We start from the raw sequence: 57671 nt of genomic DNA, 5'->3' as shown, positions 1-57671 counted from the left end.
ACGGTCCGGTGCCGCAGGATGTCCCGGTCCACGCTCTCGGGCAGTTGTTCCATGAGGCCGTGAGCCTACCCGTCGGCGGTCGAGGGCCCGGAGGGCGAGGGCGCGCAGACCGGTGAGGTCGGGGACGGGCTCGTCCGGCCCGTAGGTGGGGGTGGGCCGGCTCGCCGCCCGGGCACTGCGCGGCGACCAGGGCCGCCGCCGCGACGGCTTCGTCGCCGATGTTCGCGTCGGCCCTGACGCGCGTCCGTGGTGGTGTCCCGCATCGTGGCAGCCACCACTGACATCGGCCGCCGAAGCAGCCGTACGCCCGGGAAGCACCGACCCCGTTTCCGTGTTGACCTGCACGGAGACGGGCCCGCTGCCGCTGATCGCTCACGGCGAACAACAGGTGGGGAACAATCGAAGACGCCCAAGCATTGAGTCGGCATAGCTCAACTTGACTGCCTAAGGGGAGATCATGGCTTCGACGTCCACACCGCTCACCCTGCCCGTGCTGCCGCTCGACGACGAGGTCGTGCTGCCCGGAATGGTGGTTCCGCTGGACCTGAACGACACCGATGTACGCGCCGCCGTGGAGGCCGCCCAGGCCGCCGCCCGGTCCGAGCCCGGAAAGCCCAAGGTCCTGCTGGTGCCACGCATCGACGGGACTTACGCGAGCACGGGTGTGCTCGGCACCATCGAGCAGGTCGGCCGGCTGGCCGACGGCGACCCGGGCGCGCTGATCCGCGGCCGTAGCCGCGTGAAGATCGGCGCCGGGACCACCGGCCCCGGTGCCGCGCTCTGGGTCGAGGGCACCGCGCTCGACGAGAGCCTGCCCGAGCCTTTGCCCGGCTCCGTTTCCGAGCTGGTGAAGGAGTACAAGGCGCTGGCCACCGCGTGGCTGCGCAAGCGCGGGGCCTGGCAGGTCGTCGACCGCGTGCAGGCCATTGACGATGTGTCCACCCTCGCCGACAACTCCGGTTACTCACCTTTCCTGACCATTGAACAGAAGATCGAGCTGCTGGAGACCGCCGACCCGGTGGCCCGCCTCAAGCTCGCCACCCAGCACCTGCGCGACCACCTCGCCGAGCAGGATGTCGCCGAGACCATCGCCAAGGACGTGCAGGAAGGCGTCGACAAGCAGCAGCGCGAGTTCCTGCTCCGCCGCCAGCTCGAAGCCGTCCGCAAGGAGCTGCGCGAGCTGAACGGCGACTCGGCCAAGGACGGCGAGGAGTCCGACGACTACCGCGCCCGGGTCGAGGCCGCGGACCTTCCCGAGAAGGTCCGCGAGGCCGCCCTCAAGGAGGTCGACAAGCTGGAGCGCTCCTCCGACCAGTCGCCCGAGGGCTCGTGGATCCGCACCTGGCTGGACACCGTCCTCGAACTCCCGTGGAACGAGCGGACCGAGGACGAGTACGACATCCGGGGCGCCAAGGCGATCCTGGACGCCGAGCACGCCGGCCTGGAGGACGTGAAGGCGCGCATCACCGAGTACCTGGCCGTGCGCAAGCGCCGCAGCGAGCGCGGGCTGGGTGTCGTCGGCGGGCGGCGCGGCGGTGCCGTACTGGCCCTCGTCGGTCCGCCCGGTGTCGGCAAGACCTCGCTCGGCGAGTCCGTCGCGCACGCGATGGGACGGAAGTTCGTGCGGGTCGCGCTGGGCGGTGTGCGGGACGAGGCGGAGATCCGGGGCCACCGGCGTACGTACGTCGGCGCGCTGCCGGGCCGTATCGTCCGCGCCATCAAGGAGGCCGGGTCCATGAACCCGGTGGTCCTGCTCGACGAGATCGACAAGGTGGGGTCCGACTACCGGGGCGACCCGGCCGCGGCTCTGCTCGAAGTCCTCGACCCCGCGCAGAACCACACCTTCCGCGACCACTACCTGGAGGTCGAACTCGACCTGAGCGACGTGGTGTTCCTGGCGACGGCCAACGTGCTCGAAGCCATCCCGGAGGCACTGCTCGACCGGATGGAACTGGTCCGGCTGGACGGCTACACCGAGGACGAGAAGGTCGTCATCGCCCGTGACCACCTGCTCCCGCGCCAGCTGGAGCGGGCGGGGCTCAAGGACGACGAGGTCGTCATCGACGAGAGCGCGCTGCGCAAGCTCGCCGGTGAGTACACCCGTGAGGCGGGCGTCCGCACCCTGGAGCGGTCGATCGCCCGGCTGCTCCGCAAGATCGCCGCGCAGCACGAACTGGGCGAGCGGGAGCTGCCGTTCACGGTGACCGACGCCGACCTGCGAGGGCTCATCGGGCGGCCGCACCACGTGCCCGAGTCCGCGCAGGACCCGGCGGAGCGCCGTACGGCGGTCCCCGGTGTCGCCACCGGCCTCGCGGTCACCGGCGCGGGCGGTGACGTCCTGTACGTCGAGGCGTCGCTGGCCGACCCGGAGACGGGTGCGGCGGGTCTGACCCTGACCGGTCAGCTCGGTGACGTGATGAAGGAGAGCGCGCAGATCGCCCTGTCGTTCCTGCGCTCGCACGGCGCCGAACTGGAGCTGCCCGTCGCCGACCTGAAGGATCGGGGCGTGCACATCCACTTCCCGGCGGGTTCGGTGCCGAAGGACGGTCCGAGCGCGGGTGTCACCATGACGACCGCTCTCGCGTCGCTGCTCAGCGGCCGGCTGGTCCGTACGGACGTGGCCATGACCGGTGAGGTCTCCCTGACCGGCCGGGTCCTGCCGATCGGCGGGGTGAAGCAGAAGCTGCTCGCCGCGCACCAGGCGGGGGTCACCACGGTGATCATCCCGAAGCGCAACGAGCCCGACCTGGACGACGTCCCGGCCGAGGTCCTGGACAAGCTCGACGTCCACGCGGTGACGGACGTCCGCCAGGTCCTGGAGCTGGCCCTGTCGCCCGCGACGAACGGCGCGACCCCGGAGGTTCCGGTGGCGGCGTGACGGACGCCACCGGTCAGGTGAAGGCCCGGGTCCCTTTCACGAGGGGCCCGGGCCTTCGTCGTACGTAGGTCCCACCCTGCGAAATACTGGCGAAACTGCGGGGACTTTCACGATCAGGAAAGCAGAACATGGGTGCTGACGTGCACAAGGACGAGGACAGAAACGACAGCGGGATCCCGGATCCCGATCCCGAATACCTGTCCCTGGAACGCGAGTTGACGTTCCTCTTCCGCCGGGCCCGGGCCAATCAGGGCGAGATGGCCCGTGAGGTCCACCCCGACCTGGAGTCCGCCGCGTACGGCCTGCTGGTCCGGCTGGACGAGTACGGCCGGCAGCGGGCCACCGAACTCGCCGCCTACATCGGCGTCGGCAAGGCCACCATGTCCCGCCAGCTGCGCGCCCTGGAGGAGCTGGGCCTGATCTCCCGCGAGCCCGACCCGGCGGACGGCCGCGCCTGGCTGGTCGACCTCACCGACGAGGGCCGCCGCCGCGTCGCACACGTCCGCGAGGCCCGGCGAGCCCGCTACGTCTCCCAGCTCTCCCACTGGGACCGCCGCGAGGTCGCCGAACTCGCCCGGCTGCTCCACCAGTTGAACGGCGTCATGGAGAAATGACACCGGAGTAGGGGCTCACAGCTCCGCGTACACGACCGTCGCGTCGTCGTGCGTCTTGCTCCGCCGCAGATACGTCCGCGTCTCCGCGTCGGCCCGCTCCAGCGCCCGTACCCGGCGCACCAGCTCCGCCGCCCCCTCCTTCTCCACGAGGGCGAAGCACTCCGCCCAGTCGCCCTTGCCGAACTTCTCCACCCACCTCGTCGCCCCGTCCGTCAGGGCGGCGAGGGCGCGGACCGCGCTGCGCGGGAGCGAGCCCGTCACCGCCCGCTCCGCGACCGAGGGATCGGCCGCGGCCGTGAAGAAGCCGCCCTCCTTGTTACGGAGCGTGGCGTCGATCAGCTCGTCGGTGGCGAGAGCGGCGCGCGGCAGCCGCGACAGCCGGTCGTCCAGTACGGCGGTCACCTCACCGGCCGGGGAGTCGACGAGCAGGGCGGAGTCCGAAAGGATCAGATATTCGATCTCCTCCGGGGACCAGCGGGCCAGCACCACGGTTGCCTGTGGGGTGCGTGGGTGAGAAAGGTCACAGGTGGCGGAGTGTGCCTCGGATGTTCGGAGGATCGCCCGGGAGAGAATTTCCGCCAGCGTCAGATCCCGGCAGGAAACGGTCAGTTCGGTCAGCGCGCCGCCCAGTCGCGCGGTGTACCAGGGGACCGGATGCAGACAGCCCGTCTCCCTCCTCGGCGGGGTCACTCCGTCCAGGACGATCAGTGAACCGCCCTGTCCCGAGGCCGGAAGGCCGACGCTCGCGAAGTCCTCGTTGGGGCGGTCCGGGCCGCCGGGCTCCGACACAAGTTCCGTACGCATTCGGCCAGTCTGCACGACGTCTTCACAGGGTCCGCAAAACGTTGGCACTGGTTACCGAATCGGCGCAGCCCCGCAGGTCAGACGCCTGGTTTGGGCTGGAATGGATCACTCCGGGAATGCGTGGCGGCGAATCCTGCCAAAGCCCGCCGCTCACGTCCAACCGGCGCGGCCCACAAGGCCGCAGGACGGGCCGCCGGAACTTGCCCGCCAACTCCCCAACGGGGTTCACTCCTTCGGGTGGCGGCCCGGACGATGCGCGACCGCTGCCCACCGGCACTGGGAGGGTCGCCGTACCGGGATGACGGAGCGTCACCCGGCCCCATGGGTATCACGAGTCAGGAATGCGAGCACCGGTGCAGAAAAAGCGGCCTCGGCGCACAGCCAAGCAGACGGCCCCCCAGGGGGGCGCCACCGGTGCCGCCACGCCCGACCCCGCGGGCAAGGGGCGCAGCACCCACGTCCGCAACCGGCTCATCGTCGCCGTGGCCGTCGTGGCCGCCGCCATCGCCGCCGCGGGTGTCCCCTCCCTCATCACCGCCTCCGGCCAACTCCACGACTCCCAGGACCTGGTGACGCTCGCCCAGCAGACCCAGGACGCCCTGTCGCTGGCCCACTCGCTCGCCGACGAGCGCGACGAGGTCACCTCGTACATCGCCGCCGGGCGCCCCAAGTCCCAGGCCCCCGACGAGGACCGCAGCGCCCGCGTCGACCGCCAGGTCGAGGAGCTGCGCGCCGACACCGACATCTCCGGCGCGCTCCGCTCGGACCTCGACGACGTCGCCGCCGTACGACGGGCCGCGCTCACCGGCCAGAACAGCGCCCTGGAAGCGCACATCGCGTACTCCGGCGCCATCACCGAACTGCACCGGCTCGCCGAGCAGTTGGCCGAGCAGATGCCGCCCCGGGCCGGCTCCGGCGCCTACGCGCTCGCCGAACTCGACGGCGCGGTCCAGCAGGCCGCCGCCGCCCGCGGACTGCTGCTGGCCGCACTGAACGTGCCGACCAGCACCAAGACGGTCATCAGCACCATCACCGGCCTCCCCGTCACCGAGACCACCTCGACGAGCGCCCAGACCAAGCAGCGCGACGCCCTCAGCGCCGCCGCCCAGCAGGCCCGGCTGCGCTCCGACGCCGCCCTCGCCGACTTCCGCGAGACCGCGACGAAGGCGGCCGTCGCGGGCTACGACTCCACGGTCACCGGACCCGAGGTCAACACCGCCGAGAAGTACCTCGCCTCCCTCACCGACCAACCCACGCTGTCCGACAGCGAGTTGGACACCAGCACCAAGAAGCTCGACGCGGCGCTCTCCGCCCGCGTCGACCTGATGCGCGGCGAGGAGTCCGCCCTCTACGAGCACCGCTCCAAGGACCTCGCCCAGCTGCGCGACGACGACGTCAAGGCGCTGGAACTCCGTGTCGCGATCCTCGGCGCCCTCATGCTGCTCGCCGTCGGCATCGCCACCGCCATGGCCCGCACCCTCACCCGCCCGCTGTCGGTGCTGCGCCGCGGCTCGGCCCGGCTGGCCGGCGCCGAGGACCCGGCGGCCGAGGAAGCCATCAAGTTCACCGGCCGCAACGACGAGTTCGCCCAGGTCGTCCGCTCGGTCAACTCCCTGCACGCACACGCCGTCGCCCTCCACGAGCGCATCGCCACCCTGGAGGCCGACCGCAAGCACCTCGTCGGCCAGCGCCAGCGGATGGCCGACGCCCGCGAGGAACTCCGCGCCGAAGTCACCGACTCCAGCGAGCAGTTGGAACGCCTGCGCACCAGCATCGGCGGCACCTTCGTCAACCTCGCACTGCGCACCCTCGGCCTCGTCGAGCGCCAACTCGCCGTCATCGAGGGCCTGGAGGAGCGCGAGCAGGACCCCGACCGCCTCTCCACCCTCTTCAAGCTCGACCACTTCGCCACGGTCATGCGCCGGCACAGCGAGAACCTCCTCGTCCTCGCCGGCACCGAACACGTCCAGCAGCACGCGGGCCCGGTCCCGCTCGTCGACGTCGTACGCGCGGCGGTCAGCGAGATCGAACGCTACGAACGCGTACGCATCTCCGCGCTCCCGCCGCACGCCCACGTGGCGGGCTTCGCGGCGGACGACCTCTCCCACCTCCTCGCCGAACTCATGGAGAACGCCAGCTCGTTCTCCCCGCCGGACGCCCCCGTCGAGATCTCCGGCTGGCTCCTGGAGAACGGCGAGGTCATGCTCTCCGTCCAGGACGAGGGCATCGGCATGACCGACGACCGCATGACCCGCCTCAACACCCGCCTCACCGAGTTCGACCCGGACTCCCCCTACGACCAGGAGGGCGAGGAGGGCCTCGGCCTCGGCCTGTACGTCGTGGCCCGCCTGGCCCACCGCCACGGCGTCCGCGTCCAGCTCCGCGACCAGAAGCAGGGCGGCATCGCGGCGGTCGTGGTCCTCCCCAGCCCCCTCCTCGCGGCGGCCCCGATGACGGCCGTACCGACGTCCGCACCGACGACCGGCACCACGCACTCCTACTCCCTCCCGGGCGCCGCGGCCGAGGTCAACTCCAACGTCCTGCACGGCCGTTCGAAGCCGGACGAGGACCCGCTGGTCGCGCTGGCGGAGCGAGCGGCGGAGAAGGCCGAACGGGAGACCCCGGCGGAGAAGGCGGTACGGGAATCCCCGGCCGAGACGACGATGGAACTCCTGCTGCCGCCGGCGACGGAGGACCTGTCGGCCGCCGACGGCGAGGGCGCCCCACAGGGGCCACCCGCACCCGACAACGAAAGCCGCACGGGCGGTGCGGGTGGGAGCGACGGCAAGGCCGACGGCGAAGCCGAGGCCGAGCACACCCGCCCCGACGAGGACCCCGTCACCGACAAGGGCCTCCCCAAACGCACCCCCAAGATCACCCGCCCCGAACAAGCCCCGCGCAAGCGGACCGGCACCGTGGACGCCGAAGCCCTGCGCCGCAGACTCGGCGGCTTCCGCGCGGGAGCCGCCGCCGGCTACCGGGACGTAGAAGCGGAGATCGCCGAACGGACCGGCCAGAACCCGGTCCCGGCACCCCGCGGCACGACCGCACCATCCGAAGAAGCCACGGGGGGCACCGTCGAGGAGGCAAGCAGTTGACCGCGCCCAGTACCTTCGGACTGAGCAGTGAAGCCCGCAACCTGCACTGGCTGCTGAGCAACCTCGTCGAGGAAGTGTCCGGCATCCAGTCGGTCGCGGTGGTCTCCTCCGACGGCCTGCTGCTCCTCTCCTCCGACCCGGACCGGAACGAACAGGCCAGAGAAGCCCTCGACACCAAGCGCACAGGACCGCGAGGCTCCGCGGCCGACCTCGCCACCATCGTCTCCGGCATCGGCAGCCTCACCATCGGCGCCGCCAAGCTGATGGACTCCGGCCCGGTGAAGCACACCATGGTCGCGATGGAGGAGGGCAGCCTGTTCGTGATGTCGATCAGCGACGGTTCGCTGCTCGGTGTGCACGGCTCCGCGGACTGCGACATGAGCGTCGTGTCGTACCACATGGCGCTCTTCGTCGGCCGCGCCGGCCATGTGCTGACCCCCGAACTCCGCAGCGAGCTGCGGAAATCCCTCGAAGACGCGTCCGCGGAGAGTGCCCGATGACCGGCGGCGGCAGCGGTGGCAGCGGCAGTACGCCGAACAGGCTCCCCGTGCGCGGCGGCGACCGCAAACCCGCCCGGGTGCGCCCCTACTCGCTCACCGGGGGCCGTACCCGCTTCGGGCATGTCCTCCTGGTGGAGACCCTCGTGGCGGCGCTCGAAGCCCCTGAGGAACGCAAGGAGTTGACGAACGGTTCGCTCAACACCCGGGTCATGCCGGAGATGCGAGCCATCGTCGAACTCTGCCGCCGTATGCGCACGGTGGCCGAGATCGCCGCGCTGCTGAAGATGCCGCTCGGCGTGGTCCGCGTGCTCCTGAGCGATCTCGCGGACCAGGGAAAGATCCGTGTGTACGGAACCGGGACCGGTCACGGCCCGGGCCGTCCTGACCGCGCTCTGCTGGAAAGGGTGCTGAGTGGACTCCGTCGTCTCTGACGCCGCCGCCTACGGCGTCCCCCCGCTCCTCGACGACGAGGAGCAGCCGCGGGCCTGGCAGTTGGACCGCACCCGCGCGCCGGTCGCCACGAAGATCGTGGTGGCCGGTGGTTTCGGCGCAGGCAAGACCACCATGGTCGGCGCCGTCTCCGAGATCCAGCCCCTCCAGACGGAGGCGCTGATGACCGAGGCCAGCGAGGACACCGACGACCTCACGGGTACCCCGGAGAAGACGACCACCACGGTCGCCATGGACTACGGCCGCCTCACCCTCGACGACGACCTGGTGCTCTACCTGTTCGGTACGCCGGGCCAGCAGCGGTTCTGGTTCATGTGGGACGACCTGGTGCGCGGCGCGATCGGCGCCGTCGTGCTCGCCGACACCCGCCGCCTCAAGGACTGCTTCCCCGCGCTGGACTACTTCGAGAGCTGCGGACTGCCGTACGTCGTCGCGGTCAACCACTTCGCCGGCAGCGAGCGGTTCGACCCGGAGGATGTGCGGGAGGCATTGACGATTCCCGCGCACATACCTGTAATGATCATGGACGCACGGCGGCGGATTTCGGCCATCGAGACCCTGCTCGCGCTCGTCGGCCACGCGCTGGACGTCACTCCCGAGTAGCCGCCCGAGCAGTCCTCAAGCAGCCGCGACCCGATCAAGGAGCCACCACCCGCATGCGGAAGATACTCGTCGTCGGAGCCGGCCAGTCCGGGCTCCAACTCGCCCTCGGACTCCAGTCGCACGGGTACGAGGTCACCCTGATGTCCAACCGGACCGCGGACGAGATCCGCACCGGACGGGTCATGTCGACGCAGTGCATGTTCACCACGGCACTGCAGCACGAGCGCGATCTCCAGCTGAACTTCTGGGAGTCCCAGGCCCCGAAGATCGAAGGACTCGGCGTCTCGGTCGCCGCGCCCGGCTCGCACGACCCGGGGCCGACGCAGCGCGTGATCGACTGGGTGGGCAAGCTCGACGGGTACGCGCAGTCGGTCGACCAGCGGGTCAAGATGGCCGGCTGGATGGAGACGTTCGCCCAGCGCGGCGGCCAACTGGTCATCCACGGCGTGGCGGTCGGCGACCTCGACTACTTCTCCCGCACGTACGACCTCGTCCTCGTCTCGGCGGGCAAGGGCGAGCTGGTGTCGATGTTCGGCCGCGACCCGGAGCGCTCCCCGTACACCGAGCCGCAGCGCGCGCTCGCGGTCTCCTACGTCCACGGTCTGGGCCCGCGTCCCGAGCACCCGGACTACGACGCGGTCCGCTGCAACCTGGTCCCGGGCGTGGGCGAGTTGTTCGTCATGCCGACGCTCACGACGTCCGGCCGCGCGGACATACTCTTCTGGGAGGGCATACCGGGTGGGCCGTTGGACGTCTTCAACGGTGTCAAGGACCCGGCGGAACACCTCTCCCTGACCCTGGAACTCATGGAGAAGTTCACGCCGTGGGAGTACGAGCGGGCGCGTGACGTCGAACTGACGGACGCGGGTGGGACGTTGGCGGGGCGGTACGCGCCCACGGTCCGCAACCCGGTCGGCCAACTCCCCGGCGGCGGGCTGGTGCTGGGTGTCGCCGACGTCGTCGTCGCCAACGACCCCATCACCGGGCAGGGTTCCAACTCCGCGGCCAAGTGCGCCGCTTCGTATCTCGCGTCGATCCTCGAACACGGGGAGAAGGAATTCGACGGGGACTGGATGCGCGCGACGTTCGAGCGGTACTGGGACACGGCGCAGCATGTCACCAAGTGGACCAACGCGATGCTCGGTCCGCCGCCCGAGCATATTCTCAACCTGATTGGTGCGGCTGGGCAGTTGCAGCCGGTGGCGGATCGGTTCGCCAACGGGTTCAATGATCCGGCTGATTTCGAGAACTTCTTCTATGAGCCGGAGAAGACGGGGGCGTACCTCGCTTCTGTAGCTTCCTAGGCTGCGGGTCCGTTGTGGCTGGGCGCGCAGTTCCCCGCGCCCCTTCAGGGGCGCTGATCTGGGCGTACTGCTCCGAGGATGGGGTAGGACGCCACAGGTGACACCTGGACCTTCTCGCCCGTGCGGGGGGCCTGGACCACCTGGCCCGCGCCCAGGTACATCGCCACATGCGTGGCTTCGGGGAAGTAGATCACCAGGTCGCCGGGGCGCAGCTCCTTCAGTGGGACTCTGGGGAGTTGCGCCCACTGCTCTTCACTCGTCCTCGGGATCGGGGTGCCCGCGTTGCCCCACGCCTCCGACGTGAGGCCCGAGCAGTCGTACGCCTTCGGGCCCTCCGCGCCCCACTCGTACGGTTTGCCGATCTGCTGTACGGCGTAGCGCAACGCCCGGTCTCCCGCACGTGAGGGCCCGCGGTCGTCGGTGCCCAACGCACCTGAAGTGACCAACTTCTGCTGGGCCTTGTCGACGTCGGTCTTCTCGAAGGCGGCGAGGGCGGTGAGTTGGTCCGGGGTGAGGGCGGCGAGGAGCTTCTCGACGTCCGCCAGACGATTCCGTACGTCGTCGCGGTCCTTCTTCTGCCGTGCGGCCAGGGTGAGTTGGGTGTCGAGGGCCTTGCGGGCCGCGCGGGCCAGGCCGTCGCTCTTCCTCTCGCTGCCGACCAGTCGGCCCACCGTCTCGGCCCGCTCGCGCGCCAACTGCCCGATGACATGGCCCTCGTCGAGCGCGTGCTGCGGATCACGGGCGAGGAGCAGTCGTACGTACGGGGAGATGGCCGTGCTGTTCTGGTACTGCTCGCGGGCCAGCCGGCCGGCGGCGCCGCGGCTGTCGTGCAGGGTGAGGCGGGCGCGGGCGAGTTCGGAGTCGAGGCGGTCGACCTCCGCGCGCTGCTTGGTCAGCTGTTCCTCGGTGGCGTTGTACGTCTCCGTGGCCTGTTCGGCGTCCCGGTACAGCGTCTGAAGGTCCGTCAGCAGCTCGGCCACGGGCCGCTGTCCGGGCGCCTGTGGATCGGGTACGGCCGCGGCGGGCAGCGGTGCGAGGACGGTGCCGGCCGCCACCGCAGCCGTACAGACCAGACGCAGAAGCCTTCCTGACACGTCATCACCTCCGGTGCGCGGCGGCACTTCCGCCCCGCATCGTGAGCATCAGACGGGGGCGCCGGGTCCGCGCGCCGGGTGTGCGCGGTTCGGCGCAACATCGTCACCCGTGGGTGTCCTCCGGCTTGCCGCCCGGCGTGGCGTCTGGTGCGGGGTCCGGTTTGGACCAGGGCCAGCGCAGGCCGCCGCCGCGCTTCCCCTCCGGGTCGAACTCGTACTTCCAGCCCTTGGGCAGCCCGAGCCGCTTGCTGTGGGCGCGGGGCACCCGGCGGTAGACGAGGATCGTGGGCGGGCCGCCGGCGTCGTCGGGGACCGGGATGCGGTAGGTCTTCGGCGGGTTCCCGGTGGGCCCGACCAGCACCGGCAGGGACCGCCCGTCCATGGGGCCGCCCTCGAACGGGGTCTCTTCGCTCTTCACGGGATCAGTGTCGGCCATCCGCCGCGAGGGCCCGGACAAGCTCGGCGGTCTGCGGGTCCCGCCGGGCCGTCACCGACAGCACCGCCGCGAACTGCTCGACCAGCCAGTCCCGCAGCTCGTCGACGGGCGGCTGCTTGTCCTCGTCGAGCCAGATGAGGGAGGCCGCCTCCACGGCCGTGATCCACATCCGTACGGTCATCCGCAGCCGTGGGCCCGGTTCGGCGACGCCGAGATGGCTGAGGATGTGCACGGCGGCGGCCCGCCGGACCCCGTCCACGATGGCCGTCGTACGGGATGTCTCCACGACGCTCCCGCCCTGGAGCAGCGCGCTGAACCCGGCGTCGTGCTGGTCGACGAAGCCGAGGTAGCGGTCGAGGGCGCGGGCGAGACGGGGGAGGAGGGGGCCCTCGCGCGGTTCGTCGAAGCACTGCTGGAGTTCCTCGGCGGCGGAACGCAGGGCGGCTTCGTAGAGCTGCTGCTTGCCGCCCGGGAAGTACCTGTACACCAGGGGGCGGGAGACCCCGGCCGCTTCCGCCACGTCGTCGAGGGAGACCTCCTCGGGCGCGCGGTGCGCGAAGAGGGTGAGGGCGGCGTCGAGGAGCTGGCTTCGTCGCTCCTCGACGTTGAGACGGCGGTAGGCGGGCGCGGCAGGGGGCATGGGTGCAGGGTAGTCGGGCGGGTGCGGGTGCGCCGTGGCTGGTCGCGCCCACGCGGCGGAGCCGCAAATCGATACAGCCCCGCGCCCCCAAAGACGGACCGGTCCAGGCGCTTTTAGGGGCGCGGGGAACTGCGCGACCAGCCCCCACCGGCCCGCACTGTGAACTCAAGCCAGCAACCCCGAAGCCCTCCACAACCGTCGCCCCACCCCCCTCAGCACCCCGATGTCGTCCAAGAAGTCCGTCAGCTTCTTCGACCCGCTCTGCATGACCTCCCGCCGATGCCCACTCGCCCGCACCTGCGCCACCGCCTCCCGCCGATCCAGTCCCACATTCGTGTACACCTCGGGATTCACGAAGGCGACCGAGAAGACCCGCGCGAACTCACCGGACGTGACCCGAGTGAACTCCTGCGACCACCGCGGCGCGGTGACCATCTGGCGCCTCAACTCCTCCCGGGCGTAACGGACATGACGTGCCTCCTCGACGACATGGATGCGTGTCACGCCCCGCACCAACGGCTGCACCCGCTCGTCCGGGAACGTCAACCTCTGCATCCAGTCGAGGACTTCCTCCCCGAGCAGCGTCGCGGTGAAGGAACCGGGCGTCGTGGAGACCGTCTTGAACAGCCGTCCCAGGTTCTGGTGGGCCCGGCTCACCGGATACCAGGGCGCGTCCCCGCGGGAGATCAGCCGCGCGAACATCTTCGAGTGCCGGCACTCGTCCTCGATCTCGGTGAGCGCGTAGCGCACATGCGCACTCGTCGCCGCCTTGTCGTAGATGTGCCGGACGAGCAGCTGCATCAGGATCAGCTCGAACCAGATGCCGAGCGAGGCGAGGGCCGCGGCCTCGTGCTGGGAGAGCAGGATCCGCTGTTCCTCGCCCATCCGCCGCCACAGCGGGGTGTCGTACAGCGAGACCAGTTCCGGCGGCCAGAACCACTTGCCGTCCTCGTAGGGCGCGTCCCAGTCGAGTTCCTTGTCGGGGTCGAAGGAGTGCCTGGCGGAGGAGGCGAGCAGCCGCTCGGCCACCTGCTCGCGGTCCTTGAGCAGGCCGAGCGCGTCGCGCAGCCCGTCGACCGCGTCGGCTTCGGTCAGGGTCGTCATGGTTCTCCCACCTCGCACGTCGGCGTGTTACCCGGGGTCACGTCCTCCGAAGTCTTATGAGACTGCTTGTCAGCAAGCTCGTCAATCCCTCCGTTCGCAAGTTCTGCGTATTCCGCATGTACGGTGCTGTCGTGTCCATGCCTCCGCCGCCGCAGCAGCCGCCGTATCCCCAACAGCCGCAACCCCAGCCGCCATATCCGCAGCAGTACCCTCAACAGCCTTATCCCGCCCAGCAGTTCGGGCCGCAGCAGCAGCCCTACGGCCAGCCCCCGTACGGTCAACAGCCCTACGGCTGGGGTGCTCCTCCGCCCGGGTTCCCGCCGCCCCCGAAGAAGCGCGGGCTCGGGTTCGTGCTGGGCGTCGTCGGTGGCGGGCTCGGTGCGGCGGGAGTGGTCTTCATGGCCGTCGTGCTGACGGTCGGAAGCCAGACCGCCACCCGGTTTCCCGCGGCCGACTTCGTGCTGACCCTGCCCAAGACGCTGGCCGACGGCCGCTTCGAACTCGCCGACGACCTCTCGGACACCGAGGGGCAGAAGATCGAGCAGGAGGCGGACGGCGCCTGGGACGCCAAGGACACCGTGGGGGTCGTCGGGACGTACACCCTGAACGGCGACGCCACCAAGGGCACGTTGGTGCTGTCGGGGATGTACGGCCGCTTCAAGAACACGGACGAGGCCCGCGAGGGCATGTTGAAGGGCACCGGTGAGGTGGACGGGGTGACCGTCGCCGTACCGCCCAAGGACTTCGTCGAGGGCGGGGTCACGATCTCCTGCGAGGTGATCAGCCAGAAGAAGCTCAGCGTCACCGTCACCTATCCGGCCTGTGCCTGGGCCGACGGCAACACCGCCGCCGACGTCGCCTGGACCACCGCGGCGACCCTCACCCAGGACCCCTCGGACGTCGACCTGGCGCTCTCCGCGAAGATGACCCTCCAGGTCCGCTCGGAGACCAGGAAGGCCAAGTGACCCCGGCCCGCCGCAGTCTGGAGGGCCTCGCCCTCGGCGACGCGTTCGGCGAGCGCTGGTTCCCGCTCTTCCGCGAACCCCGCCGGGCCTACGACGAGGTCCGCGCCCGGCGCACCCCGGAGGAACCGGAGTGGCACTGGACGGACGACACGGCGATGGCCCTCGGCATCCTCCGGGTGCTCGACGAGCACGGGGAGATCCGACAGGAGCCCCTCGCCCGGGCTTTCGCGCTCGGCTACGACGCCGATCCGGCCCGGGGATACGGCCACGGCATGCACCAGTTGCTGCCCGTGGTGCTCCAGGAACCGCACCGCTGGCGGGAGTTGGCGCGCGAGCTGTTCGACGGCCAGGGCAGCCTCGGCAACGGTGCCGCGATGCGCGCCGCCCCGCTGGGCGCGTGGTTCCACGAGGACCTCGACCGGGTCGTGATCCAGGCGACCCTGTCCGCCGAGGTCACCCACGCCCACCCGGAGGGCATCGCGGGCGCGGTCGCCGTGGCCGTCGCCGCCGCGCTCTCCGTGCGGCGGGAGCTGACCCTGGAGGCCGTGGCGGCGCGGACGCCCGAAAGCGCCGTGAGGGAAGGGCTGTCGCGGGCCGTCGAGGTGCCGTTCGCCACCGAGCCGTGGCGGGCCGCCGACCTCCTCGGCAACGGTCAGCGCGTCCGCGCCGACGACACCGTCCCCTTCGCCGTCTGGTCGGCCGCCCGGCACCCCGACGACCTGACCTCCGCCCTGTGGACCACCGCCGAGGGCTTCGGTGACGTCGACACCACCTGCGCCATCACCGGCGGCGTGGTGGCGGCCCGGACGGGACTCGACGGCGTGCCGCAGGACTGGCTGCGGCGCCGTGAGCCCCTGCCCGGACCCCGGACCTAGACCGAACAGCCAAGCCCCTCAGGGATGTCGACCGGCGCGGCCGGCTCCGCGCCCTGGGGCGGGAACGACGTTCGCAGGGTGAACGCGTACGGGGTCGGGCCGTGGGCGCGGAGGTGCAGGACGCGTTCCTCCGCCTCCGCGACCGTGGGGCGGTGGCCCGCCGGGACCCACCACGGCGCCGCCATCGCCTCCCGCATCCGCTCGAACCACTCGCGGCGGCGGGCCAGCAACTCCCGGTGCTGCCCTTGGTACATGAACGCGGTCAGGGTGTTCGTGTGGCGCCACACGAAGCCCTCGGCCGCGTCGGCGACGGCGTTCACGGGGTCGAGGGCGTCCACGAAGTCCTTCAACTCCGGGGAGTCCAGTGGGAATTGGAGTCGGCCGATGTTGACCTGGGCGAGTTCGTACGCGGGTACTGTCAACGGCTCAGTCATGACCGAACGGTAGGTCGGGAGCATCGCCCGCCGGCACCCCTGTCTCACAAACCGAGCACCGCCTCCATCACCGCCTTCGCGATCGGCGCCGCGTCCCCGCCCCCGCTGATGTCCGAGCGGTCGGCCGACGCGTCCTCCACCACCACCGCGACCGCCACCTTCGGCTCCATGTCCCGCTCGCCCTGCGCCCAGGACACGAACCAGGCATACGGCGTACCGGAGTTGCCGATGCCGTGCTGCGCGGTGCCGGTCTTGCCGCCGACCGTGGCACCGGGGATCGCCGCGTTCGTGCCGGTGCCTTCCGTGACCACGTCCTCCATGAGTTCCTTCATCTGTACGGCAGTTGCGGGGTGCATGGCCTGGCGGACCGGGCGGGACGATCCGGCCGTCGACACCGTCTCGCCGCCCCGCCTCGTCGTGCGCTCCACGAGATACGGCTGCCGCACCTGCCCCCCGTTCGCGACCGCCGCCGCGACCATCGCCATCTGCAACGGCGTGGCCCGCGTGTTGTACTGGCCGATCGACGACAGCGCCAACTGGGCTTTGTCCACCGAGGTGTCGAAGGTGCTGGGGGAGACGGAGAACGGGATCCGCACGCCGGTGTCGTTGAAGCCGAACGCCTCCGCCGTGCCGCTCATGTTCCGTACGCCGACATCCACGCCCAGCTTCGCGAACACCGTGTTGCACGACCACTCGAAGGCGGAGCGCAGCGGCGCGTCCGCGCAGCCGTCGCCCTCGTTCGTGAGGGTCGTCGAGGTGCCGGGCAGTGTGTACGGGTCGGGGGACTTCGTCGCCGCGTCCAGGTCCGTCACCACCCCGGCGTCCAGCGCCGCCGCCGCGGTGACCACCTTGAACGTCGAACCCGGCGGATAGGTCTGCCGTGCCGCCCGGTTGAGCATCGGCTTGTCCGGGTCGGCGTTCAGGCGGGCCCAACTGCGGTTCGCGGTACGGCCGTTGCCCGAGAGCGCGCCCGGGTCGTAGGACGGGGTGGAGACCAGGGCGAGGATGCGGCCGGTGGACGGCTCGATCGCGGCCACCGCGCCCGTGCGGGTGCCGAGCCCGTCGTAAGCGGCCTTCTGCGCGGCCGGGTCGAGGGTGGTGACGACGTTGCCGCCGGGGTTCTGAGAGCGGGTCAGGTCGTTCCACAGGGGGAACGGCGAGAGCATCTCGTCGGTGCCGGAGAGGATGCCGTCCTCGGAGTGCTCCAGGAACGTCGTGCCGTACTCCTGCGAGGCGAAGCCGGTGACCGGCGCGTACAACGGGCCGTCCTTGTACGTCCGTTCGTAGCGGAGCTGCTCGCCGGAGTCCCGGGAGCCGGTGATCGACCTGCCGCCGACGAGGATGGCGCCGCGCGGCTGGTCGTAACGGGCGATCGTCTGGCGGCGGTTGGCGGGATTGTCGTCGTAGGAGGGGGAGCGGAAGACCTGGATGCGGGTGGCGTTCACCAGCAGGGCGAGCAGGAGCAGGGTGCAGAAGGCCGCCGCCAGGCGGATGTGGCGGGTCATGGCGTCGGTCACGCTGCCACCTCGATGTCGTAGCCGGACTGGCGGCGGGCCGAGTCGCTGATCCGGATCAGCAGGGCCACGATCGCCCAGTTGGTGACGACCGAGGAGCCGCCCTGGGCGAGGAACGGCATCGCCATGCCCGTCAGCGGGATCAGGCCGGTCACCCCGCCCGCGATCACGAACACCTGGAGCGCGACGATCGAGGCGAGGCCGACCGCGAGCAGCCGGCCGAAGGGGTCGCGCAGCGCCAGGCCCGCCCGATAGCCGCGCTCCACGAGCAGGCCGTAGAGGATGAAGATCGCGGAGAGGCCGGCCAGGCCCAACTCCTCGCCCGCCGTCGCCAGGATGAAGTCCGACTTCGCGGCGAAGCCGATCAGGATCGAGTGGCCGAGGCCCAGGCCCGTGCCGAGCATGCCGCCGGCCGCGAACGCGAAGAGGGACTGGGCGAGTTGGTTGGGTCCCTGGCCCGCGTCGATCGACGCGAAGGGGTGCAGCCAGTCCAGGACGCGGCTGTGGACGTGCGGTTCGAGGCGGCCGACCGCGACCGCGCCGAGGGCCGCGAGCAGCAGGCCGACCGCGATCCAGCCGGTGCGGCCGGTGGCGACGTAGAGAAGGGTCACGAACAGGCCGAAGAAGAGGAGCGAGGTGCCCAGGTCGCGTTCCAGGACCAGGACGCCGACGCTGATCAGCCAGATCGCGACGATCGGGCCGAGGACGCGGCCGGTGGGGAGCTGGAGGCGCCAGACGCGGCGGCCGGCGTAGGCGAGCGCGTTGCGGTTGGCCGCCAGATACGCGGCGAAGAAGATCGCGAGCAGCACCTTCGCGAACTCGCCCGGCTGGATGGAGAATCCGGCGATCCGGATCCAGATCCGGGCCCCGTTCACGGCCGGGAAGAGGACCGGGAGGGTGAGGAGGACGAGCGCGGCCGCCACGCACACATACGCGTAGCGCTGGAGCACGCGGTGGTCCCGGAGGGCGAGGACCACGACGATGAAGAGCGTCACGCCCAGGGTGGACCACACGAGTTGGGTGGGGGCCGCCCGGTCGCCCGGGGTCTCCAGGTCGAGCCGGTAGATCAGGACCAGGCCGAGACCGTTGAGGAGCACCCCGATCGGCAGGAGCAGGGGGTCGGCGTACGGGGCCCGCAGCCGCACCGCGAGGTGGGCCAGCAGGGCGAGTACGCCGAGCCCGGCGCCGTAGCCGGCGGCGCCGGGCGGGACCGTGCCGTTCTTGGCGATACCGACAGCGCAGTAGCCGTACACCGAGAGGAGTACGGCTACGACGATGAGGGTGAGTTCGATGCCACGGCGCCGGGGGAGGCGCACAGCGGGTGCGGGAAGGTCCGCTGTGACGGTGGTTCCGGCGTTGGTCATGTCCGGAACTTACCCAAATGGGACGGGTTGTGTGCCTTGGGTGGCGAGTGTGTCTCGCCCGTCAGCACCAGCGGGGGGCCGCGCCGATGTTGTCGATGTAGCGCGCCGAACCCCAGGCCCAGGTGCCGTCCGTGAGCAGGTACCAGAGGTGGTTGCCCTGGACGTTGGAGCCGCGGGTCTTGCAGAAGATCGACACGTGCTCACCGCGGTAGGCGTACCGGATGATCCTGCTGCCGCGGTCCGGCCGGGAACGCAGGGCCAGCTGGCTCGCCGTCACGACACCCCGGTACAGGCGCGGGTGGTTGTCGTGGTCGCCGTGCTGGTTGTAGTCCCCACGGCCGTCGTCGTCACCGCGGCCGTCGGAGTCCTCGTCGCCGCGCTGGTTCCAGTCGTCGTCGTCCTGGGGGCGGCTGACGCTCTGGTCCTGGTCGCCCCATTCGTCGTCGGCCACGGCGGGCGTGATGGCGGCGCCGGTGACGAGAGCACCGGCGGCGACCGCTATACCGATACGACGGAGAGAGAGGCTGAGGGACATGGGGGTACCTCCATGAATGGGGCGAACCTGACTAATCGCCACATTAGGGGGAGGGGGGCGGGCCTCGCGTGTCATGTTGGTCCACACGAGCAAGCCCCTGTCTTTTAGGGGCGCGGGGAACTGCGCGACCAGCCCCCACCGGCGCGCACCCGACAAACAACCACTCTCATCGCAACGTCAGAGTAGCCAGCGCCCCGCCGTCCCCCTCCATATTGCTGAACTCCAACCGCGCCCCCAACACCTCCGCCTGCCCGAGCGCAATGGTCAACCCCAGCCCATGCCCGGTCGCACCCCCCTCCGTACGGAACCGCTGCGGCCCATGCTCCAGGAGATACCCCGGGTACCCGTCCCCGTGATCCCGGACGGTCACCACCGCCCCGTCCACGGTCACCACCACCGGCCCCCGCCCGTGCCGATGCGCGTTGGCGACCAGATTCCCGAGCACCCGCTCCAGCCGCCGCCGGTCCGTCTCCACCCACGCGTCCCGTACGACGACGACCTCCGTGTCCGTCCCCGACGCCAGGACCACCCGCCCGGCCACCGCCCCCAACTGCTCGGTGCCCAGCTCCAGTTTCTCCCGCCGGGTGTCGAGGCGGGAGATCTCCAGCAGGTCCTCGGTGAGCGTGCGCAACGCGGCCACCCGGTCCCGCACCAGCTCGGTCGGCCGCCCCGGCGGCAGCAGTTCGGCCGCCGCGTGCAGCCCGGTCAGCGGGGTGCGCAACTCGTGCGCCACGTCCGCCGTGAACCGCTGCTCGGTCAGCAGCTTGCCCTGCAACGAGGAGGCCATCGTGTCGAGCGCGGCGGCCACCGCGGCCACCTCGTCCTGCGGCCGGCTCGCGTCCTTCGTACGGGGATCGTCGACCCGCGCGTCCAGGTCGCCGGCGCTGATCCGCCGGGCCACCTGCGCGGTCCCGTGCAGCCGCCGGGTCACCCGGGTCACCGCGAACGCGCCGACCAGCAGGGTCGCCCCGATCGCCAGCGCCGAGGACCACACGATCGCCCGGTCGAGCCCGGCGATGGTGTCCGCGCCCTGCGAGTAGTCGACCGCCACGGCCAGCACCCGCCCGCCGTCGGCCGGTCCCGCCGCCCACATCGTGGGCCGGCCCCGGCGCTTGCCGACCATCGTGCCCCGGTCGCCGTCCGAGGCCAGTCGCCGCAGGGGCACGGGCAGACTCGCGGGGTCGACACCGGCGCCGTGCAGCAGCGAGTCCCCGGCCTCGTACTGTGATGTCGCCGTCCGCAGCCGCGACAGCGCCAGTTCGCGGGCCTGGCCGACGGTCCGGTCGGTCACCGACACATGCACGAGCACGCCGAGCAGGGCGGCCAGCGCGCAGCACATCACCGTGATGAACGCGGCGGACTTGAAGGCGAGGGTCCCGGCCCACCGGGGCAGCGCGAGCCCCGTCACGAGGTCGCCGCGGGCACGGGCGCGGGTGTCGCGCGACGGACCCCGTGCTTACGGCTGCCCGTGCGCAGGAACTCGTCGTGGGTCAGCAGCATCGCCTTCTGGTCGGCGTCCCAGGTCCACTGCACGCGGTACTCGTACCCCGCCAGCTCCGAAGGCGAGCGGATGATCACCGAATGCCCGGCCAGCTCGACCCCGCTCACCGCGTCGTCGTTGGCCATGACCTGCACGAGCCGGTGGTTCTCGACGGTGTAGACCCGCACGGCCGTCATCTTGGTGGGCAGCAGCCGGAAGCCGAGCGTCAGGTCGTCGTGTCCGTCACCGGTCAGGTCGCGGTAGTACGGCTTGAGAACGGGACACCGGCTCCGGTCCCCGCCCTTCGCGCAGTCGCCGATCTGCTCGGCGGTTCCCCGGTACGGCGCCTTGGAGCCGCCGTAGTCGCTCGGGTTGGCGGCGATCTCGGCCCGTACGACGGCGATCGGGTCCACCTTGCGGATGTCGTCCCCGGGGATGGTGACGCCCTTCACGATCTCGGTGTCGGCCTCGTCGAAGTCGTAGGCGGGGGAGGCGGCGGGCGACATGTTCGGCCAGAGCCTGGCGGGGCTGGTCGCCGTAGGGGTCGCGCCCGCGCCGCGCAGTGCGCCGGTGTCGCCGCAGGCCACCGCGGTCGTGAGCAGCAGGGTGACGACGGCGGTGGTGCGGGCGGGGCGACGGAACAGCACCCAGACACCCTATTCGTACGGAAGTCCTTTTTGTTCGCGCCCCTCGGTGGGCCGGGGGAAACGATTACTCGGCAGCTCGGAGGGCCGGCTACTCGGCCAGCTCCTCCAGCAGCCGGGCCGTGGACAGTCCCGCCCGCAGATACTCCACGAACAGTTCGTTGTGCAGCGCCCACGGCGAGCGGCGGGTGCGGATCAGCCGTATCGCCTCCTCGGTGGAGTACCCGCGCCGGACCAGCGCGTGCGCGACCACCAGCCCCGACCTGTTGTAGCCGTGATAGCAGCGGACGAGGACCTTCCGCCCGTCGTCCAGCGCGTCGCACGCGGCCCGGGCCAGCCGCATCACGCCCGCGAGCTGCGTCCCGTCCAGCGGCCCGTCCGGAATCGGCCACACATGGTGCTCGACGCCGGAGTCGGGCCCGTGTCCCGGCAGCCGCAGCAGTGTCTGCACGAGATCGAACTCGTCGCGCACCACCGCGAACTCCCGTTGCCCCGAGCGCCCTCTGAACTCGTGCCCGCCCATCCACAGACCGGTGACGATCTCGCTCCACGGAGTGTCCGGAGCGGGTACGTCTGGTTGCTTCCTGCGCGTCCGCAACGGCGCCTCCCCAAGCCCCAGCGACTGACCCAAAGGTAACCGGGTTCTTGCCCCTTGAGCACCCCGCCTGTTCCCATGGTCGAGGGGTGATGGCGCATGAGTGGACTACGCGTCGTACCGACCTGGCGCCACGGTCAGGAACGGCTGTACGTCTGTCACACGGACGGAAGGAACGTCGCCTGGTACGACCGGGAGGCGGCCAGGATCAACCTGCTCAGCGAGGACAGCAGAGAGGACGTGCTGCACGCCCTCGGTCCCTTCCTCACCGGCCCGGTCACGATCGGCCCGCCACCGGTGCCGACACCCGCGGAACTCGCGCGGCTCAGCCTCCACCCCGACGACGACCTGGCACCCAACCGCCCCGGCGAGGCGCTCCACCTGGCCCTCGACCGGGACCCGGGCCCGCAGCACCGGATCCGCCCCGACCAGCGCCGCCGCGCCCTCACCGCAGAACAGGCCGTGGGCGAGGCCCTGGACGCACTCGACGGCGCCGGCTGGCACACCCTCCACTCGATCCCGCTCCCCGGCGGCGACCGCCTCCACCACCTGGTGATCGGCCCGGGCGGCCTCTTCGCCGTACACGCGCTGTACGCCCGTAAACAACGGGTCCGCATCGCCGACCCCATGATCACCCTGGGCCGCCGCGACCCGCTCCCCCTCCTCCGCCGCGTCCGCTCCGACGCAGGCCGCGCGTCCTACGCCCTCACCGCCGAGGTCCATCCGGTCCTGGCCCTCGTCGCCCCGACGGACATCTCGGTGACGACCCCACTCCGAGAGGTCCGCGTACTCCAGGACACGGAACTCCCCGGACTGGCAAGGACGGGCGGCGTGTTGAAGCCGGCGGACGTGGAGGCCCTGCACGCGATGGCCAGGGACCGGCATACGTGGGGGAAGGTGTGACGCCTGCATCATCCAGCCCGTCCGGCGTTTGAGGACGAGGCCCCTTCAGGGCCGAAGCGGGGGCCTGGGGGCGGCAGCCCCCACGGACGGGACGGGACGGGACGGGACGGGGCGGCGGGGGCGAAAATCACGGCACAGCCCCCACCGACCCCCCACCCACCAACGGCGCCAACAGATCCCCGTACTCCCGCAGCCGTACCCCCATATCCGCTGCGAGAAAGGAGAGTTGCCGCACCGACCGACACCCCTCCACCTCCCCCCACGTCACCGGCGCCGACACACTCGGCACGGCCCGCGCCCGCAGCGTGTACGGCGTAGCCGTCGTCTTCCGCGCAGCGTTCTGACTCCAGTCGACGAACACCTTCCCCGCCCGCAGACTCCGCGTCATCCGATGCACGACAAGCCGGGGCAGCGCCTTCTCCGCCTCCACGGCCAGCGCCTTCGCGTACTCGACGGCCCGTTCCGACGGCACCGGCTCCACCCCCGCCAGCAGATGCAGCCCCTTCGCCCCGGACGTCTTGACGTACGCCTCGATCCCGTCGGAAGCCAGCCGCTCCCGCAGCCACACCGCGACCTCACAGCACTGCACGACCGTCGCGGGCGCCCCGGGATCGAGGTCGAAGACCAGCCGGTCGGCGAGGCCGGGTGCCCCGATCACCCACTGCGGGGTGTGGAACTCGGTGACGAGGTTCGCCGCCCACATCAGGGACGCAAGGTCCTGCACCAGCACCATCCGGGCCGGCCCCTCCGACCTCGGCACCTCCGCCGTGGTGACCCACTCGGGCGTACCCGGCGGCACGTTCTTCGCGAAGAACACCTGACCGTCCGGCCCGTCCGGGTACCGCAGGAAGGACAGCGGCCGGTCCCGCAGATGGGGCAGCAGGGCCCCGGCGGTCGTGGCGTAGTAGTGCAGGACCTCACCCTTGGTGAAGCCGTCCGCCGGGTACAGCACCTTCTCCAGGTTGCTGAGCGCGAGCCTTCGCCCCTCCACCTCTGTGATCGGCGTCATACGATGAGAATCCCACGGAAACGTGACGAACCGGACGTGGGTCGAGTGTGGACCGGACGCGGACCGGATGTGATCCGGAATCGGAAGGCGGGTGCGGCAGGTGCGATCCATATGGAACGGCGCCATCTCCTTCGGCCTGGTCAGCATCCCGATCAAGCTGGTGAACGCGACCGAGAGCCACTCCGTCTCCTTCCGCCAGATCCACACGGAGGACGGCGGCCGCATCCGCTACCGCAAGGTCTGCGAACTGGAGGACCGCGAGGTCGCCCAGGCCGAGATCGGCAAGGCGTACGAGGACGCGGACGGCACGATGATCCCGATCACGGACGAGGACCTGGCCCAGCTGCCGATCCCGACGGCGAAGACGATCGAGATCGTGGCCTTCGTACCGGCCGACCGGATCGATCCGCTCCAGATGGACGCGGCCTACTACCTCTCCGCGAACGGCGTCCCCGCGGCCAAGCCGTACACCCTGCTGCGCGAGGCGCTGAAGCGCAGCCGGAAGGTGGCCATCGCGAAGTACGCGCTGCGGGGCCGGGAACGCCTGGGCATGCTGCGTGTGGTGGACGACGTGATCGCGATGCACGGCCTGCTGTGGCCGGACGAGATCCGCGCCCCCGAGGGCGTCGCCCCGGACACGAGCGTCACCGTCCGCGACAAGGAACTCGACCTCGCGGACGCCCTGATGGACACGCTGGGCGAGGTCGACCTCGCCGACCTCCACGACGACTACCGCGAGGCCGTCGAGGAGATGATCACCGCCAAGGCCTCCGGCGAACGCCCCGCCGGCTCCCCGGCCCCGGCCCCCAGCGGCAAGGTCCTCGACCTGATGGCGGCCCTGGAGAAGAGCGTCCGAGAGGCACAGGAGTCGCGCGGCGCGGAACCGGGAGCCAAGGCCGAGGTCACGTCCATCTCCTCGCGAGCGACCCCGAAACAGACCACTGGCAAGAAGTCGACCTCCACGGCGAAGAAGACGGCGGCGAAGAAGACGACGACCTCGGGATCCGCGAAGAAAACAACGCAAGCGCAGGGGACGAAGAAGACCCCCGCGAAGAAGACCCCGGCGAAGAAGGCGACTCCCCGCAAGCGAACGGCCTAAGGGACAACTGCGCCCCGCGCCCCATAGGGACGCGGGGCCGTATCGACATGCGGCTCCGCCGCGTGGGCGCGACCAGCCACAACGCAGCCGCACGCGCACACGCACGCCGGCCGGGCGCAGCCCTACAGCCACAACGCACCCGCACCCGCACTCGCCCCCCTCCAGCCGGGCGCAGCCCTACCCCACCCGCCGCAACGCCAACACCGCGTTGTGCCCCCCGAACCCGAACGAGTTGCTCAACGCGAGATCCCCGCTCCCCGGCAGTTCCCGAGGCGCCCCCATCACCACGTCCAACCCCAACGCGTCGTCCGACTCCCCGCTCCCCACGGTCGGCGGCACCACCCCGTGGTGCAGCGTGAGCACGGTGGCCACGGCCTCGACCCCACCGGCCGCCCCCTGCAGATGCCCGAGGTGCCCCTTGAGCGCGGTGACGGGTACGGCCCGCCGCCCGAACACGGCCCGCAGTGCCTCCGCCTCGGCGAGATCGCCCTCCACCGTCGCCGTGGCGTGCGCGTTCACGTGGACGACGTCCACGACATGCCCGCCCGCGTCCCGCACCGCCCGCCGCACGGCGAGCGCGACCCCGGCGCCGGAGGGATCCGGCGCCGCCATGTGGTGCGCGTCGGCGGACAGCCCCCACCCGGCGGCCTCGCAGTAGATCCGCGCCCCACGCGCGCGTGCGTGCTCCTCGGCCTCCAGGACGAGCACCCCCGCGCCCTCCCCGTTCACGAACCCGTCCCGGTCCTTCCCGAACGGCCGGGACGGCGACGAACCGTCCTCGACTCCCCGTCCGGCCAACGCCCGCATCGCGGCGAACGACGCCATGATCGCCGGCGTGACGACCGCCTCGGCCCCGCCCGCGAGGGCGATGTCGACCCGGCCGTACCGTATGCGGTCGATGGCCGCCCCGATCGCCTCGGTGCCGGAGGCGCACGCGGCGGTGACCGTGCGGGCCTCGCCGGTGATGTGCAGGTCGAGGGAGACCTGGGACGCGGCCTGTGAGGGCACGGTCATGGGGGTGGTGAGCGGGGAGACGGCACGCGGCCCCTTGTCCCGCAGCTTGCGGTCGCCGCCGACGAGGACGGACGCGTCGCCGAGGATCGCACCGAGGCTGACCCCGACCCGCTCCGGATCGAGCCCGCTCTCCCGGGTGCCGCCCGCCACGAACCCGGCGTCACCCCACGCCTCCCGCGCGGCGAGCACCGCGAACTGCGCGGCCCGGTTCATCCGCCGCGCCGCCGCCCGCGGCAGCAGTTCCGCCGGATCGACGGGCACGGTCCCGGCCACCCGCACGGGCAGCTCCGCGAACTCCTCGCCGTCCAGTTCCCGGATCCCGTGCCGACCGTCGAGCAGCCCCCGCCACAGCTCGCCGACTCCGACCCCGAGCGGTGTGACGGCCCCGAGCCCGGTGACCACCACCCGCCGCGGCTCCCGCACGACCACGTCCGCATTCCGCTCCGGCCGCGGGTGATGCCGTACGACGGACTCCGCGCCGCCCCAGCCGCGGACCTCGTCATCGGTCGCGATCTCGTCCGCGGCCCCGTCGAGGTCCCGGTGCCACACGCCCCAACGCCGTGCGTACGACACCTCGTCGGCGCGCGGGTCGACGACCCGGAGGGTGGTCACCCGGTCGCCGTCGCGGAACTCGACCGCCCCGAGGTCGTCGGAGTCGAGGCGGGGGATCGCTCCGACGTCCATCCGGTGGCAGGCGACGGTGACGCGCAGGTTCCGGCCGAGCACCTCGTCCCGGTCGGCGCCGCCGAGCGGCGGACGCAGCGCGAGCCGGATGGTCTCCGGGGTCTCGGGCAGCGTGTGCATCACGACGTACCAGCAGTCGCGTTCGGCGTCAGCGGGGGTCAGGGCGATCAGATCGCCCGGTATCACCTCGGCGGCACTCACCGGGTGCAGCGCGAACGGAATCTCTGACGAGTAGGGCAAATTGGACATACCTCTACACACTCCCTGTGCTCAGAACGGACTTTTGGTGCGCGGCAAACGATCCCGAGTGAACTGGACCAAACCGGAAAAAGCCACGGTTGAATGGTGAACCTCTTGCGGCCTGGGAGCCCTCAAGGTCGGCTGGAACAGGCCGAGTTGCCGGATTTGATCACCGGGCTTGTGTGTGGAACGTCACTTTTGTGGCCGCGCTCGCCGCCCCCGCCCCCACTTGTTCCCTGGATTTAACGCGAGGCCCTCTGGCAACTCCCTTTCTACGCGCGTAACTTGAGCCGACTCCCCACAGGCACCGGTATCGGCAGCTACACGAAGCACGAGGAGACCGCCAGCGTGTCCAGACCTGAAGGGCGCAGATCCCGCGCCCGCCGCACCGCCTACTCGATCGTCTCGGTGGGCGCGGCGGGAGCGTTCGCCTTCACCGCCCTGCCCGCCGCGCACGCCACCCCGTCGGCCTCGGCGGTGATCGCCGAGGTGTACGGCGGCGGAGGCAACTCGGGAGCCACCCTGACCCGGGACTTCGTGGAACTCGGCAACGCCGGTTCCGCGGCCTACGACCTGTCGGGCTACAGCGTGCAGTACCTGCCCGGTACGCCCTCCTCCGGCTCCACTTGGCAGGCCACCGCCCTCACCGGCGCGATCGCCCCCGGCGCCCGCTACCTGGTCGGCGAGGGCACCGGCAGCGGCGGCACCACCGCACTGCCGACCACGGACGCCAGTGGCTCGATCGCCATGAGCGCCACCTCCGGCACGATCGCCCTGGTCTCCGGCACCACCGCGCTGACCTGCAAGACCGCCGCGGACTGCGCGGCCGACACCCGGATCGTCGACCTGACGGGCTACGGCACCGCGGTCGTCCGCGAGGGCGGCGGCCCGGCCACCGGCGCCTCCAACACGGCCGCGGTCGCCCGCGCCGACTCGCTCGCCGACACCGACGACAACGCGGCCGACTTCACCGCCGCCACCCCCTCTCCGGTCAACTCGGCGGGCCAGACGCCCGGTTCGGGCGACGGCGGCGGTGGCGACGGCGGTTCGCCGACCGACCCCGGCACCGTCCGCGTCCACGACATCCAGGGCACGACCCGCCTCTCGCCGTACGCCGGCCAGACGGTCACCCGCGTCCCGGGCATCGTCACCGGCGTCCGCCCCAGCGGCTCTCTCGGCTACTGGATCCAGGACCCGACCCCCGACACCGACCCGCGCACCAGCGAGGCCGTGTTCGTCTACACCGGCTCCACCAAGCCCACGGTGGCGGTCGGCGACTCGGTCCTGGTCACCGGCAAGGTCAGCGAGTACTACCCGAGCAGCACCAGCCAGTCCAACACCGAGATCACCGGCCCGACGACGACGGTCCTCTCCAGCGGCAACGCCCTGCCGGACGCCGTGACCCTCGACGCCACCTCGGTCCCCGACGCCTACATCCCCACCGCGTCCGGCGGCAGCATCGAGTCCCTCCCGCTCCAACCCGCCGTCTACGCCCAGGACTTCTTCGAGTCCCTGGAGGGCATGCGGGTCACGTTCGCCGACGCCCGCGTGGTCGGCGCGAGCGACGCGTACGGCGAGCTGTGGGTCACGGTGAAGCCCGACGAGAACGCGACGGCACGCGGTGGCACGCTCTACTCCTCCTACGACCAGCCCAACACCGGCCGTATCGAGGTGATGTCGCTCGACACGACGTCAACCTTCCCCGCGGCCAACGTCGGTGACGAACTGTCAGGTGTCACGACCGGCCCCCTCGGCTACTCCACCTACGGCGGCTACAACGTCCAGGCCACCCAGCTCGGCACCCTCGTCGACAACGGCCTGAAGCAGGAAGTGACGCGCAAGCAGAAGAAGGACGAGCTGGCGGTCGCCACCTACAACGTGGAGAACCTGGACGCGCTCGACACCCAGGAGAAGTTCGACCGCCTCGCCGAGGGCGTCGCGGTCAACCTCAACTCCCCTGACATCGTGGCCCTGGAGGAGATCCAGGACGACAACGGCGCCACCAACGACGGTACGGTGACGGCCGAGGGCACCCTCAAGCGCTTCACCGACGCGGTCCGCGCGGCCGGCGGCCCGGTCTACAAGTGGCGCTACATCTCCCCGACCAACGACGCGGACGGCGGCGAGCCCGGCGGCAACATCCGCCAGGTCTTCCTCTTCAACCCCAAGCGCGTCTCCTTCACCGACCACAAGGGCGGCGACGCTACGACGGCCACGAGCGTGGTGAAGACCCGCCATGGCGTCGAACTCACCTACTCCCCGGGCCGTATCGACCCGACCAACGCGGCCTGGGAGGACAGCCGCAAGCCCCTGGTCGGCGAGTTCACCTTCCAGGGCGAGCAGGTCTTCGTGGTCGCCAACCACTTCATCTCCAAGGGCGGCGACCAGCCGATCCACGGCCGCTACCAGCCCCCGGCCCGCAGCTCCGAGACCCAGCGCGCGGCCCAGGCGGCGGAGGTCAACACCTTCGTCAAGTCCCTTCTGACGGCGGACAAGAACGCGAAGGCGATCGTCCTCGGCGACCTGAACGACTACGAGTTCTCCCAGACGGTGACGACACTGACGGCCGACAAGGTCCTCAAGCCCCTGATCACCACCCTCCCCGCCGCCGAGCGCTACACCTACGTCTACGACGGCAACTCCCAGACCCTGGACCACATCCTGACCAGCCCCGCGGTGACGTCGTTCGACTACGACGTCGTCCACATCAACGCGGAGTTCGCGGACCAGGCGAGCGACCACGATCCACAGATCGTCCGAATCGATGTGTCGAAGTGCGGCAGGCACTAGCACCGTTGGTGTCTGATCACTAGCACTGTTGGCGTCCGACCGGGCGAGCCGGCGCAAGCCGCCCCGCCCCATCAGCCCCTCGGCGCCAACCGGAGCAACTCCCTGAGGGCGTGCCGTCCCGGTGCCGGGCAGGGCGACTCCCTGGGGGGTGTGCCGTCCGGGTCCAGTCCGGGGCAATTCCCTGAGGTGCGTGCTGTCCGGATGCAGTCCGGGGCAATTCCCTGAGGTGCGTGCTCTCCCGATCCAGGCCAGGACACCCCCCCCAAGGGGCGTGCCCTCTCGATGCCGGCCAGGGCAACTCCCAAGGGGCGCGGGGAACTGCGCGACCAGCCACAACGCGCCCGCACTCGCAAGCCAACGCAAGCCAACGCAAGCCCCTCAGACGCTGAGCCGCGCACCCCGGTCCACAACACTCCGCCCCGTCACCATGACCAGCCCCACCCCCACCCCCAGCCCCACCGACGGCAGCACCGGAAACCGCCCGCCGTACGCGAACCCATGCCCCGCGAACCAGATCAACGCCCCCACACTCGCGGCCAGCCCGAGCCACAACGCCCAAGGCCGACGCGGTTCGTCACCCGGCCGCGTCCGCTCGTAGGCGACCGCGAGCCCGCGCTCCAACGGCCGCAGCGCCCCTACGACCCCCACCAGCACGACCCCGAGCACGGCCAGCCACGGCACCCGCAGCACCCACCAACTCCCGGACCCATAGGCCGGTTCGGGCGCGAGCCCGGTGAGATAGAAGGCGCCGGCGACGACGAGCACCGGCAGCATGTGCCACAGGTAGAGCGTCATGCTGGCCCCGCCCAACGGCCGTACCAGCCGCCAGAGTTGCGCACGCTCCAACAACCGCCGCAGCACGGGCGCGAGCAGCAGCGCCAGCCCGGCCTGCCCAACTGCCCACGCCAGCATGGCCGCCGACGGGGGATTGGTGTTGCTGGGACTCTGCCCGGTGACGAGGATCAGGCTCACCGGGAAGGGCCCGAGCCGGACCAGCGCGGCGAAGCCGACCGCACCGCCCAAGGCCATGAACGCGGGCAGGGCGGACCGCTCGGCGAGGAGCTTGTCCCGCCAGCAGAAGCCCAGCTGATAGGCGACGCCCCACACGAGCACGTAGTTCAGCAGTCCTACACCGGGCGCGTGCACGGTGACCACCAGCAGATCGGCGACGAGCGCGACGGCCCCCATCATCACCGGCACCCGCAGCCCCCACCGCCGATGTGCCTTGTGCAGAGCGGGAGTTGCCGCGCTGAGCAGCAGATACACCGGCAGGAACCAGAACTGCATGGCCATTGCCCACCCGACGAGCGCGAGGGTGCCGGCGTCCACCCCGACCGCCGCGCAGATCGCGACGGCGACCAGCACCAGCCCGCTGTACACCCCGGCGGGCAGAAGCAGCCGTAGCGCCCGCTGCCCCACCCATCCGGTCGCGGCACGGCCCTCGGTCCGCGCCCGCTCCCAGGAGCCGCCCGCCGCGTGCCCGCCGGCCAGGAAGAACAGCGGCATGATCTGGAAGCCCAGGGTGAGCCACTGGGTCCAGGGCACGGTCGCGAGCAACTCCGGTGCGTCGATCGCCCCGTCGGGCTCCCGCACCAGCCCGGTGATCAGCCAGTGCCCGAACACCACCAGCACGATCGCCCACGCGCGCAGGAAGTCGACGTAGCGATCCCGGTCCCCGCTCAAGTCCCCCATGGGACGCCATGGTGCCGGGGGAGCAGGGCAGTTGGGGCGGACGTGCGCTCTCCCGCAACCAATCCGTGCCCGTCACGACACCCGCGCCCGGCCCCCGCTTCTCTTGACCCACCCTTGCCTTGACTCGCCCCTGTCAACGCTGCTTCCCTGGGCCCACACATCGAATTGGTCTGCACCAATATCGATCAGGGATTGAATCGATTCACCCCCCATCCCTCCCTGGAGGTCGCGCATGCGTACCCGATCGAGATCCCGTTCCCTGTCCCGTTCCTTCTCGCGCTCCTTCCTCTCCGCCGCCCTGCTGACCGGCGCCCTCGCGGCGGCCGGCCTCACCTCGGCGGCGGCACCCGCGTCGGCGGCCTCCGCCCCGAACGCCTGGCCCGCCCATGTGTTCGCCCCGTTCGCGGACACCTGGTCGGGAAACGTTTCCCTCACCGACGTGGCCAACAACTACGGCACCAAGTTCTTCACCATCGCGTTCGTCGACGGCCCCGGCTGCAACTGGCAGATCGGCGAACAGGCCTCCCTCCAGACGCAGATCGACGCCCTGCGCGCCCAAGGCGGCGACGTCTCCGTGTCGTTCGGCGGCTACGGTGCCGACACCGCGCTCACCGAGATCGGCGACTCCTGCTCCAGCCCGGAGGCGGCGGCAGCGCAGATCGAGAACGTCATCACCACCTTCAACCTCTCGCACGTCGACTTCGACATCGAGTCGGCGTCGCTCACCAACTCGGCCGGCATCGATCGCCGTGACAAGGCCCTTGCCCAGGTGCGCACTTGGGCCGCCAACAACGGCCGTTCCCTGTCGGTCTCGTTCACCCTCCCGGCCCTGCCCAGCGGCCTGTCGGGCGACGGCGTGAACGTGTTGAACAACGCCCGCTCCAACGGCTTCACCCCGGACGTCGTCAACCTGATGACCATGGACTACGGCTCCTCGGGCACCGACATGGGCAACGCGGCCAACACGGCCGTGGACGCCGCGGCGAGCCAGGTCGCGAGCGCGTTCGGCATCTCCACGTCCGCGGCCTACGCCAAGCTCGGCAACACCCCGATGATCGGCCAGAACGACAGCGCCGGCGAGGTCTTCACCCTCGACAACGCCCGCAGCGTCGAGGCCTTCGACGCCTCCCGAGGGATCGCCCTGGTGTCGTACTGGTCGCAGAACCGCGACAACGGCGGCTGCCCGGGCTCGACTTCGGCCTCCGGCACCTGCAGCGGCGTCAGCCAGAACACCGGTGACTTCGCCCGCATCTTCCAGCCGTTCACCTCCGGCAGCAGCAGTGGCGGTGGTGGCACCGGCTCAACTGCGCAGTCCCTGCCCGGGACTTGGGCGCAGTGCGCGAGCGAGAACGGCACCTGCGCGGTCAGCGGGACGACGGCCGTGGCCTACGGCGCGAGCGGCAGGTTCAACTACGCGACGGAGACCGGCTCCACGCCCTGCACCAACGCGGTCTTCGGCGACCCGATCTCCGGCACGGCCAAGTCCTGCTACGGCCAGGCGGCCCCGCCCGCGACCGACGTCTGGACCTCCTGCGCCTCCGAGGGCGGCACCTGCGCCTTCTCCGGCGTGATGACGGTGGCCTACGGCGCCGGCAGCTCCTTCAACTACGCGACCCTGCCCGGCGGTACGACCTGCTCCAACGCCGTCTTCGGCGACCCCGCCTCCGGCACCGCCAAGTCCTGCTACCTGATCGGCGCCCCGCCGTCCTTCGCCACGTGGACCAACTGCGCGGCAGAGAACGGGACTTGCTCCTTCTCCGGCACCCGCGAGGTGGCGTACGGGACGGGCGGCCAGTACTTCTACGGCACCTTCACGGGCGGCACCCCGTGCAGCAACGCGGTCTTCGGCGACCCGGCGTCAGGAACGGCGAAGACCTGCTACTACCAATGACCGAGCGGACGTAGAACTCCTCCAGGCACCCCTTCGCCATGGCGGCGGCGCGACGACCTCGACCGGCGACGCCGAAGCGGGCCCACAAGGCCTGTCTGCGGAAGCAGCCGGTACCCCCGTGGCAGAGAGCCCCGGACCGCAATCCGCACACCACGCACGGGAATCGATGCCCCGGCCGTTACCCACTTTCGGGTGACGCCTTCGGCGGACCTGGGGTGGCGCACCCTGGCGATCACGGACCTCAGGTCAGTGCCCCCAACAACTCGGGGCGTCAACCTGGTGCATCGCACGCATAAATGGACGGTACAGGCGACAATCACGGAAATGCGACCGACTCGTAACGCGATTCACGTATCGCTCATATCCTGTCGGCACGGTGGAGAAGGTGTGGGTGTGCGGCCAACAGGCCGCCACCCGCACACCGCACAACCCGGGATACGGCCGTAGCCGTATGCCAGGGAGGTGCCCGCACCATGCTGGGGGAACCCGTGACTTCTTCACCTTCCGTGTCCGTCCGTCGTCTGGCCGCAGCCGCGCTGGCTGCCGGCGCTCTCGTCGGCGCGGCGGCACTGCCGGCGACCGCGGCCGACCACGCGGCCCGGCCGAGCGTGGAGATCAGCCGCGTGCAGGCCGACTCGCCGGGACCGGACGACCGCTCCGCCCGTTCGCTGAACAACGAGTGGGTGGAGATCACCAACCACGACCGCCGCGGCGTCAACCTCGACGGCTGGAAGCTGTCGAACAAGGAGGGCCAGACCTACACCTTCCGCCACTACCGCCTCGCCGGTCACGCCACCGTCCGCGTCCACACCGGAAAGGGCCGCGACACCGCCCAGGACGTCTACCAGGACCGCCGCGACTACGCCTGGGACAACCGCTCCGACACCGCCACCCTCCGCAACGACCACCGCCGCCTCGTCGACGACAAGTCCTGGGGCGGACGCAACGGGGGCGGGCACGGCGGAGGCCACAACGGGGGCGGCCACAACGGCGGCGGCCACGGTGGCGGGGGCCACGAGGGTGGCGGTCACGAGGGTGGCGGTCACGGTGGCGGCGGCCACCACTGACCACCGGCACCATGACGTCCGACCAGTGACGTCCGACCAGTGACGCCCGAGCATTGACGTCCAGGCAGTGACGTGACACCCGCGGCGCGCCGTCTCATCCAGGGGCGGCGCGCCGTTCGCCGGTCCGACCACCCACCAACTGCAGCCCCGCCCGTCCTCACCCTGAGGAGGCATCCCCACTGCCTCCTATACTCCTGACGTGTCTGAAACGCCGCACTTCTTTCATGTCTCGTCCGTGCTCAACCGCCGGTCGATAGCTCAACACGGCCTGGATTGGACCCGGATGGGCGCCGCACGGGGAATCGCCGGCAGCCGCCGCCCCGAGGCGGAGGGCATCTTCGTCTGCCGCGGCGAAGAGGAAACAGAGTTCTTCTTCCAGCTCAACAACACCGGCGGCCCGGTCGACCTCTGGTCCGTGGACGACATCGACGAGACGCTGCTGCTCGACAACGGCAACGGATTCGCCTACCTCCCCGACCGCATACCGGCTGCGCGGGTCCGCCTTGTGCGATCAGATGTTCCGCGGAGCGACGCGTCCTGGTAAACGCCGTGCAGGCGCGCCAGTCGCGAGGGAGCGGCACGACCGCCGGGGGCGAGCACGGCTCTGGTGAGTTCGCGATTGTCCCGCTGCCCCGGTTCACGTTGTCGACGTCTTGGGCGAGACCTGTCACAGTCGTCGTGTGGACTGGATGTCTCCGGCTTCCGCGTTGTTGGGGGCCGTTATCGGCGCCGGTGGAACACTCCTGGCGCAACGCGGCCAATGGCGGCAGCAGTTGGACGCACAGGATCGGAATGTCCGCCGCCAGTTGTACAGCGAGTACTTGTCGACACTGCACGGAGCCGGTGAGCGACTGCACCAGCTTGCTGCGCGTGTGAAAACACCAGAGTCAGACACCATGCTGGAGGCAGCTCACGATGCCTTCGGGGCCGACGCTCTGTACTCCGTGCGGGCGCAGCTCGTGATCAGTGCCCCGGTGCCGGTTGCGGAGCAGGTGCGGAAATCAATGATCGCCATGCGCGATCTACGGGATTGCATCGGGCGCGGGAACCTCATCGAGACTGAGGAATACGCAACGGCCCAGCGAGCGGTAAGGGACAGCCAGCAACACCTGCGTGACGCGATGCGCGCAGATTTGGCCGGCCGACGTCAGGCCCTCTAGCCCCACAGGAATGGCACGTAGTTTCGATCCCCTTGGAATCTTGCTATTGAAGGATAGTCGGCGGAATAATTCAGGGCGATACAATTTCGCGCATTTCAGGGGGAGTGGTGAAGGGTAAAACGCGTCGAGTGGTATCCGTGGCAGTCGTATTCGCGGCAACGGCAACCATGACGGTAGTCGGTAGCGAAACGAGTAGCGCAGCCGGCCGTTCCTGCTGGCGGGCGAGTCACAGTCACACCATCACCAAGTTGAGGGTTCCTCTGCTGGAGAGCGGTTTCACCTACCGCTGGTGTGCCCAGAACGGTCGAATCAACGAGTTCGTCGTAGAGAGTTCGTACAGTGTAATTCGCAATTGGGTCTGGGCATCTGACCCTCGTTCCGACGTTCAGCCGACCATGTCTCTGGGACAGGACCATCTGCATGTCTATGCCGACTTCAGTGCGAAGTCGACACTCGCGGGCGGCGGAAAATTCAAGGGCACAAAAGGCGAGGTGAACGTGAGTTGGTCGCCTGGGCGTTTGGGTGACCACTACGAGATCGACTTGTGGCCGGATGGAAGAAACTCGGGCGAGATCTGGAAGGGCTGAGCTCGATTCATTGACCGGATCCAATGGATCACATGAACGGCGTCAGCCGGCGGACGCGGCCCGCCACTCGTTGGCCACACCGTGGTTGAGGAACCTTTGGGCGCTGGCGAGATCCGCAGACTCCCGGTTCACGGAAGGCATTGATCACACTCTGTCGTGAGGCTCCTGAGCCACCGTCACGGAGGACGATCGGCCGGATGGTGAACGTGATCACTGGCCGACGCCTGCTTCCGGCGGCATCCGCCTGCACACACACGAAGACCCCGTCCTCAGCTGACGCGCTGATGGCGGGGTCTTTGGGCACCTAGTCCAAGGTGCCCCCCGGCAGGATTCGAACCTGCGCACACGGCTCCGGAGGCCGTCGGCTTCCCGGCCGTTTTCGCAGGTCAGGCGCTTGCCTGACGGGTTGTCAGACTCGCCGTCCCGCGCATGTCCCGCGGAAATGAAATGCCCTGTTTGGTCGTCTTGTGTCGATCATTCCCTGCGGTGGTCGATCCATGCGCCATGACGTAGATCACGACTTCCTCGGGCAAGCGTAGGGGGTATACGGTGCGCCCTTCAATCGAACGGGGCGGAGGTCCGGAGTGCGCGGGACGAACGAAGTGGGCCGGTTGCGCGCCCCGCTCGGTAGGGGTGCTCCTGTGCGGTGCCCAGGCAAACGGTGGTCGGCTGCGCGTCCTACGGCTACCTGTCGGGATGTGCCGGAGCGGGTGGCCATGGTGAGTTTCCTGCTTCCGGCGGGTTCGGCGCGCTGGCTCGGCGACGCCGTGTCTGCGGGCGGGCGCTGCGGCCCTGCCCGGCACGGTGAGCGGTGTCGGCCGGCGGGCAGGACTCGAACGGGCCCCGGCAGCGAACATGCGAGTCGGACGTGGGGCGGATTGAGGACGGCCGCAGATCGGCGGGTGAAAGCCGGCTTGAGTCGGAAAGTGCACTCTCCGAGGCTGGGTTGCGCAGCGAGGTCCGCGACCCCTTTTGTGCCGTAGTCCCGGAGGCGCGGGCCACGGGGAGCTGACGGTGCCGGACACGGGCGTGTCAATTTACATTTCCCGGGACCCCATCCCCGGGAGGGCTCGTGGTGCAGATGGCCGTCACGATGACGAGGTCGTGCGGCAAGATGAGGACATGACGAATCGCGGTGTGCGCTGGCTGGTGGAGTCCGAGTGGCAGTACAGCGTTACCTTCGCCCGGGGGATCACGCCGGACGAGCTGGCTGTCAGGCTTGGTGCTTCACCGGGCGACGCGAAACCGCTGGCGACCGCCTCGGAAGCCGTCGGGCTTCTTACCGATGCAGATATCGGCGTCGCACGGGTGGGGGAAGCGCAGGGATGGGCGTTCGCCGCCGAATATGGGGAGGCCCCCGGGACCAGGCACGACGTCCTCAAGAGGATTTCCCGCATAGGTGTCGAGGCGGTGAATCTCGATCCCCAGGCATTCCACCCGCCTCCCTTCTTCTCCTACGCCGCCGACGGCGAGTTGCTGTGCTCGTTCGGTCTTGGCGAGGAACGGAGGCGCTGGGGATCTCAGCCGGATCTTCTCCAGGAGGAGCTGGAAGCGGCGGGCATCATTCTTCCGACGGGCGACTACCTTCAGGTGAGCGGCGCGCGGCACAGCCTGCGGATCGCCATGTCGCTGGGTGTGATCGAGAAGCATTTCGGGATCTCGTTGCCATGCGATCTGCTGGAGGATGGCAGGCTACCGCTGGTGGTAGTCAGCGGAAGTCCTTCCCTCGACTCGCTGAGCGACAACGTGTGAATACATGAGAGGGCGGTATGAGAGCGTATAGGAGTTTTGTCGTCACCTGAACGTGTGGTGGTGCGGCATCCTGGCCGGTCGGTGGCCATGGGCATGTTGGGCTGGTCGCTGTGAGCGAGCGCAAGTCCTACAAGACCGACGTGAGTGATGAGCAATGGGCGCTGGTCGAGCCGGTGATCATCGCGTGGAAGGCCGCACACCGCTCGGTCAGCGGCCATCAGGGCCGGTACGAGATGCGGGAGATCGTCAACGCACTGCTCTACCAGGGCCGTTCAGGCTGTCAGTGGGACCTGCTCCCGCACGACTTCCCGCCGCCCGGCGGGGTGAAGTACTACTTCTACATCTGGCGCGACGACGGCACCGACCAGACCATTCACGACCTGCTGCGCTGGCAGGTGCGGGAGACGATGGGCCGGAAGGCGGACCCGAGTCTGGTGGTGCTCGATACGCAGAGCGTGCACGCGGCGGCCGGGGTGCCCGCTGGGTCGACGGGGCGTGATGCGGCAAAAAAAGTACCGGGCCGCAAGCGCGGCCTGGCCGTTGACGTTCTGGGGCTGGTGATCGCGGTGGTCGTGGCGGCCGCGTCGGCGCACGACAACGCCGTCGGGATCGCGCTGCTGGACAAGGTCGCCGCCGACACGGACGCCGTTCAGAAGGCCCTGGTCGACCAGGGCTTCAAGAATGCCGTCGTCGCGCACGGGGAAAAGGTGGGCATCGCGGTGGAGGTCGTGGAGCGCAACCCCGCGCAGAGCGGGTTCGTTCCCCAGGCCAAGCGGTGGGTCGTGGAGCGCGCCTATGGGATCTTGATGTTGTCCCGCAGGCTGGTGCGCGACTACGAACACCGGCCCCGCAGTTCGGAGTCGCGGGTGTACTGGGCGATGACCGCGGTGATACTGCGCCGGCTGACCGGGGCGACCACGCCGGCCTGGCGCACCGCATGACCGGCGGGGAGCTGACGCTCGGCGCGGTGCTGGCGCGGCTGGAGGAGCGGGAAAGAGAGATCACCGCGCAGGCCGAGACGGCGAAGGAACAGATCACGCAGCTCACCGCGCAGCTCGGCGAACTCGACCGGGCCGCCGAGGAAGTCCGGATCACCCGCAAGACACTCCTGGAACTGCCCGGCCCCGGGCCGCCCTCACCCCCGGCACCGAAACTGCCGGACCATCCGGCCTGCCAGCAGATCATGGCCGTGTTCACCGCGGCCGACCACCCGCTGCGGGCTCGGCAGGTCTGCGAGGCGATGGGCCTGACGGTCGCACCCAACAACATCAACAACATCCGCCTCAAGCTCAAGAGGCTGACCGACCGCGGAATCCTGGCCGAGACCGAGCAGGGCCTATTCACCCAGCCCCGGCCATAACCGACCGACGTCGCCGCAACCCGCCCGCTCACCCCACACGAAACGAAGAATCGGGCATCAAGTCTCATACCGCCCTCTGATGGCCGCTGACCGAGCGGTGTGCGGCCTTCCACGCGATGATCACCGGCTCGACCAGCGCCCATTGCTCATCACTCACGTCGGTCTTGTAGGACTTGCGCTCGCTCACAGCGACCAGCCCAACATGCCCATGGCCGCCGACCGGCCAGGATGCCGCACCACCACACGTTCAGGTGACGACAAAACTCCTATATGCTCTCATACCGCCCTCTGAATACGGTGGCCTGTCCACGGCACAGCACCGTGAGATTCTCCGGATCGGAAGGCAGGATCGTGACCGGCCCAGGTGCCGCGAGGGTCAGGGCGGCATCGCGGGGAGCGGCTCGGTGGCCGGTTCGACGGCCAAGCGGGGCAGTGCCAATTCCAGGGCCGGCTAGTTGATCCGCGGTGGATCACCTCACCTCGGTGAGGGACAGGGCGGCTTTGGCCAGTCCCTCACTGTTCAGGATCGGTGTGCTGCCAGGAACGGCAGGGGGGCGGGTCACGCTACGTCGGTCCCGCTCTGCGTCAGCTCATTGCCGGGCCTGGTGGAGTTGGTCGCGCAGGGCCTGGACTTCTCCGTCTGTGACGGGGCCGTGTTCGGCTTCGGCGACGGTGATGAGTTCAGTGAGGTTGCCGCGTTCGATCTGGCGGGCGGCGGCGACGTAGGCGGAGAGGCCGGAGGGGCCGCTGCGGGTCTCGGCAGCCTCGGCGATGTCGCGCGGCATGGTGATCGAGTACTTGCCGAAAGGTTCACTCACGCTACCCATCCTGCCTTCGATTTGCCCGGTGGGTGTTTGCTGGAACTCAAGCTGGTTGAAGGAGGTAGCCGGACCCGGGGCGGGCCAACGGCGGCGTTCCCCGGGGAGGTATCGATGAACCGGAGCTACAGAAGGACCGTGGGCTGGATTGTTCGCTCAGTTCGGAAACGACCGGTGTCGTCCGACGCCGAGCCGGGCGGCGCACTCACGAACGGGCTTACGGCACGGTCCTGGTTCTGGCGGTGCCCGGGGATTCGACCTGAACATTCGTTCAGGCTGCGGGTGGGAGGTCGTACTGGATGCATGTGCGCCAGTGGGCGAGGCTTTTGCGGCTGGCTCGGGCTTCGGGGTCGTCGGGGCCGAAGCGTCGTTCGAGTTCGGGGAGCAGGTGTGTGAGTTCCTCGATTCCGTGTGGGACGTCGCCGGCTGCTGCGGCCCAGTGGGCGGCGCGGCTGCGGCAGGCCAGGGTGGCGTGGGCGTGTTGCCCCAGGGCTGTTTCGCTCGCCCTGGCGAGGTCGTGGAGCTGGCTGGCGGCGGTGTGCGGGTCGCCTGCCATGCCGGTCCAGGTGCAGAGCCGCTGACGCAGGAACACCTGGACGACGCCGGTCTCGTGGCTGGTGGTCTCTTGCAGGCGCACGACGTCTTTGAGGATGCGGACAGCTTCCGCGGGATCTCCCAGATGGCCGAGACAGGATGCGAGATTGAACAACGGGGAGAGCGCTGCGCCGTGCGCTGCGCCGTGCCGGCTTTCCCCGGTGCGCTGGAGCTGACGGAATAGTTCCGCAGCCTCTTCGTATCGTTCGGCCTCTTGCAGTGCGTGGGCGTGTTGGGCGAGCGTGCCTTCGCGGTCTTTCGTGTGGGCGAAGCGCGGGTCGTCCCGTAGGCGGCGCAACAGTGCGATCTGCTCGTCCTGTCGGCCCATACGGCCCAGGCAGTAAGCGTGCCGGACGATGCTGTAAAGCGTCTCGGCCGCGTCGGCTTCCGGCAGAGCGGCCCACTCCTGTACCTGTTGGAACAGCTCGGGCTCGACCGCGGACCACTCTCCGAGACTTCCCCGGCGCACCGCGATGAGGCCGCGGCATCGCAACAACTGCGCCACGCCGCTTCCTCCCGTATCGCGCAGGGGTTGTAGGAGTTCCTGGGCTTGTCGTATTCCATCGCGGACGTCGATTCCCCAACCGGTCCAGCCGGCGAGTGCCAGCCGCGCGTCCAGGGTTTCCAGAGCCCCGGGACCCAGCCGTGAGGTGCGCTCCCGGACCATGCTGGTCAGTAACTCTCGCGCCTGGTCGTCGCCACGCCACACGGCGACAAGGCTGGCGAGGTTCTCCAAGGCGTAGGCGCGGCGCTCGTGATCGGGGTGGTGGAGGGCACGCTTCCAGGCGGCGTGAGCCTGTGCGAAGCAGCACCAGCCCTCTGCGAACTCTGCCAACTCGATGGCCTCGTCCTCCGTGGCGAACGAGAGGAGCGCGTCCAGTGCCGCAGCCGGTGGCGGGTCTTTGGGCAGGGCGTCGATGAGGTAGTCGAACGCCGTGTATCCCTCCTCGCCCTCCGGGACGAGGGGGCTGCTGGTGGCGTGCACTGGCGTGGTGGCCCAGTCAAGGGCCGACGTCGCGGATTCGGGACGCAGTTTTGTGCCGCCGTGCTGTTCCAGAACGGGCTGGGCGACTCGGGCGAGAAGGGTCTCCGGCAGCGGGCGGTGGATGGCGCACCGGCGTGCGAGGACCGCGGCGGCGACCAGGGCGGCCCCGCGCGGTCGGTTGCCCACGGCCCAGGCGTTGCACCATTCCTGGAGTAGCTGGGGTCCGGCTGCCAGGTATTCGGCGAGCCCGAACCGGTCGATGTACTTCAGGGCCTCGCGGATGCGGGGATCGGCTGTGTAGATGTCCTCCTGGGCGTTTGCCTTCTCACGAGGGGACCAGGCGCGCGCCAGCTGGATCTGCTCTGCCAGACGCAGAACCTCCTCGCCGCCGCGTCGACGGTCGGTACTCGGTTGACCGCCGACGGAGCCTCCGACCGTGCCCGTCAAGCGGGTGTACTCCTCGGCACGCAGCGTGGCCAGGACGAGGTGCTGCCGGCGCCCACCGTGCAGCAGGTTCTGGACGTGCGTGGGGGACAGCCCGTCACTGCCCAGGAACCTTTCCAGGTCGTCCAGCCACACCACCGACGAGTGGCGGACGGTCCGGGTCACGTCGAGGGCGGCATGCACTCCGTCGATCCCGCTGGGGACGATCAACGGCCAGCCGTTCGCCCGGGCGAGCATCGACTCGTAAGCGATGCGAGTCTTGCCCGCCGTCGACTCTCCGACCAGCAGCACGAACCGCCCTGGGACCAGGCACTCCTCCAGCTGGTCACTGACGTCCCGGCGAACGAACGGGGGCAGATCCGCGGGCATACCCGGACCGCTGGCCGCACGGTGTACACCGAGCGATATCGGATCCACTTTTCCCACCACAGGGAGCCGACGTCCGCTGTCCAGATACAGGAGATTCGGCCACTGGACCGCGGTGGCGATCGCTGAGTCGTGGCGCCTGACACCCATTTCCGCGAACACTCCGGCCAGCACGGCGGCACTTGCGGTCACGAGGGCCGCCCACATTCCGGGCAACCACGCCCCGGACAGACTGGCCGCTCCGCCGGCGAGCAAGGTAGCCGTAACGACCAGGCCGTAGCCCTCCCGCCCCCGCGCGCTGACGCGCCTGCATCGCACGACTGCAAGCATGAGGCCATCCGTAACGTGGTGTTCCGTCACTTACCGGCCAATTCTTGATGACTTGTCGAGTCGCACCGTCACAGGAAGTAGGCCGCCATCGCCTCAAAGGACCGGTGGCTGCGGGCATTCGCCACGTTCTCCGGCCATTCCCGATCGGGCGAACTCCCGCACACCCCAGGCGCCGTGACGACGATCCCGTGCGAGGTCCTCGCGTCCTGCGGAAGATGTGACTCCTTGCGCAGGCGGCCGGCACCAGCACCGGTGGAACGGGTGGCGGCCACCAGTCCGGCAGGGAAGTGCCCGCGGTCGGCCGTACGGGCGCACAGTCGACGGTCTCCCGCCCCCGGGCTGCTGCAGTCTCAGCGGCACCGACCCCGTCGAGGCTTCCCCGACGGGGCGTCCTGCGCGACGGTCGCAGCTTGGGGAGCTGCTGCCGCTGCGGTGCCAAACGGCCCTTCCCTGCTGTCGGTTCACGGTTCGCACGATTCGCGAGCCGGGCCGGCTCCGGGGCTTCATAGCTCCGCGCCGTCGCCGAGTGGTGACCGCGTCTGGTGTGACACCGGTCGGTGCGCGCGCCGTACTCGGCTGGTGGTCCGGTCCAGTCTGGTGACCGGGCTCGTCTCCGGTATCGGGCCGATGGGCAACTGTTCCACCGTGGCGGACAAGGGCCTCATGGCCATGAAGGGGACCGGTCGGCCTCTGTCGTCGCGCTCGCTGAGCGCGCACGATGACGCCTGCCCCGGGTTACGTGGGAGTACGGCCACAGGATGGGGCGCGATGCGGATACCTGGAGGTGGTCGCCGTGAGCACAGTTCCGTGGCGTCGGTCGCGCCGACGCTCCACGACCGCTGTCACCCTGCCGTGCGCACAACGGACCGTAGGCGTCGGGGCCGTGCTCTGGTTGCCGAACGTGATGATGCTGGTGGTCGAGGACGCTTGTACCGCGCTCTCCCGCGAGGACTGGCGGCGGCGTGAGCCGCCCCGCTGGCGGTCCCAGGCCCGGCACCGCTGGCACGCCGAGGGACGGCAGCTCGATGCCAAAGATGCCCGTGTCAGGGACCTGGCCGTGCAGTGCCTGGACGCACCGGACTGACCGACTCCCGCGCGTTCCGCCCGCCGCACGGATCAGCCGGCGGCCTCCGTGTCGGCGACTACAAGGGCCTCTTCAAGGGTGGTGAGGGGAGTGAATCGGCCGATGAGACGTCCCGCGTGCAGGATCCTCAGGGTCATCGGATGGGGGCACACGAGCAGCAGCCATCCGCCCCGCTCCCTGACGCGCCGCTCGGCGTGGCACAGCAGTCGCAGTCCATAGGCGTCGAAGAACTCGGCCGGAGTCAGATCGATCACCACGGTTTGCCCGGGAGCGGCTGTCGCGGCGTCCAGATCGGGCAGGATCTGTTGGGCGGCGGCGATGTCGATCTCGCCGTGGAACTCGATGACTGTGGCTCCGCTGACCTGTTGGGTGTGGATGTACCCAATGGGCCATGCGCTGTTGCCTTGTTGCACGGCGTTTCCCCCGGTGAGCCCGGCTGCCCGGTATCCGGGGCCGGGGCGCTCTTTCGCCACCAGGGGCTGGGGCGGCAAACAGAAGTCCAGCGTATGTCCCATGGGAGCCCCTTGTGTGACAAAACGATTCCCTGCCGGTGGAGTTCACTCGGTGGGGTGATTTTTGCCGTATCTGCTTGACATGCGTGTCGATCGCTCCACGTATGCGTGCGTGAAGGGGGCGTTGGCCGCGGAGGTGCCGCCTGGCAACGCGCGTGGCCAGGGCACCTCCGCGAGTACGACGGTCACACGGTCTCGGGCACGCCGTTCGACGTGGGGCCGGGGATCGTCTTGGCGAGGGGTTCGGCGGGCGGCGCGGGGGAGGCGGCGGCTGCCGTTTCCCGGGCGAGGAAGGAGCCGAGTTCGCCGATGGTGCTCATGAGGGGGGCGGGGAAGACGACGGTGGTGTTCTTGTCGACGCCGATCTCCACCAGGCTCTGGAGGTTGCGGAGTTGGAGGGCGAGGGGGTGGGCCATCATCGTGTCGGAGGCGTCGCCGAGTGCTGCGGCGGCCAGGGACTCGCCCTCCGCGTTGATGATCTTCGCGCGCTTCTCCCGCTCGGCCTCGGCCTGGCGGGCCATGGCGCGTTTCATGGTGTCGGGGAGCTGGATGTCCTTGAGTTCGACAAGGGTGACCTGAACACCCCAGTCCGCGGTGGTGACGTCGAGGATCTGGCGGATGTCGAGGTTGATGCGGTCGGTCTCGGAGAGGGTCTCGTCGAGCGTGTGCTGTCCGACGACTTTACGCAGGGTGGTCTGGGCGATCTGGTTGATCGCCGCGTGGACGTTCTCCACGGCGATGACCGACTTCACCGCGTCGACCACCCGGAAGTAGGCGACCGCGGACACGTCGACGCTCACGTTGTCCCGGGTGATGATGCCCTGGGACTGGATCGGCATGGTGACGATCCGCAGGGACACCCGGTGCAGGACGTCGACGAACGGGATGATGATCCGCAGGCCCGGATCGCGGGTTCCCACCAGGCGGCCGAAGCGGAACAGCACACCGTTCTCGTACTGCTTGACGATTTTCACGGCCATCGCGAGTGCCAGGACGACAAGAACCGCGACGACGACCAGAAGGAAGACCAGGACTCCCATGTGCTGCTCCTCGGAATGAGGACCACGTCGTTGCCGTGCGAGGTCCCGGGACGGGGGTGGGGCGGCGGCGCGTGAGCCACGGGGGCACCGGCACGTTGTCGGAGTGCCGGCTCCGTCGTGGAGAGCCGTGCTGTCACCTGACCGGAGCGCGGTGCGGACCGCGGGCCCGCCATGTATCCAGCATCCCTGTCGCGTGCGTCTGCCGCTTGGGCCGAACGGTCCCCGGAGCGCCGGAGTTTGGCCGGGGAGATTCAGCCGTTGTTGGCAGGGAGGAGGACGGTCCACTCCAGAGTGCTGTCGGCGGGACGGCGGGAAGCGACAGTGAGGATGCCGCCCAGTTCCGTGGCAGGGGCGTGGAGGTTGCCCGGTCCGCTGCCCCGCTTCGGCTCGACTTCGCCGTCGCTCCGACGAGCGTCCCCAAGGGCACGTTCACGGGTTCTGGTCATCGGCGGTGATCTCGTTCCCGGCGCCGGCCGGTCGCAGCGCCGGGGCCGGATTCCGTACCGGCTTCGGGGTGTGCCGGCTCTTGGGCTTCGTCCGGTTGTGGGCTCCCCGGCCCGGCCGGCGGTGGGGTGTCAGTGGGTGCCGGTTCGGCGTGCCAGGAAGGAAGGGACAGCCGGCGGGGCAGGTACCAGGTGCGCTCGCCGAGCAGTGACAGTACGGACGGCAGCAGCACGCCTCGCACGATGGTCGCGTCGAGCAGGATGGCCACGCCGAGCCCGACGCCCATCTGCTTGAAGTCCTGCATCGACAGGGTGGCGAGCACTCCGAAGACGGCGACCATGATGATCGCCGCGCTGGTCACCACGCCCGCCGTGCTGCGGATCCCGCGTGCCACGGCTTCCTGGGTGGGCGCACCGGCGTCGTGCGCCTCGCGGATGCGGGACACCACGAACACGTGGTAGTCCATCGACAGTCCGAAGAGGATGACGAACGAGAACAGCGGCAGCCACGACTCGATGGCGCCGACGGCGTGGGTGCCGACCAGGGTGGCGCCCCAGCCGTGCTGGAAGACCGCGACCATGACGCCGAAGGCGGCGGCGACCGACAGCAGGTTCAGCAGGATCGAGACGGCGGCGATGGTCAGCGACCGGAACGACAGCAGCATCACCAGGAAGGCGACGGCCATCACGAACACGAACACCGGCACGATGCTGCGGCGCAACTGGGCGTTGAAGTCCATGGAGAACGCGGTGTCTCCGGTGACGTACGCCCGCACCCCGGACACCTTTCCCAGGGTCTGCGGTACCACGTCGTCGCGCAGCACCTGTACCGCGCGGCGCGAGGTGCTGTCCGACCCGTTGCCCGCCAGTGGCACGCTGATCTCGACGACGTTCTGCTTCGGGTGTGTGGTGACCTGGACGGGCTGGTTGACCAGCTTGGTGTCCAGTGCGGCGGCGGTGAAGGCGGTCAGCGCCCGGCGCACCTGCGGCGCCTGGACGTCATCGGCCTTGACCACGACGTTGGCGGGGCTGGCACCGCCGGGGAACGCCGCGCTGATGTGGCGGTACGTCTGTATGAGGGCCGTGTTCGACGGCAACTGCTTGTCCAGGCTCAGCTTTTCGGTGTGGATGCCGAGCACCGGGACGGCGAGCAGCAGCAGGACGCCCCCGGAGGCCGCGGCGGAGATGCCCGGGTGGGCCAGCACCGGGCGCAGGATCGCGCCCCAGACCCGGCTGCCGTTCCCAGGACGGCGTAGCCGCCCCAGACCCGGCACGCGGCCCCATTCCACCCGGTCCCCGAGCAGCGACAGCAGTGCGGGCAGCACCGTCACCGAGCCCAGCATGGCGATGAGGACCACCAGGATGGTGCCCACCGCGAACCCGTCGAAGAGCTGCATCCCGGACAGGAACATGCCGGACATGGCCACCACGACGGTCAGGCCGGACACCAGTACCGAGCGTCCGGAGGTCGCCGCCGCGATGCGCAGGGACGCCTGCGGGTCGCGCCCCTTCCCTCGCTCTTCGCGCTCCCTGCGCAGATAGAACAGGCAGTAGTCGACGCCGACGGCCAGGCCCAGCAGCAGCACCACCGAGCTGGCCGAGCTGTCGACGTGCATGCTGTGGCTGATCAGCGCCAGCAGACCGTTGGCGGCGAGGAAGGCGGTGATCGCCAGCCCGACCGGCAGCACCGCGGCGAGCAGCGCGCCGAAGGCCGCGAGCAGGATGCCCAGCGCCAGCGGAACGGCTGTCAACTCGGCCCGGTGGAAGTCCTTGAGGATGGTGTCGTTGAACCACTTGCCGGCGCTCGCCTCGCCGAACTGTTCCACGCGCATGCCCGGGTGGGCGGCCCGTACCTTGTCCACCGCGTCCAGCACCGGCTGTACCCGCTTGTACGCGGTGTTCGCCTTGCCGGTCATGGAGAACTGCACCAAGGCGCTGTGCCTGTCACGGGAGACGAGGCCCGCCGTCGTGTACGGGTCGCGCAGATCGGTCACCCCTCCGGTGGACCGAACTCCGGACACGAGGTCCCGCACGGTCGCCCGGAACTCCGCTGCGCCGGCGATGTCGGTGTCGCTGTGCACCAGCACCATCTCGTCCGCGGGAGGAATGAGCCCCTTCTGTTCCAGGACCTGCCACGCCCGGGCGGACTCGCCCGCCGCGTACTCCTGATCAGTCATGTGCTGTTGCCCCACGGCGCTGCCGATCAGCATCGCCGCCGCCACTACGACCAGCCAGCCCACGATGGCGATGGCGCGGTGCCGGGCGCTCCAGCCACCCAGCCGTGCGGCGAGATTCTCCCTGCCTGTCATCGAGGTCCCCCTGTGAGATTTCCACCACGCAGCGCCCCCCCGGGGCCTTGTGCGCGCAACGCGCCATCCTTGCTCTCACCCTTCGGTGGCCGACGCGCATGTGCCATGGGCCGAAGGTCCTGCGGCGGCGGGCCGACCGGCGGTGAGGGGTCGTCCCGCGCGCAGCCCGAATCGCCCCGCTGCCACTGCCCTCGACGCGGACACGCGGGTACAACCCGATACGCCTGCTCGCCTGGAGAGTGCTTCTTTCCGCGCAGCCAGCAGGACCCTGGTCAAGTCCCGCCGTTGAAGGCCAGGGGCACTTTCTGCCTATTTGGTGAAGATGTGGACGAGCACTCCCATGAAAGTGCGAAGTCAGTGGTCCGAGTGGTCGTCGTCGCCGTAGTAGGCCGTGCGCATGAGGTGCTGCATGTCGTCGAGCATGGGCATCCTGGGGTTGGCGGGTGCGCACTGGTCCTCGTAGGCGTTCAGTGCCTGCTGGGGCAGCGCGTCCAGGAAGGCGCGCTCGTCGACGTCGAGGGCCTGGAAGGTCGGTTCGATGCCGACCGCGGCGCGGAGGCGTTCCACCGCGCCGGCGAGCGACTCGACGCCCTCGGCGGGGGTGGCGGCGGGCAGTGCGAGGGTGCGGGCGATGTCCTGGAAGCGTTGCGGGGCCCGGTAGTTCTCGTACTTGGGCCAGCCGGTCAGCTTCGTGGGGACGGTGCCGTTGTAGCGGATGACGTGGGGCAGCAGGACCGCGTTGGTGCGGCCGTGTGCGAGGTGGAAGGTGGCGCCCAGGGTGTGGGACATGGCGTGGACGATGCCGAGGAAGGCGTTGCCGAAGGCCATGCCCGCGATCGTGCCGGCGTTGTGCATCTTCTCCTGCGCGTCCGGCCGCCCGGCGCGGTCGTTGACCGCGGCCTCGATGTTCTCGAAGATCAGCCGGATCGCGTGCAGGGCGAGGCCGTCGGTGAAGTCGTTGGCGTAGACGGACACGTACGCCTCGATGGCGTGGGTGAGGGCGTCGAAGCCGCTGTCGGCGGCCAGTGCCGGGGGCAGTTCGGTGGTCAGGAGGGGGTCGATGATGGCGACGCTGGGGGTGAGCGCGTAGTCGGCCAGCGGGTACTTCTTGCCGGTCGCCGGGTCGGAGATCACCGCGAAGGGGGTGACCTCGGCGCCGGTCCCCGACGTGGTGGGCACGCACACCAGCCGGGCGAGCTTGCCGAGGACCGGGAAGCGGAAGGCGCGCTTGCGGATGTCGGAGAACTTGTGCCGCATGTCGGCGAAGTCGACGTCCCTGCCCTCGGCCTGCTGCTCGTACAGCAGCCACATCACCTTGGCCGCGTCCATGGGGGAGCCGCCGCCCAGGGCGATGATGGTGTCGGGCCGGAAGTCGCCCATGAGGCGGGCCCCGCGCCGGACGGAGTCGATGCTCGGCTCGGGCTCGACGTTGTCGATGACCTGGATGGTGACCGGCTCCCGGCGGCGCCGCAGCACGCGCTCGACCCGGTCGACGAAGCCGAGGCGGGTCATGGTCGCGTCGGTGACGACGGTGACGCGGTGGATGTCCGGCATCGAGGCGAGGTAGCGGATGGACTGCGGCTCGAAGTAGATCTTCGGCGGGACCTTGAACCACTGCAGGTTGTTGCGGCGCGTCGAGACGCGCTTGACGTTGAGCAGCTGGGCGGCGGAGACGTTGTTGGACACCGAGGTGCTGCCCCAGGAGCCGCAGCCCAGGGTGAGCGACGGCAGCAGGCTGTTGTAGATGCCGCCGATGGCGCCCTGCGAGGACGGGGCGTTGACGATGACGCGTACCGTCTTCATGCGCTTGCCGTACTCCTCCGCCAGGGCGGTGTCCTCGGTGTGGATGACGGAGCTGTGGCCCTGACCGTGGAAGGCGACCATGTCGGCGGCCAGGTCGAAGCCCTGCCGCTCGGAGCCGGCGCGCAGCACGGCGAGGACGGGGCAGAGCTTCTCGCGGGTCAGCGGTTCGTCCGGGCCGACCCGGCCTGCCTCGACCAGGATGAGCGAGGTCTCGGCCGGCACGGTGAAGCCGGCCTGTTCGGCGATCCACGCCGGGCTCTGCCCGACGGCCGCCGCGTTGACCTTCGGTTCGCATCCGGCCCCCGCCCCGTGAGCCGCGTTGTCCGCGGGGAAGAGGAACCTCTCCAGCTTGGTCTTCTCCTCGGCGCTCGCCAGATGGGCGTGCAGCGTGCGGAACTCGGCAAGAGCGGCGTCGTAGATCTCGTCGTCCAGGATGACGGCCTGTTCGGAGGCGCAGATCATGCCGTTGTCGAACGACTTGGAGAGCACCAGGTCGTTGACGGCCCGGCGCAGCTTGGCGCTCTTGTGGACGTAGGCGGGGACATTGCCCGCACCCACGCCGAGTGCGGGTTTTCCGGCCGAGTAGGCGGCCTTGACCATGGCGTTTCCGCCGGTCGCGAGGATCAGGGAGACGCCGGGGTGGCGCATGAGCGTGCCGGTGGCCTCGACGGACGGTGTCTCGATCCACTGGACGCAGTGCTCCGGCGCACCGGCGGCGACGGCCGCGTCACGCACCACACGGGCCGCCTCGGCGCTGCAGCGCTGGGCTGAGGGGTGGAAGGCGAACACGACCGGGTTGCGGGTCTTCAGCGCCATCAGCGCCTTGAAGATCGTGGTGGAGGTCGGATTGGTGACCGGAGTGATCGCACACACCACCCCGACCGGCTCGGCCACCTCGATCATGTCGTCGATGTCGTCGCGGGCGATGACACCGACGGTCTTCATCGTGCCCATGCTGTACGTGACGTGCTCACAGGCGAACATGTTCTTGGCGGCCTTGTCCTCGAACACCCCCCGCCCGGTCTCCTCGACCGCGAGACGGGCCAGCGCGGTGTGCTGGTCCAGGGCGGCGACCGACGCCTTCTTCACGATGTGGTCGACCTGCTCCTGGTCGAGGCCCTCGTAGTCGGCCAGTGCTTTGAGCCCGTTCGTCACCAGCCGGTCCACGGCGATGGCGGTGCTCGACGGCGCCTCGGTGGGGACAGCGGTCGCGGTGCGGTCGTCGTGGCGGGTCATGGGCGGTGTGCCTCCAGCGTCGAGAGGTGAAGCCGCGCGGCCGGCGGCGCAGGGCGGAGGCGGCACCGCGGGGGATCGGTACCGCCTCCACCAGCAGCCTCTCCCGCGAACGACCGTGGCCCCAGGTCCCGTTGGTCCCGCCGAGGGGCTGACCGGCCCCGCACCTGCCGGGCCGGGCGGCCTGTCTGCCACAGAGGGCGAGTTCGAGGAAGCGCTTCCTGGATGACATGCCTGGGCTCCCTCCGGGGTGGAGGCATCGGTGGAGCCAGGCGAAGACCGGCCTGCCCCCAAGTGCGTGCCCAGTCGCGATGGATGCCGGAAATGGGCACGGAGGAGCCGGATCTGTGACGGAGACGTTCGGCCGGTCCGCCGACTGGTGGGATCGTGTCGAGCAGGGGCAGCCGTCGGCTGAGTCGTTTCGGGTGCGGCCGGGCGGTCGGCCCGAGAGCGACGGCCCGGCCGGCCGATCATCACGTGATGCTTCCAAGCCGGCTCGTCTGCGTCGGCCGGCAACGGGGCCGGCCGACGCAGTGGGCTGCCGCCCCGAGGCCCATCCGGTCATGGCCCAACCCCTTCCGGCCGAGCCCGAGTTCAGTGCTCATCAGGCTTCCGGGTCCGGGGCGGTACGGACGGTGACGGGCGGCCTCGCGAGCGGCTGAGGCGGTGATCGGCCAGGTGTGTCGGAGCCCTGATCAATTGCTACGGAGGGGCGATAGCATCGGCCGCGCCGGGGCCAGGGGGCCATCAGAGGAGGGCCCGGTTCGGGGATGGATGATGTGAAGGGCGGGGCCGGTCATGACGACGTCATCGGGAGCCGGTCAGGATCCGCAGGAGGGTCTGCGTGATCTTGAGGTGATGCTGGATGCGATTACCGACCAGGCGGTCATCAAGCTGGGGCCGGACGGTGAGGTGGTCCGCTGGAGCGGCACCGCCCAGGCCATGACCGGGTACACGCAGGAGGAGATGGTCGGGCGGTCGGTGGAGGTCCTGCACACGCCGGAGGACCGCGAGGCCGGGCTGGCCGGGCAGGAGCTGGACGCGGCCGAGGACGGTCGGCGTGCCTTCCAGGGCTGGCGGGTGCGCAGGAGCGGCGAGCGGTTCCTGGCGCAGGTCACGCTGGCACCGGTGTACGGCGAGGGCGGGGCGGTGACGGGTTTCGTCAAGACGCTCAAGGACGTCACGGAGGCCGCGCGGGCCGAGTCGCTGTTCCACGGTCTGCTGGAGTCGGCTCCCGACGCGATGCTGATCGTGGGTCAGGACGCGCGGATCGTCCTGGTCAACCGGCGCACGGAGGCGCTGTTCGGCTTCGAGCGCGACGAGTTGGTCGGCCGGGAGATCGAGGTGCTCGTGCCGGCCCGGTTCCGTGACCGTCATGTCGGCCACCGCAGCGGCTTCCTCGCCGACCCCCGGCTGCGGCCGATGGGTGCGGGGTTGGAGCTGTACGGGATGCGCCGGGACGGCACCGAGTTCCCGGTCGAGATCAGCCTGAGTCCGCTGGAGACGGCCGAGGGGCGGTTGGTGGCGGCGGCGATCCGGGATGTCACCGAGCGCCGGGAGACCGAACAGCGGTTGCAGCGGCAGCGCGACGAGATCCTGGAGCTGTCCACACCGGTGATCCAGGTGTGGGACAAGGTGCTCGCGCTGCCGATCATCGGCACGCTGGACACGCTGCGGGCCACCCGGCTGACCGAGGGCCTGCTGGAGAAGATCGCCCGGACCCAGGCCGAGGTCGCCATCCTGGACATCAGCGGGGTGCCCACCATCGACACACAGGTCGCCCAGCATCTGCTGAAGACCGTGCAGGCCGCGGCCCTCATGGGCACGGTGAGCATCATGAGCGGGGTGCGGCCCGAGACCGCCCAGTCCATGGTGCATCTGGGCATCGACATGGGGCGCCTGCGCTCCCGCAACACCCTTCAGGACGCACTCCAGTTGGCTCTGGCGGTACTCGCCGAGCGGGCCGGGACCGCGGCGACGGCCGCGCAGGCACTGAGGTCCGGAGGGTCGCGATGACCGAGGACGTCGTACCGGTCATGCGGATCGGTGACACGCTGCTCGTGGCGTTGCAGGGCGATCTGGACGACACCACGGTGATGGCGATCGAGGAGCAGCTCACCCGGGAGATCGCGGACACCGCCGCCTCGGGCATGCTCATCGACGTCAGCCGGCTGAGTGTGGTCGACACGTTCATCGCCCGGGTGCTGGCGAGGATCGTGGCGATGGTCCGGCTGCTGGGAGCACAGGCGGCCGTGGTGGGGATCCAGCCGGCGGTGGCCATCACCCTGGTCGAACTGGGCGTGCCGATGGGGCACTTGGACACCGCGCTCAACGCCGAGCAGGGGCTGGCGCTGCTGGAGCGGCTGCGGCGCAACGACACCGGTGCGGGCTGGCTGTGACGACGCAAGCCGCTACGAACCGGGAGCCGGACGTCTTCGCCATCGCCCACGAGGCCGACCTGATCCGGGTGCGCAAGGCGCTGCGCGCCGAGGCCGAGGCGGTGGGGCTGAACCTGGTGGACGCCACGAAGTTGATCACGGCGGGCAGTGAGCTGGCCCGCAACATCCTCAACTACGCCACCGGGCGGCGCGGCCGGATCAGCGTGGAACAGGTGTACCGCTCCGGCCGCCGGGGAGTGCGGGCCACCTTCAGCGACGACGGGCCGGGCATCGAGGACATCGACGCGGCACTGACCGACGGCTTCAGCACGCGCGGCAGCATGGGGCTGGGCCTGCCGGGTGCGCGCCGGCTGGTGGACGACATGACCCTCACGTCCGATGCCGCTTCGGGCACCACCGTGGTGATAGTGAAGTGGCAGCGATGAGAGTGCCTCAGGCGGGACGGTGCTGAGCCGGAGCGAGCACCAGCGGCACGCGGTCGGCGCCGAGGAGGACGTCGGCGCCCTGCGCAGGTCGGTCGCCCGGGTCGCCGAACGGTCGGGGATGCGCGCGGGCGTGGCCGAGCTGGTCGCCACCGAGCTGGGCACCAACCTGCTCCGGCACGCGCATCCCGGCGGTTATGTGCTGGTCCGTGGGGCCGGGGACGGGATCGAGCTGCTGTCCGTCGACCGGGGCCCGGGGATGACGGGCATGGCCACGACGGTGCCGCCGCCTCTGCCGTCGGCGCGCGGGGGCGGGCTGAACGCGGGGCTGAACGTCGTACGGCGCAACGCGGCCGAGTTCGACTGGTACTCCACGCGGCGCGGCACGGTCGTCTACGCCCGGCTGGGCAGCGCCCGGTCCGGTCCGGACGACGGGTGGCGGTTCGGCGGCGTCAACGTTCCGCTGGGCGGGGAGGGCGCGTCGGGGGATGCCTGGGCGGTCGTGCCCGGACGGCCGCTGGCCGCGCTGCTCGTCGACGGACTCGGGCACGGTCCGGGCGCGGCCCTCGCCTCGCGGGCCGCCGTCGACGCGTTCGACCGGGAGCCGGTCACCGACCTCAACCGGTTCGTACGGCAGGCGCACGAGGCGATGCTCGCGACCCGGGGCGGCGTGCTGGGCGCATGCCTGATCGACGCCGAGCGGGGCGAACTCGCCTACGCGGCCGTCGGCAACATCGGTGGCCGGGTCTTCAACGGCACCCGGTCCCAGCATCTGCTGGACCATCCCGGGACGATCGGTACCCGTCTGCCGCTGCCCACCGTCCGTCTTCAACACACCCCGTGGCAGCCCGGATCGACCCTGATCCTGGTGTCCGACGGGATCCGCTCGGCCTGGAGCCTGGAGGACCACCCGCGCCTGCTGGAGCACCATCCGTCGGTCGTGGCCGCCGTAATCGAACGAGAGTATGCACGACCCACCGACGACGCTACTGTGCTCGTAGTTCGCCACATCCCGGCAGTGGCACGATGAACGCGGTTCGCGTCAGCAGACGAAGGGCGGTCAACTGTGGGGGACATGCGCAGTTCCCGGACCGCTGACAGCACAGGTGAGGCGCACGGCACGGCCGAGACGGCCGACCGGGCGGCCGTGCTGGAGCACCGCGCACAGCTGGTGGACGAACTGAGCCAGGAACTGGACGACACCAACCGCGGTCTGATCGCCCTGCACACCGAGTTGGAGGCCGCGCGGGCCGCCGAGGCCCGGCTCGCCGCCATCGTGGCCGCCTCCGACGACGCCATGATCTCGGTGAGTACCGCACATGTCGTCCAGACCTGGAACCCGGGCGCGGAGCGGCTGTTCGGCCATACCGAGCAGCACATTCGGGGCAAGTCGATCGACACGATCGTGCCCGGGGCGGCCTTCACCGCCTACCGGGCCGTGGTGGAGCAGATCCGTGCCCAGGGTCATGCGGACTCCTACCAGAGCCGCTGGCTGTGCGCCGACGGCAGCGAAATCGACGTGGCCGTCACCGTCTCGCCGATGCGTGACACCGACGACACCCTGATCGGCTTCACCACGGCAGCACGGAACATCACCCACCAGCTGGCAGCCCAGGCCGAGTTGGCCGCCGCACGAGCGGACCGCGAGGTGATGGCCGAACGCGACCGCATCGCCCGCGACCTGCACGACATGGTCATCCAGCGGGTCTTCGGCGCCGGCCTCGCACTGCAGAGCATCACCGCACGCATCACCCACCCCGACACCTCTTCCCGTATCCACAAGGTGATCGACGAACTCGACGCCACCATCCGGGAGTTGCGCGGCACCATCTTCGAACTGGGCCAGCCCGCCCAGAAGGCCGCCAGTCTCCGCGCCCAGGTTCTCGACGAGACCGCCACCGCACAGGACCGGCTCGGCTTCGCCCCCGCGGTCGAGTTCGACGGCCCCGTCGACGCCGCGCTGCCCGACACGACCGCCGCCCATCTGCTGGCCGCGCTGCGCGAGGCGCTGTCCAACGTCGCCCGCCACGCCCACGCCACCGCAGTCCGGGTCACCGTCCGGGCCGGAGACGAACTACTCCTGGAAGTCACCGACAACGGCCGCGGCATCGACCCGGCGGTCACCCGCAGCAGCGGCCTGACCAACCTGCGCCGCCGCGCGGAGAAACTCGGCGGCACCTTCGAGGTGGCAGGCCGCGCCGAAGGCGGCACCCGCCTGCGATGGCGCATCCCCCTCACCACCGCCCAGGACTCCTCCTTCTGACGGACACCGTCGTCGGCGTCGAGCGACAGCGCGTGGTGCGGCAGGAAGAGCCGTGCGTGTTCCACAGGCACATTGAGCTGCCGAGTGGTCGAGAGCTGTGACGCCGGACGGGCGCAAGAATCCGCCAGGCGCGCCGGGAGTGCGGAGCCCGGCCGAGTGGTCTGCCGGGGCAGAGAGCCACTCGGACGGGGTGCGTGGTGGCTGCCGCTCGTGCTTGAAGCCAGGGACCGGCGCCCGCTTCTCGCGGACCTCGATTGCGCGGTGCGCGGTACGAGACCGCTTCTCCGCGTCTTCTGTTGCCAGTCCCTGGCTTCACTTGCATTCCATCACCGGCGGAAGTCGGCCGACAGGGCCGAACAGCCCCGCTCCAGGGCCGAAGGGCTCGTAGACCACGAGGTGGAAACGCCCGGCGGGCGCACGATGTCCTGTCTCAACGAAGTCAGTCGTCCGCGTGTCGCTGACCTGCGTGGACCGGATTGGACGCGACGCGTGGACCCGGGTTCGCCGAGACAGACTGCAGATCTCAGTTGATTCCGGTCAGTTCCGGGGAGTGGCTCACCGGGCCGGTAGCGCAGGACTGGGCCGAAGGGCCCTGCCCGGAAAGGCGCCGCAGGCCGATCGGTCCCTGGCTGCCGGTCAGCGGGGGTCGGACGATGGCCTCAAGAACCCGAACTACCCTGGACAGGGGGACGTATCATGAGGCTCACCTGGCGTGACGCAGTCACGTCCCTCTTCATGGCGGCCATTGTCGTGATCTACGTCGCCTACCTGCGGGACACCGGCGCGTGGCTGGTCTCCAGCACCCGGGGTACCGCGACCGCGGTGCTGGTGCTCGGCGCGGTCGGCGGCTGCTCTCTCGGCCGCATCGATGAACTCTTCACAGGGAGCCGCTCCCGGACCACGCGCATCTTCACCTTGTGCGCGAGCCTGCTCGGCGTGACGGCACTCAGCGCGGCGATCATCGCCCTCGTCGCGGCGAATGCGGCAGCGCTCGCCGTGCTCTTCGCCGCCACCATGGCGCTCTGGGTCGCCTCCACCGTCCGCCACGCGCTCACCCCGGCGCCCGGCCCCGGAACCGGCGTCGACGCCCGCACCCATGAGGCCATCGACCACAGGCCCGCCCATCACTGAGGCCACCCCACCATCACACGCGGCGACGGCGTCCACGCACACGGTCCCGCAGCGTGGACGCCGTCCGTGTACCGCGTCCACATGCGGCAACTCGGTACACGGCTCTGCGCGATCCACCCCAGCGGGCACAGGCACCCAGCGCACTCAGTCGCGCGACTCTCGGTTCGCTGAGGCAAAAGCCCGAACGACTCGGTTCGTTGGGAAAACGACTCGCTTGAGTGAGAAGCCGTTGTTGAACCGGGTATGAGCTTTGAGTTCCTGCTGGTCAGGCATGGTTTCGGTCGGATTGAGGGATGGTCTCGACGTTCTGTTTCCG

At 70.1% G+C, this 57671-nt stretch carries 49 protein-coding genes and 1 pseudogene (1 of these 50 running past the window's edge); 27 read left to right on the top strand and 23 right to left on the bottom strand.

Annotated features, from left to right (window positions below; genetic code table 11):
- Window positions 1-53 carry the 5' end (the start) of a hypothetical protein gene (locus tag ACIBJH_RS00250; protein ID WP_399114632.1) on the bottom strand. 139 nt of this gene lie to the left of the window's left edge, so only the first 53 of its 192 coding nucleotides appear in the window; the start codon lies at window positions 51-53; the stop codon falls past the left edge of the window.
- Window positions 54-457: 404 nt separating this feature from the next.
- Between ACIBJH_RS00250 and lon the strand changes: the two genes are divergently transcribed.
- Both lon and ACIBJH_RS00240 read left to right on the top strand, forming a co-directional pair.
- Entirely contained in the window at window positions 458-2878 is a 2421-nt protein-coding gene (gene lon / locus ACIBJH_RS00245) for an endopeptidase La (protein ID WP_399114631.1), read from the top strand.
- A 128-nt stretch (window positions 2879-3006) separates the two neighbouring features.
- On the top strand, window positions 3007-3492 hold the full coding sequence (locus ACIBJH_RS00240; RefSeq protein WP_399114630.1) for a MarR family winged helix-turn-helix transcriptional regulator: 486 nt from the start codon (window positions 3007-3009) through the stop codon (window positions 3490-3492).
- A 15-nt stretch (window positions 3493-3507) separates the two neighbouring features.
- On the opposite strand, the gene ACIBJH_RS00235 is transcribed toward ACIBJH_RS00240, so the two are convergent.
- A complete protein-coding gene (locus ACIBJH_RS00235; RefSeq protein WP_399114629.1) occupies window positions 3508-4296 on the bottom strand; it encodes a protein phosphatase 2C domain-containing protein in 789 nt (262 codons plus the stop codon).
- Window positions 4297-4649: 353 nt separating this feature from the next.
- Here ACIBJH_RS00235 and ACIBJH_RS00230 point away from each other — a divergent pair, with 353 nt between their 5' ends.
- The 5 genes from ACIBJH_RS00230 to ACIBJH_RS00210 are packed head-to-tail and all read left to right on the top strand — an operon-like array spanning window position 4650 to window position 10251.
- The gene (locus ACIBJH_RS00230) at window positions 4650-7394 is read left to right on the top strand and encodes a nitrate- and nitrite sensing domain-containing protein (protein WP_399114628.1); all 2745 of its coding nucleotides are present in this window, start codon (window positions 4650-4652) and stop codon (window positions 7392-7394) included.
- Window positions 7391-7894, top strand: coding sequence for a roadblock/LC7 domain-containing protein (locus ACIBJH_RS00225; protein WP_399114627.1), 504 nt, complete (start codon window positions 7391-7393; stop codon window positions 7892-7894). Before ACIBJH_RS00230 ends, ACIBJH_RS00225 begins: the two co-directional genes overlap by 4 nt.
- Window positions 7891-8325 (top strand): DUF742 domain-containing protein, encoded by a 435-nt coding sequence (locus tag ACIBJH_RS00220; RefSeq protein ID WP_399114626.1) that lies wholly within the window; start codon window positions 7891-7893, stop codon window positions 8323-8325. Before ACIBJH_RS00225 ends, ACIBJH_RS00220 begins: the two co-directional genes overlap by 4 nt.
- Entirely contained in the window at window positions 8306-8947 is a 642-nt protein-coding gene (locus ACIBJH_RS00215; RefSeq protein WP_399114625.1) for a GTP-binding protein, read from the top strand. Before ACIBJH_RS00220 ends, ACIBJH_RS00215 begins: the two co-directional genes overlap by 20 nt.
- Window positions 8948-9000: 53 nt before the next feature.
- The gene (locus ACIBJH_RS00210) at window positions 9001-10251 is read left to right on the top strand and encodes a styrene monooxygenase/indole monooxygenase family protein (protein ID WP_399114624.1); all 1251 of its coding nucleotides are present in this window, start codon (window positions 9001-9003) and stop codon (window positions 10249-10251) included.
- Window positions 10252-10295: 44 nt separating this feature from the next.
- On the opposite strand, the gene ACIBJH_RS00205 is transcribed toward ACIBJH_RS00210, so the two are convergent.
- The 4 genes from ACIBJH_RS00205 to ACIBJH_RS00190 form a co-directional block, all read right to left on the bottom strand.
- A complete protein-coding gene (locus tag ACIBJH_RS00205; protein ID WP_399114623.1) occupies window positions 10296-11345 on the bottom strand; it encodes an NlpC/P60 family protein in 1050 nt (349 codons plus the stop codon).
- A gap of 103 nt (window positions 11346-11448) precedes the next feature.
- Complete coding sequence (locus ACIBJH_RS00200) at window positions 11449-11763, bottom strand: hypothetical protein (RefSeq protein ID WP_399114622.1); 315 nt, start codon at window positions 11761-11763, stop codon at window positions 11449-11451.
- A gap of 4 nt (window positions 11764-11767) precedes the next feature.
- A complete protein-coding gene (locus ACIBJH_RS00195) occupies window positions 11768-12421 on the bottom strand; it encodes a TetR/AcrR family transcriptional regulator (protein ID WP_399114621.1) in 654 nt (217 codons plus the stop codon).
- Between the two features lie 165 nt (window positions 12422-12586).
- Entirely contained in the window at window positions 12587-13525 is a 939-nt protein-coding gene (locus tag ACIBJH_RS00190) for a diiron oxygenase (RefSeq protein WP_399114620.1), read from the bottom strand.
- A gap of 137 nt (window positions 13526-13662) precedes the next feature.
- On the opposite strand from ACIBJH_RS00190, the gene ACIBJH_RS00185 reads away from it, so the two are divergent.
- Together ACIBJH_RS00185 and ACIBJH_RS00180 are read left to right on the top strand one after the other, a co-directional pair.
- Entirely contained in the window at window positions 13663-14490 is an 828-nt protein-coding gene (locus ACIBJH_RS00185) for a hypothetical protein (protein ID WP_399115567.1), read from the top strand.
- Window positions 14487-15365 (top strand): ADP-ribosylglycohydrolase family protein, encoded by an 879-nt coding sequence (locus tag ACIBJH_RS00180; RefSeq protein WP_399114619.1) that lies wholly within the window; start codon window positions 14487-14489, stop codon window positions 15363-15365. Before ACIBJH_RS00185 ends, ACIBJH_RS00180 begins: the two co-directional genes overlap by 4 nt.
- On the opposite strand, the gene ACIBJH_RS00175 is transcribed toward ACIBJH_RS00180, so the two are convergent.
- From ACIBJH_RS00175 to ACIBJH_RS00145, 7 genes are all read right to left on the bottom strand, one after another.
- Entirely contained in the window at window positions 15362-15799 is a 438-nt protein-coding gene (locus ACIBJH_RS00175; protein WP_399114618.1) for a DUF3291 domain-containing protein, read from the bottom strand. The two genes, ACIBJH_RS00180 and ACIBJH_RS00175, sit on opposite strands and share 4 nt — an antisense overlap.
- A gap of 44 nt (window positions 15800-15843) precedes the next feature.
- Complete coding sequence (locus ACIBJH_RS00170) at window positions 15844-17304, bottom strand: penicillin-binding transpeptidase domain-containing protein (protein ID WP_399115565.1); 1461 nt, start codon at window positions 17302-17304, stop codon at window positions 15844-15846.
- An 8-nt stretch (window positions 17305-17312) separates the two neighbouring features.
- A complete protein-coding gene (locus ACIBJH_RS00165; protein ID WP_399114617.1) occupies window positions 17313-18677 on the bottom strand; it encodes an FtsW/RodA/SpoVE family cell cycle protein in 1365 nt (454 codons plus the stop codon).
- A 61-nt stretch (window positions 18678-18738) separates the two neighbouring features.
- Window positions 18739-19212, bottom strand: coding sequence for an SH3 domain-containing protein (locus ACIBJH_RS00160; protein WP_399114616.1), 474 nt, complete (start codon window positions 19210-19212; stop codon window positions 18739-18741).
- A 166-nt stretch (window positions 19213-19378) separates the two neighbouring features.
- Entirely contained in the window at window positions 19379-20620 is a 1242-nt protein-coding gene (locus ACIBJH_RS00155; protein WP_399114615.1) for an ATP-binding protein, read from the bottom strand.
- Entirely contained in the window at window positions 20617-21339 is a 723-nt protein-coding gene (locus ACIBJH_RS00150) for a hypothetical protein (RefSeq protein WP_399114614.1), read from the bottom strand. Before ACIBJH_RS00150 ends, ACIBJH_RS00155 begins: the two co-directional genes overlap by 4 nt.
- A gap of 88 nt (window positions 21340-21427) precedes the next feature.
- Window positions 21428-21934 carry a dual specificity protein phosphatase family protein gene (locus tag ACIBJH_RS00145; protein WP_399114613.1) on the bottom strand — a complete coding sequence of 169 codons (507 nt, stop codon included), beginning with the start codon at window positions 21932-21934 and terminating at the stop codon, window positions 21428-21430.
- 96 nt (window positions 21935-22030) lie between these two features.
- Here ACIBJH_RS00145 and ACIBJH_RS00140 point away from each other — a divergent pair, with 96 nt between their 5' ends.
- Complete coding sequence (locus ACIBJH_RS00140; RefSeq protein ID WP_399114612.1) at window positions 22031-22834, top strand: nuclease-related domain-containing protein; 804 nt, start codon at window positions 22031-22033, stop codon at window positions 22832-22834.
- Between the two features lie 127 nt (window positions 22835-22961).
- On the opposite strand, the gene ligD is transcribed toward ACIBJH_RS00140, so the two are convergent.
- Window positions 22962-23843 (bottom strand): non-homologous end-joining DNA ligase, encoded by an 882-nt coding sequence (gene ligD, locus ACIBJH_RS00135; protein WP_399114611.1) that lies wholly within the window; start codon window positions 23841-23843, stop codon window positions 22962-22964.
- Between the two features lie 91 nt (window positions 23844-23934).
- On the opposite strand from ligD, the gene ACIBJH_RS00130 reads away from it, so the two are divergent.
- On the top strand, window positions 23935-24942 hold the full coding sequence (locus ACIBJH_RS00130; protein WP_399114610.1) for a Ku protein: 1008 nt from the start codon (window positions 23935-23937) through the stop codon (window positions 24940-24942).
- 177 nt (window positions 24943-25119) lie between these two features.
- Here ACIBJH_RS00130 and ACIBJH_RS00125 read toward each other — a convergent pair whose 3' ends face one another.
- Window positions 25120-26889 carry a beta-ketoacyl-[acyl-carrier-protein] synthase family protein gene (locus tag ACIBJH_RS00125; protein ID WP_399114609.1) on the bottom strand — a complete coding sequence of 590 codons (1770 nt, stop codon included), beginning with the start codon at window positions 26887-26889 and terminating at the stop codon, window positions 25120-25122.
- Between the two features lie 399 nt (window positions 26890-27288).
- On the opposite strand from ACIBJH_RS00125, the gene ACIBJH_RS00120 reads away from it, so the two are divergent.
- Window positions 27289-29670, top strand: a complete 2382-nt coding sequence (locus tag ACIBJH_RS00120) for an endonuclease/exonuclease/phosphatase family protein (RefSeq protein WP_399115564.1) — start codon at window positions 27289-27291, stop codon at window positions 29668-29670.
- 378 nt (window positions 29671-30048) lie between these two features.
- Here the strand turns inward: ACIBJH_RS00120 and ACIBJH_RS00115 are convergent, their stop codons facing one another.
- Window positions 30049-31362 (bottom strand): acyltransferase, encoded by a 1314-nt coding sequence (locus ACIBJH_RS00115; protein ID WP_399114608.1) that lies wholly within the window; start codon window positions 31360-31362, stop codon window positions 30049-30051.
- Between the two features lie 232 nt (window positions 31363-31594).
- Between ACIBJH_RS00115 and ACIBJH_RS00110 the strand changes: the two genes are divergently transcribed.
- From ACIBJH_RS00110 to ACIBJH_RS00075, 8 genes are all read left to right on the top strand, one after another.
- The gene (locus ACIBJH_RS00110) at window positions 31595-33253 is read left to right on the top strand and encodes a chitinase (protein WP_399114607.1); all 1659 of its coding nucleotides are present in this window, start codon (window positions 31595-31597) and stop codon (window positions 33251-33253) included.
- Between the two features lie 473 nt (window positions 33254-33726).
- Window positions 33727-34320: a lamin tail domain-containing protein gene (locus ACIBJH_RS00105; protein ID WP_399114606.1), complete on the top strand. Its 594-nt coding sequence runs from the start codon at window positions 33727-33729 to the stop codon at window positions 34318-34320.
- A 199-nt stretch (window positions 34321-34519) separates the two neighbouring features.
- A complete protein-coding gene (locus ACIBJH_RS00100) occupies window positions 34520-34864 on the top strand; it encodes a hypothetical protein (RefSeq protein ID WP_399114605.1) in 345 nt (114 codons plus the stop codon).
- 136 nt (window positions 34865-35000) lie between these two features.
- Window positions 35001-35480 carry a hypothetical protein gene (locus tag ACIBJH_RS00095; protein WP_399114604.1) on the top strand — a complete coding sequence of 160 codons (480 nt, stop codon included), beginning with the start codon at window positions 35001-35003 and terminating at the stop codon, window positions 35478-35480.
- 137 nt (window positions 35481-35617) lie between these two features.
- A complete protein-coding gene (locus ACIBJH_RS00090; protein WP_399114603.1) occupies window positions 35618-36067 on the top strand; it encodes a hypothetical protein in 450 nt (149 codons plus the stop codon).
- Between the two features lie 1122 nt (window positions 36068-37189).
- Entirely contained in the window at window positions 37190-37819 is a 630-nt protein-coding gene (locus ACIBJH_RS00085) for a DUF6461 domain-containing protein (RefSeq protein WP_399114602.1), read from the top strand.
- 110 nt (window positions 37820-37929) lie between these two features.
- Window positions 37930-38760 carry an IS5 family transposase gene (locus ACIBJH_RS00080; RefSeq protein WP_399114601.1) on the top strand — a complete coding sequence of 277 codons (831 nt, stop codon included), beginning with the start codon at window positions 37930-37932 and terminating at the stop codon, window positions 38758-38760.
- Entirely contained in the window at window positions 38757-39179 is a 423-nt protein-coding gene (locus tag ACIBJH_RS00075; protein WP_399114600.1) for a hypothetical protein, read from the top strand. Before ACIBJH_RS00080 ends, ACIBJH_RS00075 begins: the two co-directional genes overlap by 4 nt.
- A 76-nt stretch (window positions 39180-39255) precedes the next feature.
- Here ACIBJH_RS00075 and ACIBJH_RS00070 read toward each other — a convergent pair.
- The 3 genes and pseudogenes from ACIBJH_RS00070 to ACIBJH_RS00060 all read right to left on the bottom strand — a co-directional run.
- Window positions 39256-39366 (bottom strand): annotated as a pseudogene (locus ACIBJH_RS00070) (IS5/IS1182 family transposase); the annotation flags it as partial.
- A gap of 403 nt (window positions 39367-39769) precedes the next feature.
- Window positions 39770-39997: a CopG family transcriptional regulator gene (locus tag ACIBJH_RS00065; RefSeq protein ID WP_399114599.1), complete on the bottom strand. Its 228-nt coding sequence runs from the start codon at window positions 39995-39997 to the stop codon at window positions 39770-39772.
- Between the two features lie 271 nt (window positions 39998-40268).
- Window positions 40269-42578 carry a tetratricopeptide repeat protein gene (locus ACIBJH_RS00060; protein ID WP_399114598.1) on the bottom strand — a complete coding sequence of 770 codons (2310 nt, stop codon included), beginning with the start codon at window positions 42576-42578 and terminating at the stop codon, window positions 40269-40271.
- A 1021-nt stretch (window positions 42579-43599) separates the two neighbouring features.
- On the opposite strand from ACIBJH_RS00060, the gene ACIBJH_RS00055 reads away from it, so the two are divergent.
- On the top strand, window positions 43600-43800 hold the full coding sequence (locus tag ACIBJH_RS00055; protein WP_399114597.1) for a hypothetical protein: 201 nt from the start codon (window positions 43600-43602) through the stop codon (window positions 43798-43800).
- Window positions 43801-43832: 32 nt separating this feature from the next.
- Here the strand turns inward: ACIBJH_RS00055 and ACIBJH_RS00050 are convergent, their stop codons facing one another.
- From ACIBJH_RS00050 to adhE, 4 genes are all read right to left on the bottom strand, one after another.
- Window positions 43833-44213, bottom strand: coding sequence for an STAS domain-containing protein (locus ACIBJH_RS00050; RefSeq protein WP_399114596.1), 381 nt, complete (start codon window positions 44211-44213; stop codon window positions 43833-43835).
- A 284-nt stretch (window positions 44214-44497) separates the two neighbouring features.
- On the bottom strand, window positions 44498-45352 hold the full coding sequence (locus ACIBJH_RS00045) for a slipin family protein (protein WP_399114595.1): 855 nt from the start codon (window positions 45350-45352) through the stop codon (window positions 44498-44500).
- A 442-nt stretch (window positions 45353-45794) separates the two neighbouring features.
- Entirely contained in the window at window positions 45795-48104 is a 2310-nt protein-coding gene (locus tag ACIBJH_RS00040) for an MMPL family transporter (RefSeq protein WP_399114594.1), read from the bottom strand.
- A 354-nt stretch (window positions 48105-48458) separates the two neighbouring features.
- A complete protein-coding gene (gene adhE / locus ACIBJH_RS00035) occupies window positions 48459-51143 on the bottom strand; it encodes a bifunctional acetaldehyde-CoA/alcohol dehydrogenase (RefSeq protein WP_399114593.1) in 2685 nt (894 codons plus the stop codon).
- 855 nt (window positions 51144-51998) lie between these two features.
- On the opposite strand from adhE, the gene ACIBJH_RS00030 reads away from it, so the two are divergent.
- The 6 genes from ACIBJH_RS00030 (at window position 51999) to ACIBJH_RS00005 (ending at window position 57355) form a co-directional block, all read left to right on the top strand.
- On the top strand, window positions 51999-53156 hold the full coding sequence (locus tag ACIBJH_RS00030) for a PAS domain S-box protein (RefSeq protein WP_399114592.1): 1158 nt from the start codon (window positions 51999-52001) through the stop codon (window positions 53154-53156).
- On the top strand, window positions 53153-53539 hold the full coding sequence (locus tag ACIBJH_RS00025; protein WP_399114591.1) for an STAS domain-containing protein: 387 nt from the start codon (window positions 53153-53155) through the stop codon (window positions 53537-53539). The genes ACIBJH_RS00030 and ACIBJH_RS00025 overlap by 4 nt, the downstream gene beginning before the upstream one ends.
- On the top strand, window positions 53536-53964 hold the full coding sequence (locus ACIBJH_RS00020; RefSeq protein WP_399114590.1) for an ATP-binding protein: 429 nt from the start codon (window positions 53536-53538) through the stop codon (window positions 53962-53964). Before ACIBJH_RS00025 ends, ACIBJH_RS00020 begins: the two co-directional genes overlap by 4 nt.
- 19 nt (window positions 53965-53983) lie before the next feature.
- Window positions 53984-54991, top strand: a complete 1008-nt coding sequence (locus ACIBJH_RS00015; RefSeq protein WP_399114589.1) for a SpoIIE family protein phosphatase — start codon at window positions 53984-53986, stop codon at window positions 54989-54991.
- 45 nt (window positions 54992-55036) lie between these two features.
- Window positions 55037-56224 (top strand): PAS domain S-box protein, encoded by a 1188-nt coding sequence (locus tag ACIBJH_RS00010; RefSeq protein ID WP_399114588.1) that lies wholly within the window; start codon window positions 55037-55039, stop codon window positions 56222-56224.
- 696 nt (window positions 56225-56920) lie between these two features.
- The gene (locus ACIBJH_RS00005) at window positions 56921-57355 is read left to right on the top strand and encodes a hypothetical protein (protein WP_399114587.1); all 435 of its coding nucleotides are present in this window, start codon (window positions 56921-56923) and stop codon (window positions 57353-57355) included.
- The last annotated feature ends 316 nt before the right edge of the window (window positions 57356-57671 follow it).

Origin of the sequence: Streptomyces sp. NPDC050548 (assembly GCF_044457385.1) — a bacterium.
Taxonomy (GTDB): domain Bacteria; phylum Actinomycetota; class Actinomycetes; order Streptomycetales; family Streptomycetaceae; genus Streptomyces.
The sequence above is the reverse complement of the archived record's forward strand: the minus strand, read 5'-3'. Positions and strand labels throughout refer to the sequence as shown.

Excerpts from the sequence above, each read along its gene's own strand:
- lon (WP_399114631.1), top strand. The coding sequence starts at position 458 with ATGGCTTCGACGTCCACACCGCTCACCCTGCCCGTGCTGCCGCTCGAC.
- ACIBJH_RS00025 (WP_399114591.1), top strand. The coding sequence starts at position 53,153 with ATGACCGAGGACGTCGTACCGGTCATGCGGATCGGTGACACGCTGCTC.
- ACIBJH_RS00240 (WP_399114630.1), top strand. The coding sequence starts at position 3,007 with ATGGGTGCTGACGTGCACAAGGACGAGGACAGAAACGACAGCGGGATC.
- ACIBJH_RS00195 (WP_399114621.1), bottom strand. The coding sequence starts at position 12,421 with ATGCCCCCTGCCGCGCCCGCCTACCGCCGTCTCAACGTCGAGGAGCGA.
- ACIBJH_RS00010 (WP_399114588.1), top strand. The coding sequence starts at position 55,037 with ATGCGCAGTTCCCGGACCGCTGACAGCACAGGTGAGGCGCACGGCACG.
- ACIBJH_RS00185 (WP_399115567.1), top strand. The coding sequence starts at position 13,663 with ATGCCTCCGCCGCCGCAGCAGCCGCCGTATCCCCAACAGCCGCAACCC.
- ACIBJH_RS00105 (WP_399114606.1), top strand. The coding sequence starts at position 33,727 with ATGCTGGGGGAACCCGTGACTTCTTCACCTTCCGTGTCCGTCCGTCGT.
- ACIBJH_RS00160 (WP_399114616.1), bottom strand. The coding sequence starts at position 19,212 with ATGTCCCTCAGCCTCTCTCTCCGTCGTATCGGTATAGCGGTCGCCGCC.
- ACIBJH_RS00110 (WP_399114607.1), top strand. The coding sequence starts at position 31,595 with ATGCGTACCCGATCGAGATCCCGTTCCCTGTCCCGTTCCTTCTCGCGC.
- ACIBJH_RS00005 (WP_399114587.1), top strand. The coding sequence starts at position 56,921 with ATGAGGCTCACCTGGCGTGACGCAGTCACGTCCCTCTTCATGGCGGCC.
- ACIBJH_RS00030 (WP_399114592.1), top strand. The coding sequence starts at position 51,999 with ATGCTGGATGCGATTACCGACCAGGCGGTCATCAAGCTGGGGCCGGAC.
- adhE (WP_399114593.1), bottom strand. The coding sequence starts at position 51,143 with ATGACCCGCCACGACGACCGCACCGCGACCGCTGTCCCCACCGAGGCG.
- ACIBJH_RS00115 (WP_399114608.1), bottom strand. The coding sequence starts at position 31,362 with ATGGGGGACTTGAGCGGGGACCGGGATCGCTACGTCGACTTCCTGCGC.
- ACIBJH_RS00210 (WP_399114624.1), top strand. The coding sequence starts at position 9,001 with ATGCGGAAGATACTCGTCGTCGGAGCCGGCCAGTCCGGGCTCCAACTC.
- ligD (WP_399114611.1), bottom strand. The coding sequence starts at position 23,843 with ATGACGCCGATCACAGAGGTGGAGGGGCGAAGGCTCGCGCTCAGCAAC.
- ACIBJH_RS00040 (WP_399114594.1), bottom strand. The coding sequence starts at position 48,104 with ATGACAGGCAGGGAGAATCTCGCCGCACGGCTGGGTGGCTGGAGCGCC.
- ACIBJH_RS00220 (WP_399114626.1), top strand. The coding sequence starts at position 7,891 with ATGACCGGCGGCGGCAGCGGTGGCAGCGGCAGTACGCCGAACAGGCTC.
- ACIBJH_RS00075 (WP_399114600.1), top strand. The coding sequence starts at position 38,757 with ATGACCGGCGGGGAGCTGACGCTCGGCGCGGTGCTGGCGCGGCTGGAG.
- ACIBJH_RS00175 (WP_399114618.1), bottom strand. The coding sequence starts at position 15,799 with ATGACTGAGCCGTTGACAGTACCCGCGTACGAACTCGCCCAGGTCAAC.
- ACIBJH_RS00045 (WP_399114595.1), bottom strand. The coding sequence starts at position 45,352 with ATGGGAGTCCTGGTCTTCCTTCTGGTCGTCGTCGCGGTTCTTGTCGTC.
- ACIBJH_RS00140 (WP_399114612.1), top strand. The coding sequence starts at position 22,031 with ATGAGTGGACTACGCGTCGTACCGACCTGGCGCCACGGTCAGGAACGG.
- ACIBJH_RS00085 (WP_399114602.1), top strand. The coding sequence starts at position 37,190 with ATGACGAATCGCGGTGTGCGCTGGCTGGTGGAGTCCGAGTGGCAGTAC.
- ACIBJH_RS00170 (WP_399115565.1), bottom strand. The coding sequence starts at position 17,304 with ATGACCCGCCACATCCGCCTGGCGGCGGCCTTCTGCACCCTGCTCCTG.
- ACIBJH_RS00235 (WP_399114629.1), bottom strand. The coding sequence starts at position 4,296 with ATGCGTACGGAACTTGTGTCGGAGCCCGGCGGCCCGGACCGCCCCAAC.
- ACIBJH_RS00190 (WP_399114620.1), bottom strand. The coding sequence starts at position 13,525 with ATGACGACCCTGACCGAAGCCGACGCGGTCGACGGGCTGCGCGACGCG.
- ACIBJH_RS00165 (WP_399114617.1), bottom strand. The coding sequence starts at position 18,677 with ATGACCAACGCCGGAACCACCGTCACAGCGGACCTTCCCGCACCCGCT.
- ACIBJH_RS00125 (WP_399114609.1), bottom strand. The coding sequence starts at position 26,889 with ATGTCCAATTTGCCCTACTCGTCAGAGATTCCGTTCGCGCTGCACCCG.